30 protein-coding genes and 1 pseudogene are annotated in these 46,246 nt (G+C 51.0%); 11 read left to right on the forward strand and 20 right to left on the reverse strand.

What is annotated here, in order from left to right:
* The 5 genes and pseudogenes from BLQ88_RS37080 to BLQ88_RS35280 all read right to left on the reverse strand — a co-directional run.
* A pseudogene (locus BLQ88_RS37080) lies at nucleotides 1–205 on the reverse strand (IS4 family transposase); the annotation flags it as partial.
* A gap of 173 nt (nucleotides 206–378) precedes the next feature.
* Nucleotides 379–603 (reverse strand): helix-turn-helix domain-containing protein, encoded by a 225-nt coding sequence (locus tag BLQ88_RS35265; protein WP_090157723.1) that lies wholly within the window; start codon nucleotides 601–603, stop codon nucleotides 379–381.
* A gap of 2 nt (nucleotides 604–605) precedes the next feature.
* A complete protein-coding gene (locus tag BLQ88_RS35270; RefSeq protein WP_090157724.1) occupies nucleotides 606–899 on the reverse strand; it encodes a type II toxin-antitoxin system HigB family toxin in 294 nt (97 codons plus the stop codon).
* 101 nt (nucleotides 900–1,000) lie between these two features.
* The gene (locus tag BLQ88_RS35275; protein WP_090157725.1) at nucleotides 1,001–5,374 is read right to left on the reverse strand and encodes an efflux RND transporter permease subunit; all 4,374 of its coding nucleotides are present in this window, start codon (nucleotides 5,372–5,374) and stop codon (nucleotides 1,001–1,003) included.
* 4 nt (nucleotides 5,375–5,378) lie between these two features.
* On the reverse strand, nucleotides 5,379–6,845 hold the full coding sequence (locus BLQ88_RS35280; RefSeq protein WP_090157726.1) for a TolC family protein: 1,467 nt from the start codon (nucleotides 6,843–6,845) through the stop codon (nucleotides 5,379–5,381).
* A 156-nt stretch (nucleotides 6,846–7,001) separates the two neighbouring features.
* On the opposite strand from BLQ88_RS35280, the gene BLQ88_RS35285 reads away from it, so the two are divergent.
* Both BLQ88_RS35285 and BLQ88_RS35290 read left to right on the forward strand, forming a co-directional pair.
* A complete protein-coding gene (locus BLQ88_RS35285) occupies nucleotides 7,002–7,679 on the forward strand; it encodes a response regulator transcription factor (RefSeq protein WP_090157727.1) in 678 nt (225 codons plus the stop codon).
* Nucleotides 7,676–8,935: a sensor histidine kinase gene (locus BLQ88_RS35290; RefSeq protein ID WP_090157728.1), complete on the forward strand. Its 1,260-nt coding sequence runs from the start codon at nucleotides 7,676–7,678 to the stop codon at nucleotides 8,933–8,935. Before BLQ88_RS35285 ends, BLQ88_RS35290 begins: the two co-directional genes overlap by 4 nt.
* Here the strand turns inward: BLQ88_RS35290 and BLQ88_RS36605 are convergent.
* Together BLQ88_RS36605 and BLQ88_RS35295 are read right to left on the reverse strand one after the other, a co-directional pair.
* Complete coding sequence (locus BLQ88_RS36605; RefSeq protein ID WP_143017010.1) at nucleotides 8,925–9,119, reverse strand: hypothetical protein; 195 nt, start codon at nucleotides 9,117–9,119, stop codon at nucleotides 8,925–8,927. The genes BLQ88_RS35290 and BLQ88_RS36605 overlap by 11 nt on opposite strands.
* Before the next feature lie 10 nt (nucleotides 9,120–9,129).
* Nucleotides 9,130–10,599, reverse strand: a complete 1,470-nt coding sequence (locus BLQ88_RS35295; protein WP_090157746.1) for a TlpA family protein disulfide reductase — start codon at nucleotides 10,597–10,599, stop codon at nucleotides 9,130–9,132.
* A 187-nt stretch (nucleotides 10,600–10,786) separates the two neighbouring features.
* On the opposite strand from BLQ88_RS35295, the gene BLQ88_RS35300 reads away from it, so the two are divergent.
* Nucleotides 10,787–13,738, forward strand: coding sequence for an FAD-binding and (Fe-S)-binding domain-containing protein (locus BLQ88_RS35300; RefSeq protein WP_090157729.1), 2,952 nt, complete (start codon nucleotides 10,787–10,789; stop codon nucleotides 13,736–13,738).
* 3 nt (nucleotides 13,739–13,741) lie between these two features.
* Here BLQ88_RS35300 and BLQ88_RS35305 read toward each other — a convergent pair whose 3' ends face one another.
* Complete coding sequence (locus BLQ88_RS35305) at nucleotides 13,742–14,002, reverse strand: hypothetical protein (protein ID WP_090157730.1); 261 nt, start codon at nucleotides 14,000–14,002, stop codon at nucleotides 13,742–13,744.
* Nucleotides 14,003–14,212: 210 nt separating this feature from the next.
* Between BLQ88_RS35305 and BLQ88_RS35310 the strand changes: the two genes are divergently transcribed.
* From BLQ88_RS35310 to BLQ88_RS35340, 7 genes are all read left to right on the forward strand, one after another.
* The gene (locus BLQ88_RS35310) at nucleotides 14,213–14,977 is read left to right on the forward strand and encodes a hypothetical protein (RefSeq protein ID WP_090157731.1); all 765 of its coding nucleotides are present in this window, start codon (nucleotides 14,213–14,215) and stop codon (nucleotides 14,975–14,977) included.
* An 86-nt stretch (nucleotides 14,978–15,063) separates the two neighbouring features.
* Nucleotides 15,064–17,520: a bifunctional aspartate kinase/homoserine dehydrogenase I gene (thrA, locus tag BLQ88_RS35315; RefSeq protein WP_090157732.1), complete on the forward strand. Its 2,457-nt coding sequence runs from the start codon at nucleotides 15,064–15,066 to the stop codon at nucleotides 17,518–17,520.
* A gap of 42 nt (nucleotides 17,521–17,562) precedes the next feature.
* Nucleotides 17,563–17,940 (forward strand): nucleotidyltransferase family protein, encoded by a 378-nt coding sequence (locus BLQ88_RS35320; RefSeq protein WP_090157747.1) that lies wholly within the window; start codon nucleotides 17,563–17,565, stop codon nucleotides 17,938–17,940.
* Nucleotides 17,898–18,293, forward strand: coding sequence for a HEPN domain-containing protein (locus BLQ88_RS35325; RefSeq protein ID WP_090157733.1), 396 nt, complete (start codon nucleotides 17,898–17,900; stop codon nucleotides 18,291–18,293). The genes BLQ88_RS35320 and BLQ88_RS35325 overlap by 43 nt, the downstream gene beginning before the upstream one ends.
* The gene (locus BLQ88_RS35330; protein ID WP_090157734.1) at nucleotides 18,290–19,222 is read left to right on the forward strand and encodes a homoserine kinase; all 933 of its coding nucleotides are present in this window, start codon (nucleotides 18,290–18,292) and stop codon (nucleotides 19,220–19,222) included. The genes BLQ88_RS35325 and BLQ88_RS35330 overlap by 4 nt, the downstream gene beginning before the upstream one ends.
* Before the next feature lie 313 nt (nucleotides 19,223–19,535).
* Entirely contained in the window at nucleotides 19,536–19,862 is a 327-nt protein-coding gene (locus BLQ88_RS35335) for a HesB/IscA family protein (RefSeq protein ID WP_090157735.1), read from the forward strand.
* Between the two features lie 133 nt (nucleotides 19,863–19,995).
* A complete protein-coding gene (locus BLQ88_RS35340; RefSeq protein ID WP_090157736.1) occupies nucleotides 19,996–20,895 on the forward strand; it encodes a nucleotidyltransferase family protein in 900 nt (299 codons plus the stop codon).
* Nucleotides 20,896–21,216: 321 nt separating this feature from the next.
* On the opposite strand, the gene BLQ88_RS35345 is transcribed toward BLQ88_RS35340, so the two are convergent.
* The 12 genes from BLQ88_RS35345 to modA all read right to left on the reverse strand — a co-directional run bounded on the left by BLQ88_RS35345 (nucleotide 21,217) and on the right by modA (nucleotide 45,725).
* Nucleotides 21,217–25,323: a T9SS type A sorting domain-containing protein gene (locus tag BLQ88_RS35345; protein ID WP_090157737.1), complete on the reverse strand. Its 4,107-nt coding sequence runs from the start codon at nucleotides 25,321–25,323 to the stop codon at nucleotides 21,217–21,219.
* A 171-nt stretch (nucleotides 25,324–25,494) separates the two neighbouring features.
* Complete coding sequence (locus tag BLQ88_RS37305) at nucleotides 25,495–25,854, reverse strand: T9SS type A sorting domain-containing protein (protein WP_090157738.1); 360 nt, start codon at nucleotides 25,852–25,854, stop codon at nucleotides 25,495–25,497.
* Nucleotides 25,855–25,937: 83 nt separating this feature from the next.
* Entirely contained in the window at nucleotides 25,938–27,815 is a 1,878-nt protein-coding gene (locus BLQ88_RS35355; RefSeq protein WP_090157739.1) for an integrin alpha, read from the reverse strand.
* Nucleotides 27,782–28,267, reverse strand: coding sequence for an integrin alpha (locus BLQ88_RS37310; protein WP_143017012.1), 486 nt, complete (start codon nucleotides 28,265–28,267; stop codon nucleotides 27,782–27,784). Before BLQ88_RS37310 ends, BLQ88_RS35355 begins: the two co-directional genes overlap by 34 nt.
* A 150-nt stretch (nucleotides 28,268–28,417) precedes the next feature.
* The gene (locus tag BLQ88_RS35365) at nucleotides 28,418–29,572 is read right to left on the reverse strand and encodes an integrin alpha (protein WP_229213000.1); all 1,155 of its coding nucleotides are present in this window, start codon (nucleotides 29,570–29,572) and stop codon (nucleotides 28,418–28,420) included.
* Between the two features lie 190 nt (nucleotides 29,573–29,762).
* Nucleotides 29,763–33,812 carry an FG-GAP-like repeat-containing protein gene (locus tag BLQ88_RS35370; RefSeq protein ID WP_090157741.1) on the reverse strand — a complete coding sequence of 1,350 codons (4,050 nt, stop codon included), beginning with the start codon at nucleotides 33,810–33,812 and terminating at the stop codon, nucleotides 29,763–29,765.
* 180 nt (nucleotides 33,813–33,992) lie between these two features.
* A complete protein-coding gene (locus BLQ88_RS35375; protein ID WP_090157742.1) occupies nucleotides 33,993–38,048 on the reverse strand; it encodes an FG-GAP-like repeat-containing protein in 4,056 nt (1,351 codons plus the stop codon).
* A 154-nt stretch (nucleotides 38,049–38,202) separates the two neighbouring features.
* Nucleotides 38,203–42,225 carry an FG-GAP-like repeat-containing protein gene (locus BLQ88_RS35380; RefSeq protein WP_090157743.1) on the reverse strand — a complete coding sequence of 1,341 codons (4,023 nt, stop codon included), beginning with the start codon at nucleotides 42,223–42,225 and terminating at the stop codon, nucleotides 38,203–38,205.
* A 202-nt stretch (nucleotides 42,226–42,427) separates the two neighbouring features.
* The gene (locus BLQ88_RS35385) at nucleotides 42,428–43,105 is read right to left on the reverse strand and encodes an SGNH/GDSL hydrolase family protein (protein WP_090157744.1); all 678 of its coding nucleotides are present in this window, start codon (nucleotides 43,103–43,105) and stop codon (nucleotides 42,428–42,430) included.
* A 144-nt stretch (nucleotides 43,106–43,249) separates the two neighbouring features.
* Complete coding sequence (locus tag BLQ88_RS35390; protein ID WP_229213001.1) at nucleotides 43,250–44,161, reverse strand: sulfate/molybdate ABC transporter ATP-binding protein; 912 nt, start codon at nucleotides 44,159–44,161, stop codon at nucleotides 43,250–43,252.
* Nucleotides 44,142–44,816, reverse strand: a complete 675-nt coding sequence (gene modB, locus BLQ88_RS35395; RefSeq protein ID WP_090157748.1) for a molybdate ABC transporter permease subunit — start codon at nucleotides 44,814–44,816, stop codon at nucleotides 44,142–44,144. The genes BLQ88_RS35390 and modB overlap by 20 nt, the downstream gene beginning before the upstream one ends.
* 156 nt (nucleotides 44,817–44,972) lie before the next feature.
* Nucleotides 44,973–45,725 carry a molybdate ABC transporter substrate-binding protein gene (gene modA / locus BLQ88_RS35400; protein WP_090157745.1) on the reverse strand — a complete coding sequence of 251 codons (753 nt, stop codon included), beginning with the start codon at nucleotides 45,723–45,725 and terminating at the stop codon, nucleotides 44,973–44,975.
* Nucleotides 45,726–45,946: 221 nt separating this feature from the next.
* Here modA and BLQ88_RS35405 point away from each other — a divergent pair.
* Nucleotides 45,947–46,246 (forward strand): hypothetical protein (locus tag BLQ88_RS35405; protein ID WP_143017013.1); only part of this gene is annotated, 300 nt, incomplete at its 3' end.

The following is a 46,246-nucleotide window of genomic DNA, read 5'->3' on the forward strand; positions in this document are numbered from 1 at the left end:
CATTGAAACTGTCTTCGAGCGTTCGTTGGCTAAGTCTGTCATTCTCTAAAATGCCATACATTAACAGGTAAAACATCTTTTTACCATGCAGGACTTTGGTGTAATGATCAACCCTGGTAGTTGCCGAAAGATGGGCGATAAGGGCTTCGGGAATGAAACCTAAAAGATGATTGATGTTAACCTTGTGATCTTTAAAAACGGGCATATCTTGCTGACTATCAATTACTAAAGATAATCAATTTGCCTCGTAAAACCAACAATAAATAACTAAAAATCAACTGATTAACCAATAAAAAACAGCCCCTATGAAACAAAAAAAGTCGGAAGAAAAATCTTCCGACCATGACTGGACGAGAGCCCGGCATTTTTTGTTGTGTTTCAATCTTCATTCATCCCCGTTTCTTCCATTCGAATCTTGCTGTATTCATCGGGATCAGGTTCATCGATCGGGTAATGTTCTTCCTCGTACTGGTTGATCAATAATGCGAGAACGTCCGCCTCCCTTGCCTCTGGGCTACCTGCGGGCGCGTCAAATAAGGCATCGATGCGTTTCAATGCTTCGTTATATTCCTCTTCGGTTTCGATCAATTTTACATCTACCATTGCTATATCGTTTTTGCGTCAATGCGGTCGTATTCAGCATGAGTGCCCAACCACTTGATCATGATCCTTTTGTGTTCAAAACTGATTCGCGTCACCATTCGGTAGTGGTTGCCTTTAATATTAAAAATAATCCTTTGATCGGCGATGATATCGGCGCTTCTGAAATCCGCTTTCACATCGTGAAAATCAGTCCACTGGACTTTCCTGACTGTTTTGAACCACGATGTCAGGTAAGCTTTCGCGTCAGGATGAATTTCGTAAAATTCTTTCAATTTTCTGAAACTGATCACATTCATAAAATAGTGTGCATTGATTTAAACAAAAATAAAGAGGGAAAGTTGTTGTAGCAGCAACTTTCCCTCTTCAATGAACAACCGGTTGATGTTACGGTTTTCTACTACAAATCCTCTCCATTCCGGTACTCCTCCGATGCCTTCTTCACAATCGCGTCACCGTCATGCAAATCACCGAAAACTTCCACCAGCGTATCGACGACTACGCCGCGCTTGACGGGTACCCATTCCGCTTTTTTGCCTTTGTCACGGATGACGAACACCTGCTCGCTGGAATTGACGACGGCGGTGGTGGGAACGAATAGGGTATTGCCGGTGCGCTCCGTGTTGAGCTGTACCTGGGCGTACATGCCTGCTTTCAGCTCGTTCGATCGGTTGTTGACGTCGAATTCAGTCATCATCGAGCGGTTTTCTTCGGCTAATGTACGGGAGCTGCGGGCGTACACGGCTTTGTACACTTTTTCAGGGCTTGCCGAAACAGTGAAACTCACTTCGCCCTTATTCGGGATGGCGCTCGACATGTTTTCGGGAATAGCGAGCGTCAGACGGAGTTTAGTATTGTCTTCCAAAATAAATAAAGGCTTTGCTCCGCCTTCACCAGGGCCTACTAATGCGCCGGGGCTGATATTTCTCTCCGTAATAATGCCGTCGAAAGGCGCGGTTACAGTGAGGTAGCGCGAAAGCTCGGTTTTGGTTTCCATGAAAGATTTTGCGGCTTGTACATTGCCTTGAGCGACGGCCATCGCGGAGCTGTCGGCAGCGGCTCGGGCCCGGGCAAGATCGAGTTCGTTGAGCGATACGGCTCCCTCGGTACGGTTGGTTTTTTGTAAACGACTGTAAGTCAATGCGCTGGCCTGGTAGCGAGTGGTGGTCTGCTGCAATGCTGCCTCTGCCGCAATCAACTGGGCCTTAGCCTGGGTTAACTCGGACATTACTTCCGGCGCCTCCAACACTGACAATACCTGACCTTTCCTGACCACGCTACCCCGGTCGACATTCACGGTTTTGACAAACCCTTTCACCTTCGGATGAATGCTGACCTTGTTCCACGGCTTTAATTCACCCGGTAATGCGATCTGCTTCGCCGGTTTCATGCTTTTGACGTAAGCGAGTTCGACGGCGGCTGGTTCTTTGGCGGCAGTTTCCGCGCCGGTTTTGGCTTCGTGACTTTCGCTTGTTTCGGCGGTGCTGCTGCATGCACTCATACCGGCCGCGACGGTGATCAGTATCAGAATGGATTTCAGGGTATTCATGGAAACGGATGTTTGGAGTTTTTTACGGAAGAAATTGCTTTCGGGATCTTCGGGATCGAGCGATACCGAGTTGACGGACGCTTTACGCTGCACCAATGTGAACACAGCAGGCAGAATGAGCAGGGAAGCCAGTGTAGAGGCAATCAGCCCACCGATTACAGCCTGGCCAAGTGGCGCGATCTGGTCGCCGCCTTCGCCAAGACCGGATGCCATCGGAATCATACCGGCGATCATCGCTATACTCGTCATAAGGATCGGGCGGATACGGCTGCCGGCTGCGAGTGTTACGGCTTTATGCGCGTCCTGTAATTGCAGGCGAAGGTTTTCGGCATTGGTTACCATCAAAATCGCATTCGCTACCGATACCCCGACGGACATGATCAGCCCCATATAGGATTGCAGGTTCAGCGTAGCGCCGGTCAGCAGCAGCAGGCCAATCGAGCCAACAACTACGGCTGGAATGGTCGAAAGTACCACGAGTGACAGCTTGAACGACTGATACGTAGCCGCCAGCAAAAGGAACATTATCACAACGGCGATCAGCAGACCGGTTTGCAAGCTGCTCAGTGTTTCGGTAAGCAGTTCGGTTTGTCCTTTCAGTTCCACAATAACCCCGCGCGGCGGCTCACCTGCATTCTTAATCGCTTTCTGAACTGCGGTAGTAGCGGCGCCGAGGTCTTTTTTGTGAATGTTGGCCGTGACGGTCACCAGGCGGTTGGGGCCAGCACGGTCGTATTCGCCGGGCGCTGTTTTTTCAGAGAATGTGGCCACGTCGGCGAGCAATGGGTTACTTACACCGGTTTTCAGCGGAATGGTACCGATGTCTTCGACGGAGGTCATCTGGTATTCCGGAATCTGAACCTGAACCTGGTAGGCAAGGCCTTTCGCATCGTCGAGCCAGAGATTTTTATCGGTAAAACGGCTCGATGACGTAGCCGCTACCATCGAGCGCGCCACTTGCGTGGAGGTAATGCCCAGTTGTCCTGCCCGCTCGCGGTCGATTTTTACGTCCAGGATCGGGTATTGCAACGGCTGGGCGATCTGCACATCGCGGAGGAATGCGATATGCTGCATTTCTTTCTGGATTTTGCGGGCAAATCTTCCGGCTTCTTCCACGTCTTTGGCAGCCACGCTTACCTCAATCGGTGTGGAAGCACCCTGGCTCATGATTTTATCCACCAGTTCAATGGGTTCAAATGAAATGGCCAGATTCGGGATCTCCTTCGCGATTCTTGCACGCAGCTTTTCTTTCAATGCATCCATTCTCACAGGAAACTCCTCTTTCAGCGAAACCTGCAAAACCGCCTCGTGCGGGCCGCTGTTGAACACGAAAATATTGGAAGTACCATAGCTGGAAGGCACAGTACCCACATAAGCCGAGGATATTTCGACGTGTTCTTTCCCTACTTCCGATTTAATCAGGTTCAAAACCTTTAATGTAGCCTCTTCCGTGCGCTCCACACGCGTACCGTCGGGTACCCGCATGCGCATCTGGAACTGGTGACTGTTTGCTTTCGGAAGAATGTCGGTACCGATGAGGAAGAACCCGCCGACGATCAATGCAATGCTGCCGACGAGGTATACCGGCACAATCAGCCGCTTGCCCATAATGCCGCCGAGTACATTCAGGTATTTCAGTTTGAATTTTTCAAAACCGGTTGGCGGGAGCGACGGGTGCGCGCCTTCCTCTATTACGTCGTGGATTTCCTGGCTATCCAATGCCAATGTGGGCGCCTCGTGGTGCGGATGGTCTTTCAAAAGCCAGTTCGCAAGGACGGGCACCAATGTCTGCGAAAGCAAAAACGAAGCGATCATCGCAAAACCGACAGCCAGCGAAAGTGGCAGAAACATTGATCTTGGAATACCACTCATGACAAACGACGGCGCGAACACGGCCAAAATCGCGAGCAGAATGAGGAACTCGGGGAATGCAATTTCTTTACATGCGTCCCAAATGGCCTGCTCCTTCGGTTTGCCCATTTCCTGGTGCTGGTGAATGTTTTCAATGGTCACCGTCGCCTGATCGACGAGTACGCCGATAGCCAGTGCGAGCCCGCTCAATGTCATGATATTGATGGTTTGTCCAAACAAATTCATCAATATCACCGCTGACAGAATGGAAATAGGAATAGTCACGATTACGATAATCACACTCCGCCAGTCTCTCAGGAAGAGCAACACCATCAAACCGGTAAGCAATGCACCGAGAATCCCCTCTGTGATAAGGCTTTTCAGCGAGTTGGTCACATATACCGACTGGTCGAACTCATAGGAAATCTTCACATCTTCCGGTACTGCATTGCGTAGTTGCGGCAATGCGGCGCGGATATTGTTCACCACGTCGAGCGTGGAAGCATCGGATTTTTTAACCACAGGAATATACACCGCGCGGCGGCCATTGATCAGCGCATAACTCACGGTTACGTCGGCGCCATCTTCCACCACCCCCACATCGCGGATGAACACGGTAGGGCCTGCACCGACGCGGATCGGGATATTCAAAAAGTCTTCGGGTTTCTTAATGAGCGAGTTGACGGGCGTCATCAATGTCTTGTCGCCCATGCGAATGTTACCCGCCGGGGAAGGCTGGTTGTTGGCAATAATGGATTTAATGACTTCTTCCGGCGTCAAATGGTAACTTCTGATGCGCTCCGGGTCGACGCGGACGACGATCGTGCGCTGGTTACCACCAAATGGCGGCGGGCTGGAAACGCCTTCGATACGGCTGAACATTGGCCGAACGCGCGACGAGGCGAAGTCCTGGATTTCGTTCAGCGACCGCGACGCGCTTTCGAACACCATCTGGCCGATCGGCACCGAACTGGCATCGAAGCGGACTACCTGCGGAGGCACGGTACCCTCGGGCATATACGCCTTCGCGCGGGAGACGTTGTTGGCAACCTCGGCAGCAGCCTGCGCCATATCGGTACCGGGATAGAACGAGAGTTTGATCAACGACAAACCCTGGATTGTTTTCACATCCACATCGCGGATACCCGACACGTACAGGAAGTGGTCCTGGTAGCGGGTGGCGATGAAACCGTCCATCTGGTCGGGTGCCATACCGCCGTATGGCTGCACCACGTAAATGGTCGGTAAATCAAGATTTGGGAAAATGTCGACGGGAATGCTCCGGATCGACAAAACCGAGAAGAATAAGATGCCGATCACGACCACCACAATGGAAATAGGCTGTCGGAGGGCAGTTCTGATGAGTTGATACATAATATTATTGGTTTATCTGGCTCAGGAAAATGTCGAGGTCGCCGGCGGCGGCGGCTTTCAGGAGCAGCGAGCGCCATGCATTGCCGTTGGTGACGAACTTGTCGATCTCGGCGCGGTTGAGTGCATTCACACTTTGGGCTAATGTAAAAAGGTCGGTCAAACCGCTCTGATAACGCGCTTCGGCCTGGTTGAATGCCGTGCGTGCGGCCGCCAGCTGCACGGGCGTGAGGCGTGCCTGCGCGAGCGAGAGCTGGAACTGTATTTCCGATTCGCGCGACTGGCGGTCGAGTTGCAGCTGCTGGGTTTGGTATAGTGACTTGAAACGCTCCACCTGGAATTGCTCGGCGTGATAGTCGTTTCTTACCTTAAAAATGTTGGTCAGGTTCCAGCGTGTGGACACGCCTACCAAGTAGTTATAAACCTGGTATTTAACCCCGCTACCGAAATCGGTGCGGAAGGAGTCGTCTTTGTTCAAAATCCCCGAACCGCGTCCCCAGCCAGCACCTACCAGCGACACCGAAGGCAAATAGGAACGCTTTACGGCCAGGCTGCGCGCCACAGAAGCGTCGATCTGTGTTTGTGAAAACCTTAATGCCGTGTTTTTAAGAAATGACCCGGTTTCGCCCGGCACAGCGGGAAGTTGAGAGTAGAAACTCATCGTATCCACCTGAATGCTGTCGTGCAATTCGCCAGTAAGCTCCGAAAACCGGAGCCGCTGTGCTTTTTCTGACCGTTGACTTTCAAGTAACAGCAATTGTGCTTTGGCATATTCCGCCGCAGCCAGCGAGCTGTCGACGCCCGGCCGCATTCCGGAGGTTACGGCGGCATCGGTAACGCGTTTGAAAACAGTAGCGCGTTCCAGGTTCTGCCGCTGTGCGTCGACGAGTTTTTGATTAATTAACAATAATAAATAGGCGTCGACGATTTTGACCTGGTGCTGAAAAAGCTCGTTCTCATAGTCGGCCTGGGTGCGGGCGAGGTCGGCTTTGGCGGCATTTACATTGGCATTTAATTTACCAAAATTGAAAACCTTCCAATCGACCATCGCCGTGGTGAAACTGCCGAATGTGGCGGTATAAATGTTTTCGGGACGGATACCACCGGATGGCGACAAGGCGCTACCCTCGTTGGGCAGGAATGCGCCGGCTACGCTGTTGCTCGTGCCGTAAGTGTATTGATCCTGTACGATGAATGCGGGCAAATAATCGGTTTTGACGGATTTAATGCGGCTTTCCGCACCACGTATTTCTGCTTGCTTGGCTTTCAGGAAGGGAAAATTACCTTTGCCTTGTTCCAATGCTTCGTGCAGTTTGATTTGCTGCGCATTCGCTTGCATACATGCGAGGACTGCGAAAAGCAATGCAAGCCAGCGGTTTTTAATGTCGAAAATCCGGTGCGTGAATCTTTCCGGAGAATGCGCGTTTCCCGGTGGAAAAAAGCGGGAAACCGAATGATACTGGGAGTGCTTCATAATTCGGGTTAAAGCGTTTTTTAGACGAAATTAGAGCCCAATTCTGGAAACATTTGGGAAACGCAAGTCTGCAATAGACTGTTTATTACCCGATTATCCTTCCTAAATGTTTCCAACTTCAGGGTGTATTTTTGTAAGGTATCTTTTGAAAGAGGAATGAAAATTTTAGTTGTCGAGGACGAAAAAGGGCTTGCAGAAAGTATCACCGACTACCTTTCCCGCGAGGGTTTCGTATGCGAGGTGGCCAACACGTTCTGGCAGGCCGACGAGAAGATCAGCCTGTATCAATACGATTGCACAATCGTGGACCTGACGTTGCCGGACGGCAACGGTTTCGACATTATCCAGACATTGAAAAAGATCGCCGCCGCGACGGGTATTATCATCATTTCGGCGCGCAACACATTGGAAGACAAGCTGAAAGGCCTGGAAATAGGCTCGGACGATTACATGACCAAGCCATTCCACCTCTCGGAACTGAATGCGCGGGTGAAGTCGCTGATCCGACGGAGGAATTTTGGAGGAAATAATGATATGACCTGGAAGGATATCCGGGTGAACCTGCCTGCACGAAAGGTTTTTATTAAAGACAATGAAACCACTTTGTCCAAAAAAGAATACGATTTGCTGCTCTATTTTCTTTCCAATATCGATGTCGCGCTGACGAAGGAGTCCATTGCCGAGCATCTTTGGGGCGATAACATGGATTCGGCGGATTCGCTGGATATGGTGTATTCGCATATCAAAAACCTTCGCCGGAAAATCGTGGAAAAAGGAGGAAAAGATTACATTCAATCGATTTACGGGATAGGTTACAAATTCACAGCACCTTGAAACTGCTCGAAAAAGCCAGCCGCATTTACCTGCTCGCCTCATTGCTGATTTACGCGGGGGTGGGGATTGCTTTTTACTGGATCATCAATTTTATGATCTACGACGAGGTGGAAAGCCGGCTGATGGTCGAAAAGCAGGATTTTGAAACCTATATCCGCGCCAACGACACGTGGTCCAACAACTCTTATTTTGTTGAGAATAAAATTGAAGTGGTGCCCGTTTTCGGCAAATTCGATAACCGGGCGGTATTTACGGACACGCTCATCAGCAACCGCTACGACGAAACAGCCGATCCATTTCGCCAGCTCACTTTCTACACATTGATCGGCGGCTCGCCCTACCGCGTCGCGATACGGAAGTCGATGATCGAATCCTACAAACTGATCGAGGCCATTTCAGCGGCGATGATCGCTTTTTTGGGTTTGTTGCTGGTGAGTACCTTTCTTTTTCACCGGATTTTGTCGGGTAAGCTCTGGAAACCTTTTTACGATTCGCTTGCCAGGATCAAGGATTTTGACTGGACGAAAAATAAGCCGCTCGAAACCGTTCGCAGCGAGATCACGGAGTTCAACGAGCTGGGCGATGTAATGGAGAAAATGGCTTCCAAAATGCAGCACGATTACCGGAGCCTGCGCGAGTTTACTGAAAACGCCTCTCATGAAATCCAGACGCCGCTCGCGCTTATCAATGCACGGGTGGAGCAGTTTATCCAGTCGAAGGATTTAGGAGAAAACCATACCTATTGGATCGAGGAGATTTACCATGCGGCACGGAGGATGTCGCGGCTTAATCAGGGGCTTTTATTGTTAGCCAAAATTGAAAACCAGCAGTTTACCGAACAGGAAGAGCTCGATCTATCGGAGCTTGCATTGAATAAACTGAAAGATTTTGAAGATATTTTGCAGCATAAGCAAATCACGCTCAGCCTGCATTCGACAGGCAGTTTTCGGAAAATCATGTCGCCGGCACTGGCGGATATCCTGCTCAATAATCTGATTAACAATGCAATCCGCCATAACTACAATGGTGGCGAGCTCCGGCTGGAATCCGGTATCGATTATGTGCAGGTAAGCAACACGGGTAACCCGTTGAAAAGCGATCCGGAGCGGTTGTTTGAACGATTTAAAAAAGAATCGACGGGCGCTGAATCGCTGGGGCTCGGGCTGGCGATTGTGAAGCAGATTTGTGATAACTGTGAGCTGCGGATTTCGTACCGGTATGAGGAGCCGATTCATACCATTAAAATTACAGGATAATGGTGCGAAGTGCATGATGATGCGAAGCTCCTGCTTTGATGGTGCGAAGCTCTGCTTCGCACACGCTATTCGGAGGCCTCTGGCCGACTTGTGCGATGTCGCGTTTCTGACCGGCCGGAGGCCTGCGAATAGTAGGCACGAAGCAGAGCTTCGCGCCAGCTTGTGCAGCAGAGCTTCGCGCCATTTTTGCGCTATTATTTAGCAACTTTCTGTAATTCAGCTTCCAACGTTTTATTGGCGGGAAATTCCTGGGGAATCCAGCGGTTCACGATCTTGCCTGCCCCGTCGATCACCAGGAACGGGTAGCGGATATCGATACCGTATTTCTCTTTCAAAACGTCGATATTCTCATCCGAAGCCCACAAATGCTTCGCAGTCGGGCGCGTTTTTACATACTGTTTCCAAGTCGAAAGCGGAATGCCCGTAGCCACGGAAACGTAGGTGAACGTTACTTTATCCGCATATTTATCTTCCAAAACCTTCAATCCCGGCTCGTGCTGGCCGATGCTGAACGAGAACACCATCAAAACCGGCTTGCCTTGCAATGATGAAACCGTTACAGCCGTACTGTCCGTATTGAGCAATGTAATGTCCGGAATAGCCGCGCCGGGTTGCAGTGACTCTTTGGTTTGGATCAGTTTCGAAATATATTCTGAGTAAGGCGACTGCGGAAATGTCGCTTTGTAATCCGCGAGCAGCGTTTTGGCCGTTTCGATGCCCGGGATGGCCGTTGCAGCGTAATTGAGCCAGTAAGTGGCTAGATACTCTTTTTGTTTGGGGTAATTGGCCAATTTTTCCTTGCTGAATGCGTACACATCCTTCAATGCATCGGGACTGATCTCGTAGCGCGTTTCCGATTCCAGCGGGAATTTGCGGGTGGAGGGGATTAGCGCCCAGTTGCGGAGCTCGTCGCGGTAAGCCTGGCTGAGTAATGCGTCGTCGGGCTGAATTTTGAAATCGGTTAATGTAAAATCTTCGAGTTCCTTCCGCTGCGTAGCATCGAGTTTGGCCACCCGGTTGCGGCGCATGATCTTTTCCTGGATGAGCTGGCGCGTGAGCGAGGGCTCGGTAGCCGTCGTCGCGAGCACATAAGCCTCGAATGCGGGCACTACCGGGTTGCCCATTTTGAATTTTTCAAAGGCGTCGAGCCGTACTTTTTTCAGGCTGTCGCTTTGCTGCACCACGCTTTTATTGTCGATTTGCGAGGGTTTGTAGCCGAATACCGGCAGGTACTGGTATTGGTTTTCGAGAAAATAGTTCTTCAAAAATGTTTGGTAACCCGCATTCTTGCCGGTGAAAGTCACATCCGCATTCTCGGCTACGTTGACAGTCAGGTCGTCGCCGGGTTGCAGGAAAAGCATCCACGTTTTGTTCACACCGCCGCCGCTATATTGCAGGCGCATCATTTTGGGTTCATTGAGCTGGATCACCGCTTTTTCGGTGGTTTTTTCTGCAAAGTTCACCGAGGCCACGGCGTCGAGCTTGGCGTCGGCAAGGCCTGTGCCCAGATTGGGGTGAAAATGTACATCTTCGAGCACCAGCGTAACGGTCACAGGAGCCTGTTTGGCCGCGGTGAGCGTGATATTGGCTGTGTTTTGCGCGTAAGCAACGCAGCTGAATGTAACCCAAAATAGTGTGAGGATCAGAAAGTTTATGTGTTTCATCGGTTCGAAAGGGAAAACTGTTTTTACCAAAACCAGGAGGTGTAAAAATTGTGCCAATATACGTAACTCATGCCGGTATCCGTTCCGGCGGCTTATTCAGCGTAGGCCGAGAATACATTAATGCAGTTTTTCAAAGCATTAATAGGCCGACTGCCGTAAATTCGCTCTTTGATTATCGATTATTTCCATGACCCGCGTTTCACAATTCCAGTTCAACACGCTCCGCGCCCGGTTCGAGGGGGAGTTGTATTTTGATAATTCCACTTTACACACTGCCCAGCGCTCTGTTTACGCAACGGACGCCTCTGTTTACCAGGAAATGCCGGTGGCGGTGGCTCTGCCGAAAACCGAGGACGATATCCGTGCACTGATCGAGTTCGCCAAGGCTAATCAGGTGACATTGATACCACGTGCCGCGGGAACCTCGCTGGCCGGGCAGGTAGTAGGGAAGGGTATCGTGGTCGATATTTCAAAGCATTTCCGGAAGATCATCGAGGTGAATGCATCTGAAAAATGGGTACGCGTGCAGCCGGGCGTCATCCGCGACGATCTGAACAAGCACCTGGCACCTTACGGACTGCTTTTCGGCCCCGAGACTTCGACGGCCAGCCGCGCGATGATCGGCGGGATGATCGGTAATAATTCCTGCGGACTGCATTCGATCACCTGGGGCGCCACGCGCGACCATCTGCTGGAAGTGAAAGTGCTGCTTTCCGACGGTTCCGAAGCCGTTTTCAGCGAACAATCCATCGCCGATTTTACAAAGGAAATCCGCGAAAAGCAGATCAAAGGTCAGCGTCTGCAATCCATTCTGGCTGGGATGTTTGGCCTGATATCCAATCCCATTGACCAGGATTTAATCAAAAAGCAGTTTCCTAAACCAACCGTCACCCGCCGTAACTCTGGTTACGCGCTGGATGCATTGGTGCGGAATTTTGAAAAAGGCAATATCAATCTCTGTAACCTTATCGCGGGTTCGGAAGGTACATTATGCTTTGTGACTGAAGCCAAAATCGCATTGGTAGATGCACCGCCCGCGGCTGTGGGTGTCGTGTGCGTACATACGAGCTCACTTGCGGAAGCATTGCACGCCAACCGCGTAGCCATGCAGCACGATCCGAAGGCTTCCGAGCTGGTCGACAAGTACATTATGGATTTTACCCAAAACCATAATGTGTATTCTCAAAACCGATTTTTCATGCAAGGCGACCCGGCGGCGATGCTGATGGTGGAATTCTGGGGCATTGCCAAAGAGGAGGTCGAGCAAAAAGCGGCTGCATTGATTACGCAATTGAAAACGGAAAACCTGGGATATGCCTATCCGCTGTTGTTTGGTGATGATGCCAACAAAGCCTGGGACATTCGCAAAGCCGGTTTGGGGCTGATCCGCAACTTGCCCGGTGACACCCAGCCGGTGAACCTGATCGAAGATTGTGCGGTGGCCGTGGAAGATTTGCCGGCTTATATTGAAGAATTGGAAGTTTTGCTGAAAAAGCACGGCCTGAGTGCCTCGTACTATGCTCACGCGGGTGCGGGCGAGCTGCACGTGGAACCGATGATTAACCTCAAAACCAGCGAAGGAAAGCAGCAATTCCGCGATGTGCTGGCCGATACGGCGGTGCTGGTAAAGAAATACAACGGCGCATTATCCGGCGAGCACGGCGACGGCCGTTTGCGTGGGGAGTTCATTCCATTTATGATGGGTGAGGAGGTATATGAAATGTTCCGGCAGGTAAAGCGGATCTGGGACCCTGATGGTGTTTTCAATGCGAACAAGATCGTGGACACCCCGCCGATGAACGAATTTCTGCGCTATGGACAGGACAAGCCCAATCCACAGATCAATACAGTCTTCGATTTTTCAAGACAAGAAGGAATTCTCCGCCTGGCCGAAAAATGCAGTGGATCAGGCGATTGCCGCAAAACCGAATTGACCGGCGGCACGATGTGCCCCAGCTACATGGCTACCCGCAGCGAGCGCGACACCACGCGGGCAAGGGCGAACATCCTCCGCCAATACCTGACGCCCGAAACCGCTCCCAATACCAGCCAGGAAATGGTAAAAGAAGTGCTCGATTTGTGCCTTTCCTGCAAAGGTTGCAAATCGGAATGTCCTTCGAGCGTGGATATTGGTAAAATGAAAGCCGAATTCACCCAGCAATATTATGAGACGCACGGCATACCGATGCGCAGCAAGCTGATTGCTAATTTTTCCAATCAAATGAAACTGGCCTCGATCGCTCCCTGGGCATTCAACGGCATATTCGGTACGCCCGCATTGCGGAAAATTGCCAACAAAATGGTGGGTTTCCATCCCGAACGCTCCATGCCCAAGCTGGATAGCGAGACGTTGAAAAGCTGGTGGGAGAGGCATCAGCGGACGAAGGCGCCCAGCGCGGCACACGCGCGGAAAGTGTATTTGTTCTGCGATGAGTTTACCAATTATAATGATGCGGAAGTCGGTAAAAAAGCCGTCCTACTGCTGGAAAAGCTGGGTTACGAAGTTATTATCCCTGAGCATGTGGAGTCGGGGCGGTCTTATTTATCCAAAGGCTTTGTAAAAGAAGCACAAAAACTGGCGGTACGGAATGTGGATTTATTAAAGGATAAAATCACTTACGACGCGCCGCTAGTGGGTATTGAGCCATCAGCAATTCTTTCGTTCCGGGATGAATATGTGGATTTGGTAGGGGAAGCACAAAGGGGCAATGCGCAGAAAATCGCGGAGCATGCATTGCTTTTCGAAGAGTTTATAGCCCGCGAAATCGATGCGAAGCGCATTCAGAAGAATGCATTTGTTGCTAAAAATCAACTTATCAAGCTGCACGGGCATTGTCACCAGAAAGCGCTTTCGACTTTAACTGCCTCTAAAAAAGCATTGCAATTGCCTGAAAACTATCAGGTACAGCTCATCCCATCGGGTTGTTGCGGAATGGCGGGGTCGTTCGGGTATGAGGAAGAGCATTACGAAGTATCGATGCAGATCGGGGAACTGGTGTTGTTCCCAACTGTCCGTCAGCAGCCCGAGGATGTGATCATCGCGGCTGCCGGGACGAGTTGTCGCCATCAGATCAAGGATGGTACCGGACGCAAAGCGATGCATCCGGTGGAGATTTTATATGATGCGTTGATCAAATAATCCCTATTCGGTGCCGCGGACGTGTTGGTAAACCGTGTCGGCGCGCAATGTAGTACCTGCCGTATCGGAAGCGATGCTATCGACCGCAGTCGTGCCCTGGTCGGCCGGGTTATCTGCCGGGCCCGAAAGATTTCTGTCGTGGTTAAAGAAGCCGCCAAACCAGGCGATCAGCGAAAGAACGATACCGACGCCGACGATCCACTTCCAGACGTTCTTCACGTTCTTGGTGGCTCTTGCTTCCTTATCTGTTTCCTGCCTGTTCATGGGTTGAATGATTTAGTTTGCAACAAACATTACCATTTCCATACCAGCGTCGTTTCAGCCGTTTTTTTAAGAATTATATAACATTGTGTTGATAAAATTTCCCCAAACTAAGTAGTGAAGCGAAAATGTAATAAATCGGGGACGTTTCATGTTACCTTAGCTGGAAATTTCGTTTGAACTACTAGTTCTTCTCACAAACCAGCCATATTCATGAAAATCAGCCAGCGTTTCCCTATCCTCTTTTTTGCACTTTTCCTATTTACGCAAGTGGGCGCCAACGCACAGAACGATAACCGATCTTTCTTTTCGGTGACAGCCGGATACAGCTTGCCGGTAGGAGAGCTGGCAAGGGAAAAGCTGAACGACCCGTTTGCAGGTCTGACAGGCTCAGGATATTATGGCCAGATCAACTACGATTTCCGCATTGCGCGTTGGTTCGGATTGAAGTTTTCAGGAAGTATAAACAAGAACACGACGCGCCCTCAGCCCATCGTAGATATCGCTGACCTGCGGGTGGAAGAACTCAAAGGAATTATCAACGAAACCACTTCGCATACGTGGGACACGCGCGTATCCCGCTGGAAGTTCAATGCGATCATGGCCGGACCGGCTATCTTCCTTAATTTCGGCAGGGTGCAGCTGGAAGGCCACATTCAGGGTGGTTATGTGCAGGTTACTTCGCCCACTGTTGATATGACGGGCACATTCCAATCCGGTGAAAATCAGATACTCGTGCATTTGAGCCCTGCTTCCACGAGCGGTTTCGGTGCGGGTGCCGGGGCCAGTTTGCGTTTGCCGATCGCCGGCCCGTTGTACTTCCATTTATCGGGCGATTTCCTCGCTACCGAAGCCGAGTTGGAGAATGTAGCGGTGAAGGTGCGCGTCGGCAATATCCCGGAAGTAGGCATTCCCATCAACGAAAAGCGGTTTGTAGGGGTTGCAAATATCGGTGCCGGATTGGGGATTTCGTTTTAAGCGGCGTTTGAATTGCTATATTTGCAGTCTGTTCAAAATGAGCGGCCCTTGCCGTTCACATTCGCATATTTCGAATATAGCTTTAAATGAAGGTTCTTAAATTTGGCGGCACCTCTGTCGGATCGGTCGACAGTATCAAAACGGTAATCAGTATCCTCGAAGAAAATCTGTCAAAAGGCGAACGCATCGCGGTCGTTTTTTCCGCCATGGGCGGGGTCACGAACAGGCTCATCGAAATCGGGAAAATGGCGGCCGCCGGCAATACGGAATATGTCGAATTTTTGAAAGGCGTGGAGGAAAGGCATTTCGCGGTAGTGCGCGGCCTGATCCCCGTGAAAAACCAGAGCAGCACATTTGCGGCTGTGAGGGGCCTTTTCAATGAGCTGGAAGACATTCTCCGGGGCGTTTCATGGATTCGCGAACTGTCCGAGCGCACGCTCGACCTCATTATGAGCTTCGGCGAACGCCTTTCGACGATGGTCATCACCGAAATCCTCAAAAGCAAAGGCATCGCCGCGGAGTTCTGCGATGCGCGCCAGGTGATCCGCACCAATGCCACCTACGGCATGGGCGATGTCAATTTTGAAATTACCAATCATTTAATATTAGAGCATTTCGCGAAAAGCACGGCGTTGCAATGCATTACCGGCTTCATCGCATCCACCGCGGAAGGCGTGACCACAACGCTCGGTCGAGGCGGTTCCGACTATACCGCCTCCATCGTAGGCGCGGCGCTCGAAGCCGATTCGATCGAAATCTGGACGGACGTCGACGGTATGATGACCGCCGATCCGCGCAAGGTTGCCAATGCATTCACGATCCCGTCCATTTCCTATGCGGAAGCGATGGAGTTGTCGCATTTCGGCGCGAAGGTGATCTATCCGCCAAGTTTGCAGCCTGCATTTGCCAAAAACATCACGCTGAAAGTCCTTAACACTTTCAACACCAGTTTCGAAGGCACTTACGTGCAGAAATCCGCGAACGGTAAGGAATATGCGATCACCGGAATTTCGTCCATAGACGAGATCGCGCTGGTAAATATCCAGGGCAGCGGGATGATCGGCGTTGCGGGTATTTCCGGACGTTTGTTTACAGCGCTTTCCAACAATGCCATTAGTGTAATCCTCATTTCGCAGGCATCGTCGGAGCATTCGATCTGTTTTTCCATTGATCCGAAGAATGCACAGAAAGCGATTGATGTGCTGGAAAAAGAGTTTGCGACCGAGATTAACCTCGGGCATATCGACGGCATTTCAGTCGAAAAAAACCTCTCGATCGTCGCGATTGTAGGGGAGGGAATGAAGAAAAATACCGGTATCTCGGGCAAGTTGTTCTCTGCTTTGGGTAAAAACGGTATCAATGTGGTAGCCACCGCACAAGGTTCTTCGGAGCTGAATATTTCAGTGGTTATTTCAAAAAGCGACCTTTCCAAAGCATTGAACGCGATTCATGGGGTGTTTTTCCAATCGGAAACGCGCTCGCTGAACCTGTTTATCGTCGGGGTAGGGCTGATCGGCGGCACGCTGATCGAGCAGATTCGCAACCAGACGAAATACCTGCGCGAAGAAAAGCTGCTCAACCTGAATATCGCCGGTTTATCCAACACTAAAAAAATGCTCCTCGACCCGGACGGCATCAAGCCTGAAAACTGGCGCGACCGCGTGATGGACGAGGGCGTGAAAACCAGCCTGCCCGCATTCGTGCAGCGCATGATCGAGCTCAACCTGCCGAACAGCGTTTTTGTAGATTGTACTTCCGACAAGGACATCGTGCAGTACTATCATATGCTGCTCGACGCGAGTATCAGCGTCGTTACGCCGAATAAAGTAGCCAATTCAGGCAGCTATTCGGAATACATCGCATTGCAGCGCACCGCATTGCAACGCGGCGTGAAGTTTCTCTACGAAACCAACGTCGGCGCAGGTTTGCCTATTATCAATACCATTCAGGGCTTGATGGCGAGCGGCGACAAGTTTTTGAAAATCGAAGCGATCCTCTCGGGAACGCTGTCCTATATATTCAACAATTTCGGCGGCGACAACCGTTTTGTGGACGTCGTAAAAGAGGCTAAGGCCAAAGGCTTCACCGAGCCCGATCCGCGCGATGACCTTAGCGGCGCCGATGTAGGCCGTAAAATCCTTATCCTTTCACGTGAAGTTGGCGTAGCATTGGAACCGGAGGAAGTGAAAATCTCACAAATCCTGCCCGGTAACTGTCTCAATGCTCCCACCGTGGATGCATTCTTCGGCGAGCTGGAAATTTCCAATGCATTCTTCGCAGATATGCAATCCGCCGCCGAAGCAAACGGTGAAAAACTGCGTTACATCGCGACCCTCGAAAACGGCAAAGCCACGATCGAGCTCAAAACCGTCGATGCATCGCACCCGTTTTATACCCTGTCCGGCAGCGATAACATCGTTTCCTTCACCACGGAACGTTACAAGGACCGCCCGCTGGTGATCAAAGGCCCGGGCGCCGGCGCGGAAGTGACCGCATCGGGCGTATTCGCGGATATCATGAGTATCAGTAGCTATTTGGGATAGAAGGAGTTAAATTGCGGTAGTTATTCTGAACCATTTCGAGCGATGAACAGCAGAAAAGTACCGGAATCGATTGCAGGGCTGGCGGAAGAGTTTGCGAAAGGAATCCGTGCGCTTTATGGCGACCGGCTCGATAGGGTGATACTCTTCGGTTCCTACGCACGCGGTGAGCAGCACGAGGAGTCGGATGTTGATTTTTTGGTGGTACTGGAAGGCATTGAGATCAATGGATATCATGAAATTGGGCTGATGAGCCCGTTTACATTTGAAATGTCAATAAAATACGGCTTGTCGGTATCTGCGGTACCGATGTCGGCCGGGAAGTTTGAGGGCAATTGTTCGCTCCTATCAAATAATATACACACAGATGGAATTTTATTATGGAAAAAGCACCGATCGAAAGTATCGTTGAAAAAGCATTAGACTGTCTCAAGAATGCCAGACAATGTCATGTTGGTGAAATGTATGATGTTTCTTTGAACCGTTCTTATTATGCAATGTTTCATAGCATCCAGGCAATGCTCACTTCAATTGGAGCTAATCTTAGCAAGTCTCATACAGGGACGCATAATGCCTTTCACAAAGACTTTATCCTGTCGGGCATCATGAATCGTGATCACGGAGTTGCTTTGAAACGCATTTTTGAACAACGGCAGTTCGGTGATTATGATTATCAAGAGGTGCGGGAAGAAGATGCGGCCAAAGGCCTTGCGGATTCGGAAATGTTCGTCAACGCCGCACTGCAATATTTAAAAGAAAACAACCACTTAAAGTGAATTCAGTAAAAGCTTTTGCGCCGGCGACAGTCGCTAATGTGTCGTGTGGGTTTGATATTTTCGGGTTTGCTATTCAGGAGCCGGGGGATACGGTCGAGTTGTACAAGCGGGACGAGCCCGGGATTGTCATCACGGACATTACAGGCGATGAAGGGCGGCTTCCGCGGCAGGCAGAGAAGAATTCAGTGACGGTGGTAATGCTCGCTTTGCTTAAACATCTGGGTATCAAAGACCTGGGTTGTGAGGTGGTTTTACGGAAAAATATGCCTCTGGGCAGCGGAATGGGGTCGAGCGCTGCGAGTGCTGTGGCCGGTGTGGTGGCGATGAACGAACTGCTTGGCAATCCATTGAGCCGTAAAGAACTGCTTCCGTTTGCGATGGAAGGAGAACGCATTGCTTCGGGTTCGGCGCATGCGGATAATGTGGGGCCGTCGCTTTTGGGCGGTTTTGTCGTGATTCGGAGCTATAATCCATTGGATATCTTTACGATACCAGTTCCTGAAGATCTGTATTGCACGCTCGTGCATCCCGACATCGAGATCAATACCAAAGATGCCCGTTTCATTTTGCGCAACGAGGTTTCTCTGAAAAATACAATCGCGCAAATGGGTAATGTGGCCGGTCTGGTGGCAGGCCTCATGAAAGCGGACTACGATCTGATCAGCCGCTCGATGGTGGATGTGATCATCGAGCCTGTCCGTTCGATACTGATCCCTGAATTCAAAGAAGTGAAACAAGCCGCTATCTCGAATGGCGCGCTGGGATGCAGTATTTCGGGGGCAGGGCCGTCTATGTTCGCGCTCAGCCAGGGTATCGAAAATGCTCAGAATGCCGGAAAAGCCATGCAGGAACGATTTGCAAGTGCTGGTATCGAGTCGGCGGTACACGTTTCGGGCATTAACCAGGGCGGGGCGGTTGTGCTTCAATGATTGAATGATTGAATGATCCGCCGTGGAACGGGGAATGAGTGACCGGGTCGCCGGGGCGATGAGTGATCGGATTGCCGGGGCGATAGTGAACGAGCCGCGTGGAACGGGGAATGTGTGAATGAGCGCGTAACGGAATGAGGTGCGGAGAAAATGCCGTTAGGCATGTAATATTGGTAACAAACAGGGTCTTGCAATTTTCAGGAAATGCCCCTGGGCATGTAACAACAATTGCATTGGCGTGTTTTTGACTCCAATATGAACTTTCAGGTTCTGTTAAAACGTTAATTTGGTCAGGTAATAAAACATTAGAAAAATGGTTACGGTAAGCGATACAGCCAAAAACAAAATTGTAGAACTCCGCAAGGCTGACGGTTTTGACGATGATTATCAGATTCGTGTAGGCGTGCTTGGCGGCGGTTGTTCGGGTTTGACATATAATCTCGAGTTCAACTCCGAGTCGAAGCCGAATGATATGGTTTTCGAAGACAAAGGTGTGAAGATTATCGTTGACAAAAAGAGCTTGTTGTACCTCGCCGGAACGACCCTCGATTTCTCCGACGGGTTGAACGGAAAGGGATTCCAGTTCATCAACCCTAACGCTACACGTACCTGCGGATGCGGCGAAAGCTTCGCGGTATAATTAAATTATTAAAATATTTTATTTTGAAAAAACGCGCTCCGAATCCCGGAACGCGTTTTTTTTATCGTTTTGAATGGGTTTATTTTGAACCGTCTTTTACACACCGCATTAAGGAACGTTTAAATCCATTTGAATGAAACCAACTCTTTTGATTTTAGCTGCCGGCATCGGTAGCAGGTACGGAGGTATCAAGCAGCTCGACCAGTTCGGTCCCAACGGAGAAACCATCATCGATTATTCTTTATACGACGCCATTCGCGCAGGTTTTGGAAAAGTAGTATTTATCGTACGCCAGGAGATCAAGGACACTGCCGAGGCCGTTTTTACCCCCAAACTCAAAGGTAAAATCGATTTCGACTTCGCCATTCAGGGCATTCAATCCTACGTTCCCGAAGACCTCGGCGCCGTAGAACGCACCAAACCCTGGGGTACAGGCCACGCGACACTTTGCGCCTGGGAGCAAACCGACACGCCATTCGCGGTGATCAATGCCGACGATTTTTACGGTCGCGACGCATTTGAAACCATGGCTAAATTCCTGGAAAGCGACACCAACGATAAGCAGCACGCGATGATCGGCTACGAGTTGAAACGCACATTGTCCGAAAACGGCACCGTCTCACGCGGCGTATGCGTAGAGCGCGACGACCATAACCTGGATTCCGTCGTGGAGCGTACCAAAATATTCGAAGAAAACGGGGTAATCTATTTCGAAGAGGGTGAAACCCGTACCGAACTCGCGCCGGAAACGCCCGTGTCGATGAACTTCTGGGGCTTCAAGCCCTCGATGTTCCCCATTACCAAAGACCTTTTCGAGAAATACGCCCGCGAAAATATCAACACCCCGAAGGCAGAATTCTATATCCCGACCGTCATGACGCACATGATTAAAAGCGGCGAAGGCGACTGCCGGGTATTCCGCATTGCTTCCGACTGGTTTGGCGTTACCTATCCCGAGGACAAGCCATCCGTACAAGCTTCGCTGAACGCGCTGCATGAGGCGGGGATTTATCCTCAGAAGTTGTGGGATTGATCCATTCGTTTTGAAACAAGTAAGCGTTTCAACAAAAAGGCGTTCACGAACCTCGCGAACGCCTTTTGCATTACATCTAAACCATATCTCAATATTGGTAGGTCTCTTTGCAATCAATTCTTTATCAGTAGCTTGCGTAAAAAACGGGAATCGTTAAAATTTGAATTTGGCGAGGCTTCCAGGGCAAATGCACTTCAATTTGATACAAAATAGATCGCAATAGAAAATTCAATGTCCTATCGGCTGGAAATGAATGTGTTTTCGGAATAAAAAATGCTTCCCGGAAGCCAGGAAGCATTTCAAAATACAAGTTGTACTCTCCTATTTTTGAATTAGAACTTTGTGCGAGGTTTTGGATCCATCCTTTTTGTTGATCATCAGGATGTAAGATCCCGCCGGCAGATGCTTCACATCCAATTCAGTTTGCGGCTTCGCCGATGTGAAAGCCATCGTGCCGTTCGCCGAGATCAGTTGCAGCGATTTGATCTGATCCAGGTTGGTGGATTGGATAAAGAGCCTGTCGGAAACGGGGTTGGGGTATACGGTTACGATTTCTGTGTATTCGGGCTCCGTATTAAGAATATTCGCAGTTTCAACTTTTTCGCTAGCTAGTACTGGTGGGCCATCGAGCGGCTGCAAGTACAACAAATATTCCGGCACTGCACGCCATGGACCATATACCTGGCCTGTCAAGGCCGTTGCCAGTTCATATTTGAAACGGACTCGCAGCCGGGTAGCCTCCCAGGGCTTGTTAATACCACCCGTGATTTCAACACTTTGCAATGTGCTGAAAGCGGGTTGCCACCCGTCAATTATGGTGCTGTTGGTGATTGGATTATTCGCCCCTTTTGAAAAGCTGGTACCATTTTGTGCATAATCCCACGCCAGACGACCATTGTTACGACCCAGGAAGGAAGCAGGATAAATACCCACGTACACAGAAGTCTGGGTAGTTTGTGAGTAAGTCATCCGGGTAAGGTTGGAATTGTATAAGCGTATGTTGTTTCGCTTATTTTTCCCCGCAATACCGTCGTTGCCAAAATACGCTCTTACCGTACCACCATTTGTGACGCCGCTTTCGTCTAATCCGGGCGAGCCGACAACGACATCACTGTAGCCATCACCATTCAGATCACCTCCGCCGCTGACTGCCTGTCCGAAATGCTCTTCCACCTGTTGTCCAGTCAATGAAAAGCTGCTGGTGATATTAACGCCGTTTGGTGCTCCATGAAAAATCCAGATGCCACCACCATTGGCTAGGGCATTGTCGTAAAGGGGCGCACCGACGATCACATCGCTGTACCCGTCGCCATTGACATCTCCTGCACCTGCAACCGAGGTGCCGAAAGCGGCCTCGGCCTGGTTGACCTGTAGTGTTGTCACCGAAAACGACGAACATCCATTCACTGATCCGTAAAACACCTTCGCGACACCCTCATTATTTTCGCCACTGGTGATGCCAGGTGCGCCGACAATAATGTCGCCGAAACCGTCTCCATTGACATCACCAGCGCCCGAAACAGCCGCGCCAAAACTCGCATTAGGCGTGTTTGAGGTTAACTGAAGATTGCTCAATGTATTATTTGGGACACCGTTTAGCGAACCATGCCAGATGTGAATGGAGCCCTGGCCATTTGATGAGCCTGACGCACCGGCGACAATATCCGCAAAACCGTCACCATTGACATCAGCCGTTGCAAGGCTGGAACCAAGCTTTGTTCCGATATTTGGGCCATATACATTAGTATAAGTAGTATTGTTAACGCCGTTGGCAGAGCCTGGATAAATCCCTATTAATCCGGTTTCTGACTTGAAGCCATTCTTGGCAAGAGGTGCACTGATGATGATATCCCCGTAACCATCCCGGTTAATATCTCCACCGGCGACACTCGTTCCAAACAAATTGCCAGAGCTCTGATAGAGTGGGTGACCAGCCGGTATGGTTCCTTGTGAACTGCCCGTAAAGAGATACGCGATTCCTGTCGAATTGCTGAATACTGCTCCGGTAGCACCCACTACAAAATCATCAAAGCCGTCACCATCCGTATCGCCGACACCAGAGACCGAACATCCGAATTTGGCATTAAGTTGATTTCCTTCATATTTGACCATACCTATTACCCCGAGGGACGCGTCGCCCAAAGATAGAAATACAGCCCCTTCACCAACAGTTCCACCATCAAAGTTAGGTGCTCCTGATACAACGTCGTCCAATCCATCACCATTATAATCGCCAATAATGCTGACAGACGAACCATCTAGGGCTCCGGAGGTAATAGCGTAAGAAGCCGTTTTAGGCGTGGCTCCCACTGTCCCCGCGCCGCCATGATACACAAACACCACACCTTCATCCGTGTGCCCGTGATCATAAGCGTAACTGCCAATCAAAATATCACTATAACCATCGCCGTTCACATCACCGGCGGAAGACACGGCCCAGCCGAGCCAGGCATCGCCCTGGTTGCTTTCGATGAAGCTCGCTGCGGTAGTGTTAAGTCCGATATTGGAACCGTGATATACAAATGCAGCTCCTTCGTGGTTCTGACCATTACTGAAATACCGGGCACCAACGATTAAGTCACCATAGCCGTCGCCGTTTACATCCCCGGCGCTGGCTACCGCCCAACCATAATTTGCTTCCAGCTGATTACCTTCAATGGTCTTGTTTGCCACCGTATTGATTCCGGTTTGTCCGCCATGGTGAATGTAGACAGCTCCTTCATTGCTGAGACCTCCATCAAAATTGTAGGACCCGATCGCGATATCGGCAAATCCGTCGCCGTTTACATCCCCGGCCGTCGAAACAGTGTGGCCGAAGCGGGAATCAGGCTGTGTTCCAAGGATCGTCTGTGGCTGTGCGGCGCTGATGGGGGCTGAATTGAGGGTGCCTTTGAATACGAATGCAGCCCCTTCGTTGGTTTTGTTAGCATTAATATCATAGAGCCTTGCACCTACGATGATATCACTTGCACCATCTGCATTGATATCTCCCGCACCAGCGAGCGCGTAGCCGAACATCGCGTCGGCCTGATTCGATTCCAGGATTTCCGTTTTGTTGGAGTCATAGCCTCCGTTGGCGACGCCGTAATAGAGGAATGCTACACCTTCATTTGTCTGATCTTTGTCATACAAATGCGCGCCTACCATGAAGTCGCTGTATCCGTCCGAGTTCACATCGCCTGCCAATGCAACTGAGATTCCAAACTGGGCTTCCGCCTGGTCGGATTGCAGTGTTACAAAATTACCCCAGACGATCCCAATCGGTGCATTCTGAGGATCGACCGGCCCGCCGAAATACAGGAATGCAGCGCCCTCGCTGTTTTGAGCGGGGCTGTCTTCCCAGAACGGTGCTCCTACGATGACATCGCTGTATCCGTCTTTATTGACATCGCCGGCGCTGGACACCGAATAACCCATTTGCGCGAACGGTTGGTTGCGGTTCAACCTTTGGGCGTTGAGGGTAATGCCGGTCGGCGAGCCAGGAAATACAAAGGCAACGCCGGCGTCTTCACCATTCCAGTCGTATTTGGGCGCGCCAACGATGACGTCGCTGTACCCGTCCTTGTTTACATCGCCAGCGCTGGCTAGGGAATAGCCCAGCCCTGCATAAAACTGCTCCGACTCGAGGGTTTTGTTAACATTATTAGGCGTGCCATTTGCCACAATCGGGTCAATGGTTACAGGATATGCGGCGCCCTCGACGGCCACGTTGATCTCAACATGGTTATCGACATATGCCAATGTCGCAGCCAGCGGCTTTTTGTTGGCATCCCAGCAATGCAGGTCGCTGTACACCACGAAGTTTTCAAAATCGCCTTTTGCATTCTCGCGATAAAAGCGGATTTCGTTTTCGCTGCCGTTTTGTGCTTTAAGGCCTTTGGCTGATAATTTAACCTGCAAATTCCGGGTGTTTTCGGGCGCCTTGCTCACGATGAAATTCTGGCGTACGCCATCTTCCGTGTTGATAAACTCTTCCGTGAAACCTTTGTGGTCGATCAGCAGCTTGTTTTCATTGTTCGTGGGAGTAGCACTGGATTGTGGCGAGAAGATTTGTTTGCCATCCGCAAAAATCCCTTCATTGATCAGTTCCAGCTTGAAATTGTGCCCGGTAGAATCAACACGGTTCTTCACGGTCAGATTTCCCGGTTTATAATACGCCCGCAGGTTCTGTTTGCGGTTCGGGCTTTGCAACGATTTCGTCACGTCGTCGTAAGAAATGTGATACTCCTGTTTGGCGATCATTTCTTTGATACTCTCAACGGTTTTCGCCGACAAACCGGCTACCTGTTCCTGACCGGCAGATGGGTTTTGCTGTGCCGAAATCTGGCTACCCCGGAAACTGTACTCGGAATTGCTGGTAAAATAACCCGCGGCACCTGCCGCCAGGGCCATCGCTGCGAAGAGCATGGACTTGTAAGTGTGTTTCATGTCAATAATATTTTGGTAAAAAGAGGTAGTGGCAAATGCCGGATCAAATTTTACACTGGTAGAATGCTTTCAGCGAATCCGTTTAGCCTGGCGGTTGCTGGAATGATTAAAAGGCAACAGGCGGCCCTCTCCGAAGCGTTGAAGGCCGCCTGTTTGGTAATACGGGTCGTACTATTTTTTCACAATGACTTTATGCGAGCTCTGCGAGCCATCCTGCTGGGTGACAAGGAGCAGGTACATTCCAGGGGCCAGGTTTCGCACATCCACTTCCGCAGCGGCATTCTGCGATTGGTAAATCAGCTTCCCGGCCGGAGTAAGCAGGCGTACAGAACTGATCTGGCCGGCATTCTCCGTTTTGATAAACAGCTTGTCCGAAACCGGGTTAGGATAGGGGACAACGGACAGCCCTGTATTTTCGCCATCCATGGCCATCGCCTTACTTTTAATGGTTTCCGCCATCGCATCCTCCGGTACCGGGGCACTGTTATAGCCCGTCAATTGCGACTGCAAATATCTCCAAGGGCCATACATCTGCCCGGTGATCGCGAGCGAAGGCGAGTACCGCACGCGCACGCGGACTTTGGTGGCGATGCCGTTCTTATTGACGATACTTCCTAAAATACTACCTCCAAGAGCCAGATTGGTGAAATTGGGAGATATTCCTGTGAAAAGATTACTTGTGGTGATCGGATTGTTTCCGACTTTCGAAAACGGAACTCGGCTCCCATCGTTTCCCATACCAGCTTGCCTTTGTTTTTTCCAACAAATGATTTTGTAAAAAGGCCGGATATAAAGTTCGGCTCGCTGAACTGGGCATAGTTGATAGGGGTGAAATTGGTGTTGAATAACCGGACATTGTTTTGTAAACCCTTGCCATTGTTGCCGTAAAACACCATTGCGCTGCCGACATTGTTTCCTGCGCCGGCGTTGGCATGTGGCGTGCCAATGATAATGTCGCTATACCCGTCGCCGTTCACATCGCCCGCGCCGGAAACGGCGAAACCCAGATTTGCATTGTTCTGGTCGCTTTCGATACTGAAAGATGCTGTTGGTTTGATACCGATTGGTGATCCATGGAAAACAGCGATTTTACCTTCTTCTGTTTGCCCGTTCGAAGCGTATTTTGCACCGATAACAATGTCGGAGTATCCGTCACCGTTCACATCCCCCGCGCTTTGTACGGAACTGCCAAACTGGGCACCCAGCATATTGATTTCCAGGATAGCTGGTGCCGGATTTGCGCTGATGACACCGGAGCTGTTTCCATAGTACACAAAAGCGACGCCTTCGTTAAATTCGTTTTTGTCGTAGTAAGGTGCTCCTACGACGATATCGCCAAAGCCATCGGCATTGACATCACCCGCAGAGGCTACCGACGCTCCAAACCAGGCGTTCGGTTGATTGCTTTGGAGGACCTTACCCGCGGAATTGATCCCGCCGTTCGCTCCTTGGAAAATGTAAGCAGCACCTTCCTGCACTTCTCCCAGGCTTTCGGCATATGCTCCGGCGATAACGTCCGAGAATCCATCACCGTTGATATCCCCTGCCGAGGAGACGTCGCTACCGAAGCCGGAGTTGACCGAATATCCTTGTATCATTGTCGGATTTTGAGCGCCATTATTAGATGAGCCATAATAAATGTAAATCGCTCCGAAGGTATTCTGGCCGGAAGCGAAATTCGGGGCACCTATTACCACATCGGCAAAGCCATCCCGGTTAATATCCCCGGCCCCTGAAACGGATGTTCCGAGACCGGCATTGGCAACATCTTTTTGCAAGGTCTGGCTAAGCCCTGCAACGATGCCGGAGTTGGAACCAGGAAATATAAAAGCAGCTCCCTCTTTGTTTTGCCCGTCACTATAATCACGGGCACCGATAATAATGTCACCATATCCATCCCCGTTCACATCACCTGCGGCCGCAACAGACGATCCAAAATAGCTGCCAGGCTTGGTTTTGCTTAGTATCACCTTGTTATTTGCGTCGATACCATCAGCCGAGCCATTATATACGATTGCGATTCCCCCTGTAATACCGTTATAATCGTATTCCGGTGCGCCAACGATTACATCATCGAAGCCGTCGCTATTCACATCACCTGCGCTGGCTACCGAATATCCTATCATCGCACCGCTGACGCCGCCAGAGAGTGTTAACGCCTCATTCGTACCAATCCCTTCCGCTCCGCCATGGTACACAAACACATGCCCTTCGTCAGTCTGTCCATTGTCGTAGGTATAGCAGCCCACCAGGATATCGCTGTAACCATCGCCGTTCACATCACCGGCGCTGGCAACGGCGGTTCCGAACCAGGCGTTTGCCTGGTTGCTTTCGAGCATGGAAGCATGATTGGTTATGTAACCCTTCTGCCCGTGGAACACGAACACGGCACCTTCGTTGAATTGGCCATTATCATAATATTCTGCTCCCAAGAGAAAGTCAGAAAAGCCATCGCCATTCACATCGCCTGCGCAAGCGATCGAAGAACCCATGTGGTCGTTTGCATTGAAGCCAAGGAACGTTTTTTTGGTGTCGAAGAGATGCCCGCATTAGATCCATAATGCAGGTATACTGCTCCATCATCCTGCATGTAACCATCATGCAAATAGGCACTAATCAATACGTCACTATACCCATCCCCATTCACATCCCCGGCCGAGCTTACCTTGTTACCCATTGCGGCATTCACCTGATTACCTTCAATAATCACCGGATTGTTCTTATCCAAACCATTTACGGTTCCACGGTAGACATACGCAGCACCTTCGGAATCTTCGCCATTGGTGTAAAACCGCGCACCTACGAGCACATCGCTGAAACCATCGGCATCGATATCTCCTGCGGAGGCGACGGAATAGCCGAAGTGTGCATTGGGCTGATTGGATTCGAGTGTAACGACCTTGGTATTCGGGTCTCCATTTGCGCCCCCCGTGGCAGAGTGCAACGGTACCTTCCTTGCTTTGTCCGTTCGAGTCCTGGTGAGCGCCTATTAACACGTCGCTGTATCCATCCCCGTCCACATCGCCAGCGGTGGATACGGCTATGCCAATCAGGGCTTGCGCGTTGGTGCTTTTGGTGTAGGTGTAGTTGGTGATTACTGCCTGGGGAGAGAAAAGTTGGCTGAACCAAGGTAGAGTTTCGCCGCTCCCTGATCAACCTGGCCGCCGTCGTAATAGGGTATCCCTACAATCACATCGCTAAACCCGTCGCCATTGAAATCCCCCGCAGTTGAGACCGAATATCCTACCTGGGCACCAACTTGATTAGATTCAAGTGTAACGGCAGTCAAAGTCAATCCGCTGGCGTGTCCCCTGTAAACAAAGGCCGCGCCTTCATTATCTTGCCCTTTGTCATACTCCGGCGCACCTGCTATCACATCACTATACCCATCGCCGTCCACATCGCCTGCGCTGGATACCGAGAAGCCCAAATGCATATAGCTCTGGTCGATTTGAAGTATCTTATTTGCATTCTGCGGTGTCCCATTCGCTATGATCGGATCGATAGTAACAGGATATGCTGCATTAGCCACATCCACGCTGATCTGAATGCGGTTGTCCACATAGGCAAGCGACGCATTCAATGGCTGCTTGTTGGCGTCCCAGCATTTGAGGTCGCTGTACACGAGCTCGTTGCGCGTTTCTCCTTTGTTTGTTTCGGAGAAGAAACGGAGTTCGTTGCCGGAGCCTTGTTCTACTTTGAGGCCTTTGGCGGTCATTTTTACCTGCAACTCGCGGGTGCCTTCCGGAGCGGATTCAATGATGAAGTTCTGGCGGACGCCTTCTTCATTGTTGATAAATTCCTCGGTGAATGCATTGTGGCTGATCTGGACCTTGTTGTCGTGGTGGGCGGCCTTTGCATGGGCTTCCGGCGTGTAGAGCAGCTTGCCGTCGGCGAACACGCCTTCATTCACCAGCTCCATTTTGAAGCCTTCGCCGGTGGTGTCTACGCGCGTTTGCACGGTGAGCTTGCCCGGTTCATAGTAAGCCCGGATGTTGTTTCTACGGTTGGGGCTTTGCAGCTTTTTCTGCTGTTCGTCGTAGGAAATGTGGTATTCCTGTTTTTCCAGCGAGCTGCGGATGTCGGCCAGTGTAGCTTCGGACATTTCCCCGGCCAAAGCCTGGGTTTGTTGTGTTTTTACAGGTTTTCGATGCAGCGACCGGCTGATCCGGTCGATCGAATAAAAAAGCGCAGCGAATGCTGCCAGAGCCATGCCGACATACAGAATGGGCAAGTAACGACTTTTCATAGTCAAAATACTTTAAGTGAAACAAGCGGTTACGGCGAATGCCAGTGTAAATTTTACCGATCTCCGATCTCAAACCAATTAGCCGCCGGGTGAAGGGGAATGATTAGCCGGAAAAACCTACCCGATATGGGCAGTACGACTAGAAAGTAAAACGCCTCCCACGGCATGGGGGAGGCGTCGGGGAGGGGGCTTATCGCCGGATCAGTATTCTGTGCGAGGTAGGTGTGCCGTTGGCCCGGTTGAGCATGAGGATATAAATGCCCCCGGGCAGTTTGCTTACGTCGATATCTCTTTCGTATCGCTGTGTTTGGAAGACCAAACCACCGCCGGTATCGAAAAGCCGCATTGAGCGGATTTCCGAAGGATTATCCACCTGCACCGACAAGCGATCCGAAGCCGGGTTAGGGAACAATGAAATCGAGGTTTCAGCCTCGCCATTAATGGTTTCGGCCATTACTTCTTCTGGTACCGGGGCATTGTTGTAGCCAGCAAGCTGGCTTTGAACATACCGCCACGGGCCGTACATCTGCCCGGTGATCGCCAGCACGGGAGAGTAACGTACGCGTACGCGGAGCTTGGTTGCTATGCCGTTCTTATTGACCGGGGCTCCCAATAAAGTGCCCCCTACGGACAGCGGTATTAAATTCTGAGCTGTGCCGGTGAACAAGTTACTGGTGGTAATCGGTTGGCTTCCGACCTTCGAGAATGGCGTTCCGGGCCCCATCGCTTCCCAAACGAATCTGCCCTTGTTTACCCCTAAAAACGATTTTGCAAATAAAGTAGCGACAAAGTTTGTCTGGTTAAACTGGTTGTGATTGATGGGCGTCACCCAGTCGCCGTTGTATAGCCGGACATTGTTTCTCAGCCCTTTGCCTGTGTTTCCGTAGTACACAAATGCACTTCCAGCGTCATTCTGCCCCCCGGGGTATCCCGTAGCACCAATAATTATATCGCTGTAACCATCTCCGTTTACGTCGCCTGCGCCTGCAACGGCTCTACCCATACGTGCGCCGCTGATATTTGTATTTTCCAATTGAAAGCGGGGGGCCAATTCCAATCCGGTCGGCGACCCTTGAAACACATAGGCAGCACCTTCAAATTGCTCACCGTTCGTAAAAACCGGGTCACCCACAATAATATCGCTATATCCATCCCCGTTCACATCACCCGCGCTACCTACTTCGCTCCCGAAACCGGACGATGCTTTGTTCATTTCCAGCAACACAGGACTGGCATTGGCAATTCCGGCTGATGAGCCATAATACGCCAAAACGACACCTTCGTTATTTTGACCATTTTCGTAGTCCGGCGCACCGACGATAACGTCAGAATATCCATCTCCATTAATATCTCCTGCACCTGCCACCGACCGACCCATATTCGCATCTGTCTGGTTGCCTTGTAAAATGACAGCCGCGGTAGTAGCTACTCCGGTATTGGATCCATGGTAAATAAATGCGGCTCCTACATCGCTAGTGCCACGCAGGTTATCCCCTACAATGAGGTCTCCATATCCATCACCGTTGACATCGCCGGCGGAAGCCACGCTAACGCCAAATTGGCTATCATTACCATCCTTGGCAGGTTGCAAAATTTGGGGATTCCCTGCAATGCCATTGCTGGATCCTTGGTACACATAAGCTGAATTTGTAACACCCATTGCGCCGACAACAACATCCGCATACCCATCCCTGTTAACATCTCCTGCTGCGGCTACCGAGCAGCCCATATAGCTTTCTGCAAAATTTCGCTCGAAATGAATGACGGCCTGCGTGCCTATACCAGTTGAGGAGCCGTGGTAAATAAATATGGCACCCTCGTCCTCCTGCCCGTTAGTATAGGCATCAGCACCAACGACTATATCATCAAAACCGTCGCCATTCACATCTCCCGCGCCTGAAACGGCTCGTCCAAAGCGGGAGTTTGCCTTGTTTTCCTGTAAAGTGTGACACGTATTGGTGACTAATCCGGCCTGGGAACCGTAGTAGACGAATGCTACTCCCTCATTATTTTCCCCGAGATCATAGTATGGAGCTCCGACAACGACGTCGCTGTAACCGTCCGCATTGACATCGCCAGCCGTGGCAACTGAAAACCCAATTTCTGCGCCAGGGTTGTTGCTGGTGATCTGGGTATGGCCCGTCGGGTTAATGCCGCCTGCGCTGCCATGATAAACAAATACATGCCCCTCATCCGTCTGACCGTTGTCAAAAGTGTGGCAGCCAATCATGATATCGCTGTACCCATCCCCATTTACATCGCCTGCGCTGGCGATCGCGGTTCCGAACCAGGCGTTGGCCTGGTTGCTTTCCAATAGGGATGCCCAGGTACCGACGATTCCGTCTTTTGATCCATGATAAAGAAAAACAGCTCCCTCATTGAACTGCCCGTTGTCGTAGTATTGTGTGCCGAGAAGAATGTCGGAATAGCCATCGCCATTCACATCTCCCGCGCAGGCGATCGAGGAGCCCATGCGCGCATCGACCTGGCCGCCTTCGAAGGTTTTTTCTGGTAGTGGGTTAATGCCATTCGAAGAACCGAGATGCAGGTATACCCTTCCCTGGTCTTTTAAATTCGGGGCGTCATACAAATACGCGCTGATGAGAACGTCACTGTAACCATCGCCGTTCACATCCCCCGCCGAGCTTACTTTATTGCCCATTGCAGCATCGTACTGATTGCCTTCGATGATGGTGGGGTTGTTATCTAACAGGCCGTTGGCGCTTCCACGATAGATATAAGCGGCACCTTCCCCCGCCTGACTCTGATCGCTGCCGTAAAAACGGGAACCAATGATGACATCGCTGTACCCATCAGCATCGACATCACCGGCAGGAGCGACGGAATAGCCGAACTTGGCATCGGCTTGGCCGGCTGTGATTACTTGCCATGCTCCGTAATTAGTGATTGCTCCGTAAAATGCCAAAACGATACCTTCATTCGCCTGGCCTAAAGTTGCCTGGTGAGCACCTACAAGTATATCGCTGAATCCGTCAGCGTTAATGTCTCCGGCTGTGGCTACCGATATACCAAAGTAACCGCCATCCGTAGGAGGTGAAAGGTCCATTGGGATCGAATTAGCCTTCACACCATCTGCGGAACCGAAGTAAAGTTTCACCATACCGTCATTTTGTCCGGTAATGTGATAGTTTGGTATCCCCACCAACACATCACTAAACCCATCCCCATTAAAATCCCCCGCACTCGACACCGAATAACCCATTTTGGCATCGGCCTGGTTGCATTCCAGCGTCACTGCGGCCAGGCTTAGCCCGTATTCTTTGCCGGGATATACAAATGCAGCGCCCTCGTTGTTTTGGCCAGAATCATACTGCGGTGCACCTACGATGACATCGCTATACCCATCGCCGTTCACATCGCCCGCGCTCGATACCGAGAAGCCGAGCCACATTTGGCTTTGGTTAATTTCGAGAATTTTGTTGGCGTTCTGCGGGGTGCCGTTCGCGATGATGGGGTCGATGGTGACGGGGTAGGCGGCATTGGCTACGTCCACGGTGATCTGGATGCGGTTGTTCATGCAGGTGAGCGTCGCGTTCAGGGGTTGCTTGTTGGCATCCCAGCACCGGAGGTCGTTGTAGACGAGCTCGTTGCGGGTTTCTCCATTTGATGCCTCGGTATAGAAACGGAGCTCGTTACCGGAGCCTTGCCGCACCTTGAGGCCTTTGGTGGTCATTTTTACCTGCAACTGGCGGGTGCCTGCCGGGGCCTTTTCAATAATGAAGTTCTGGCGCACGCCGTCTTCATTGTTGATAAATTCCTCCGTGAATGCGTCGTGGCTGATTTGCACTTTGTTTTGGTGATGTGCAGCCTTTGCATTCGTTTCCGGCTTGTGGAGCAACTTGCCGTCGGCGTAAACGCCTTCATTCATCAGTTGCAGCCTGAAACCCTGGCCGGTGGTGTCGACACGGGTCTGGACGGTGAGCTTGCCGGGCTGGTAGTAGGCCCGGAGGTTGTGCGCGCGGTTGGGGCTTTGCAGCATGTTCTTTTGCTTGTCGTAGGAGATGTGGTACTCCTGCTTTTCGAGCATGCTGCGGATATCTGACAGGGTTGTTTCGGACAGGGCCGCTTCCGACACTTTCGCGGGCGCTGCCGGGACTGTCCGTACTTTCGAAGGGTTTCGTGATATTGACCGGCTGATGCGGTCGAGTGCTTTAAAACCGGCAGCAAATGCTGCCAAAACCATTCCTACATACAGAATGGGCATGTAACGACTTTTCATAACGTGAGATACTTTAAGTGAAACAATCGGCTACTGGCTGAATGCCGGTGTAAATGTTACCGATACCTTAAAGTTGATTTCAAAGCGTTTATTCGCCGGGTGACATGTAATGATTACCCGGTTGCATCCCCATTAAAAAAACGCCTCCCCACGGCACGGGGGAGGCGTCAGGGAGGGGGCTTATCGCCGGATCAGTATCCTGTGCGAGGTAGGTGTGCCGTTGGCCCGGTTGAGCATGAGGATATAAATGCCGCCGGGTAGCTTGCTTACGTCAATATCTTTTTCGTATCGCTGTGTTTGGAAGACCAATGCACCGCCGGTATTGAAAAGCCGCATCGAGCGGATTTCCGAAGGATTGTTCGTCTCCACCGACAAACGATCCGAAGCGGGGTTAGGGAAGAGGCTTACCGAAGTCTCGATTTCCGGTTCCGTTTTTCTTTTGATGGTTTCAGCCATAGCTTCTTCCGGCACCGGGGCGTTGTTGTAGCCTGCGGGCTGGGATTGAACGTAACGCCACGGGCCGTACATCTGGCCGGTGATGGCCAGGACGGGCGAGTAGCGGACGCGCGCGCGGACTTTGGTGGCGATGCCATTTTTTACAATTGTAGCCTTAAATTCCTTACCTCCCATTGGAATATTCTCAAACGCAAAACTGATACCAGAATATTGTGTACTAGTTGTGATGGAATTATTGCCAACTTTTGAGAAAGGCGCACCAGATGCCGTAACTTCTGACACAAGCTTTACAACGTCAAAACCGTTGAATGATTTTGTATATAGTCCGAAAGCAAAACTGTTGATTGCAAATTGATTATGATTGTAGGGAGTTGCCCAATCGGTATTATACAATTTTATGTTATTCCTCAACCCCTTCCCATTATTACCATAGTAAGTAAACGTTGCCCCAGCGTCAAGAGTGTTTCCGTTATCATAGCCAGGTACTCCTACGAGGACGTCACTATAGCCATCGCCATTCACATCACCAGCGCCTGCTACTGCCTTGCCGAGGAATCGGTTGAGAGCATTACCTTCTGTACTAAACGAATTGGTGGTTTTAGCGCCATTCGGAGATCCGTGGAATACGAATACACCACCTTCGCCATTGTGGCCATTGTTTAAATTCGGAGCGCCCACGATTACGTCGCTGTAACCGTCGCCGTTCACATCTCCTGCGCAGTTTACGGATGATCCGAAGTAGGCGTTGGTGATGTTTGCTTGCAGTACGGTTGGAGCGGGCGTGACGTCGTTGATGCCGCCGACAGTTCCGTAATATACCTTTGCAATACCTTCGTTCGATTCACCATCGTCAAAATAGCGTGCACCAACAACTACATCGCTGAATCCGTCGCCATTCACATCCCCGGCAGAGGCGACTGAAAAGCCGAAATTGGCGTCGACCTGGTTTCCTTCCAGGCGCTTTTCATAAACGGCATCTAATCCTGAAGATGCACCATGGTAGACATAGGCAAGCCCTTCACTTGCTTCTCCAAAAGAGCCGCCCCAGGCACCGACAATCACATCGCTGTATCCATCGCCGTTGACGTCACCCGCAGATGAAACTGCTTCTCCAAAGTGGGTGTTCGTAAATCCGGTAAGAGCAACCTGATTCGCTGGGCCATTAACCCCACCGAAGCATACAAATGCTGCGCCTGGCGCTACATATGTCGGTGCACCGATGATAATGTCAGCATATCCATCACGATTTACGTCACCTGCACTGGCAACCGCGTAACCAAAATCTGAGTCGGCTTTGTTCATCTGCAATGCTTTTGGTTGCAGGTTCAAATCGATACCTGATGCAGTGCCATAGTACAAAAATACTATACCCTCTTGATTTTCTCCAATCGTGTAATCTTTGGCGCCCACGAGAACGTCGTCAAAGCCATCTCCGTTAGTATCTCCGGCTCCTGCCACGGAATATCCGAAATTGGAATTTACCTGGTCTTTTTGCAAAATGTAATAGCTTCCTGTATTAATCCCATCAGCAGCTCCGTAATAGATGCGTGCAATTCCTTCGAAACTTTGTCCCAGGTCATACGTTGGAGCCCCTATCACAACGTCTCCATATCCGTCCCCGTTAATATCTCCGGCACTAGCCACAGAAAAACCTATTTGAGCACCGGTTGTATTGGCGGTGATCGTTACCGCATCCTTCGTTCCAATCCCCTCAGCGCCACCATGGTAAATAAACGCATGTCCTTCATCTGTCTGCCCGTTATCAAATGTATAGCAACCGATTACAATATCGCTATACCCATCCCCATTCACATCCCCGGCGCTGGCGACCGCCGTTCCAAACCAAGCGTTACCCTGGTTGCTTTCGAGCATGGAGAACGGATCGCCAACGATACCGTTTTTCGATCCGTGGTATACGTACACCGCGCCTTCGTTGAATTGCCCATTGTCATGATATTCGGCACCGAGGAGGATATCGGAATAGCCGTCGCCATTTACGTCTCCCGCGCAAGCAATCGAGGAACCCATATGGTCGTTATCGGCTCCATAGAAGGTTCTGGCTGGTTGTTGCTGTGCACTAATACCGGTTTGAGACCCCAGGTACAGATTCACTATTCCGTTGTCTTTATTATTCGGAAGGTCGTGCAGATAAGCACTAATAAGCACATCACTATACCCGTCTCCATTCACATCCCCGGCCGAGCTTACTTTGTTGCCCATCGCGGCGTTAAGTTGATTTCCTTCGATGACGGTCGGATTTCCTTGCAAGCCGCCATTGCCTCCGCGATAGATGAAAGCTGCGCCTTCCGCGTCCTGCCCCTGACCATTCGTGTAAAATCGGGCACCTACAATGATATCGCTGTATCCGTCCGCATCAACGTCGCCTGCGGGTGCGATAGAGTAGCCAAACATGGCATTGGGTTGATTGAATTCGAGTTGATCAATCTTCTTGAAATTAGTTTGTGCCCCATAAACCACAAAGACAACCCCTTCATTGTTCTGTCCGAAATCAAATTGGTGGCCTGCAACGAGAATATCACTATACCCGTCCCCATCTATATCCCCGGCAGTGGCTACTGATATTCCAAAATAGGCTTTTGCCTGTGGTGAATAAAACGATATGGGAGTGCTTGCCGGGTTAACGCCTTGAGGTGACCCTAAGTATAACAAACCACGACCTTCATTCGTAAAAGCACCGCTATAATAGGGTGCTCCTACCAGCACATCACTAAATCCATCACCGTTAAAATCACCCGCGCTAGCCACTGAATAGCCCATTTGAGCGCCAGCCTGATTAGATTCAATTGTAACCGCGGTCAAAGTCAATCCGCTGGCGTCTCCCTTGTAAATAAAAGCGGCGCCTTCATTAGCCTGCCCTTTGTCATACTCTGGCGCACCCACAATCACATCGCTATAGCCATCACCATTCACATCTCCCGCGCTGGATACCGAGAAGCCCAAATGCATATAGCTTTGGTTGATCTCAAGAACTTTGTTCGAATTCTGAGGTGTCCCATTGACTATAATCGGATCGATAGTAACAGGATATGCTGCACTAGCTACATCCACGCTGATCTGGATACGGTTATCCACATACGCAAGCGTCGCATTCAAAGGCTGTTTGTTGGCATCCCAGCATTTGAGGTCGCTATACACGAGCTCATTGCGCGTTTCTCCTTTGTTTGTTTCGGAATAGAAACGTAACTCGTTGCCATTGCCTTGTCCTACTTTGAGGCCGTTGGCAGTCATTTTTACCTGCAACTGGCGGGTGCCTTCCGGTGCGGATTCAATTATGAAGTTCTGGCGGACGCCGTCCTCATTGTTAATAAATTCTTCGGTGAATGCATTGTGGCTGATCTGTACCTTGTTATCGTGGTGGGCGGCCTTTGCCTGGGCTTCCGGCGTGTAGAGCAGCTTGCCGTCAGCGAATACGCCTTCATTTACCAGTTCCACTTTGAAGCCGTCGCCGGTAGTGTCTACGCGCGTCTGGACGGTGAGCTTGCCCGGCTCGTAGTAGGCCCGGATATTGTTTTTGCGGTTGGGGCTTTGCAGCTTTTTCTGCTGCTCGTCGAAGGAAATGTGATATTCCTGTTTTTCGAGCGAGCTGCGGATGTCGGCCAGCGTGGCTTCGGACACGCCGGTCGGCAATGCGTCGGTGGTTTGCGCCGCCGCTTTGACTGGGAGCGGTGCGGATCGGTGGTGTTTGTGCCACAGCCCTGCCCCGAGGAGAGTTGTTCCGGCCAGGGCAACCGCCATGGCCCGTTGATAAATCTTTTTCATAACTCGTGTGTATTTGAATGTTTTTGGACTTACGGGAATATTCCCGCGTCCCAAATTTTGTGAATGTGCCAAATAAACAGGCTAAGCGATTATTCTCAGGTGGAAATCGCTTAGCCCGTGGTTTATTGATCACTCAAAAGTCGCCGCCGGATAACTAATGCAGTACAATCGGATGGCTGCTTTCCATGGCATCGGCATAGTGGATGTGAAGGATGTAACGGCCGGGACGAATTGCTCCGACATCCAGTTTGTCGGCATTGCCTTTCCAGGAACGGATCTCCGAGCCGTTGGTTGTCATCAATTCCGATCCGGCGACTGTTCGGTTCTTACCGGTATGAATATGCAGTACCGATGCTGCCGGGTTAGGGTATACGTAAGCCGTGTTGGTGGTACTTTCGAAGGGATTAGTCGTCGCAACTTTCGGAGCGGGTGAGCTGATTGTTCCGGCGGATGGCCACGAAAGGTATCGCCATGGCCCGTACACCTGGCCGGTCAATGCGAGGGTTGGATTGTACTTTATCCGGAGCCTCAGGTTTGTCCGGGGGCCTTGTTTGTTGATTTTATTTTTGAGTTCGGTGCCAGTGAGATTGTAATATCCTTTTTGCGCGCCACTGTATAGGGTGCTGTTCGCAAGAAGGCCGTTGGAACCTGTCGAGAATGGCTGCCCGGCGGGAAGTGCCTCCCATACCAGCCGGCCTTTGTTCAACCCCAAAAATGATCTGGAATACAGGCCGATGCCGAAGTCGCTTTTGTTGTGTTGCTGATAATTCAGCAATGTGGCCAGGTCCGAATTGTAGAGCCGGATATTGTTTCGCAATCCATTGCCATTATTTCCATAATAAACAAATGCCGCATCCGCATCCGACTGACCGAAACTGAAATTGGGCGAGCCTACGATCATATCTGAATATCCGTCGGCATTGACATCGCCGGCAGCGGCAACGGCCCATCCGAAGAAATCGTAAGCATCGTTGGGATTGCCCTTAATACGCTGCGGACTGGGGTTGATACCCGTCGGCGATCCGTAGTAAATCAAAACAAGACCGGTTGCTATGGAGGTATTTTCATCGATAAACCAGGGCTCTCCTACAACCACATCGCTGTACCCATCACCATCGAGGTCGCCAGCGCCGGCGACGGACTCGCCCATAGCCGCGGCCATGCCCGTCTCATGCGCGTACAGGTGTGTGACGTTCGCCTGGGTGATGCCCGCAGGGGAGCCGTAGTAAATGTGAGCGGCGCCGTCGCCATTATCATAGCCATGTTCACCGACAACCAAATCGTGAAAGCCGTCGCCGTTCACATCCCCTGCGCCCGACACATCCCAGCCGAAATGTGCCTGATCCTGGATGCCTTTGATGCATTCCATTGTAAGCGAATCCAGTGAATTAGCCTTCCCATAACCTATAAAAATGGCGCCCGCATCGAAATCGCCGACGCTGTATGCGCCTGCAACGATGTCGTCGCGGCCGTCACCGTTCAGATCACCGGCAGCGGACACCGCATTGCCCAGCCGCGCATCTACGAGGTCGCTTTCGATGATCCGCAGCCCGGCGATGTTCGGGCCGTTGGGTGAGCCGGGGAATACGTAAACCGCCCCTTCTTCCGATTGGCCATTGGAATAATTCATCGCGCCGATCACGATTTCGGAAAAACCATCGTCATTGAGATCGCCTGCATGAGCGGCGGCGCATCCGAACCATGCCCCTGTTTTATTGCTTTCTAAATGTATTGGCACCGGGTTGAGGCCGGCAGGTGAGCCAAAATAAACAAATGCCGCTCCCTCTTCGTTTTCGCCGCTATCGTAATGCATTGCACCCACGATAATATCACCAAAGCCATCGCCGTTGATGTCCCCGGCGGCAGAAACGGAGGTGCCAAAACTGGCATCCGCCTGATCGGCTTCGAGCGTATCGGACGCGTTTTTGCTGATACCATCCGGCGTTCCTTTAAATACAAATGCGACACCTTCCTCTGATTGCCCATTGTCATAATGCGGCGCGCCGACGATCATATCGTCGTACCCATCCCCGTCTATATCGCCCGCGCCTGAAATGGAATAGCCCAAAGCCGATTCAGACTGAGCCGAATACACGCCGGTAGCCATGCCTGGCCCGGACGCGCCTCCATGCCACACCATGATGGCCCCCTCGTTATCCTGGCCCTGATCATAGAGATACGCGCCGATGACAATGTCGCTGTACCCGTCGCCATCCACGTCGCCTGCGCCCGCCAGCGATTGCCCCAGGTAAGCATTGCCCTGATCGCTTTTGAAAACGGAGGACGGTTTTTTACCAATACCCGCCTGAATGCCAGAGTAAAGCATTACTACGCCCTGATTGGGCAGACTCTTGCCCTGTGTTTTAGCAGCAATCATCACATCGGCGTACCCGTCGCCCTGTACGTCACCGGCGCAGGCGACCGCACGACCGAATTCCTCTTCCATTTGCTGCCCAGTGAGTGCAATCGATGGGTTGGGATTGACGCCGTTGGCAGAGCCGAGGTGAATCTGTGCCAAACCCTGATCGGAATAGGCCTTGTCGTAATGCGGCGCGCCGATAATGATGTCTGAAAAACTGTCGCCGTTCACATCGCCGGCGGATGCGAGCGCGGTACCCAAGTGTGCGTCGGCCTGATTACTTTGAATGATGTTGGGTATCAGCGATATGCCTTGCGCCGTGCCCAGGTAGACGAACGCTGCGCCCTCATTTAATTCTCCCTGATCGTAAAACGGTGCGCCGACGAGTACGTCCGAAAATCCATCCGCATTGACGTCCCCCGCACCCGCTACCGAAGTGCCCATTCCGGAGATCGACTGGTTCATTTGCAGGACAGTTACCTTGTTGGGGTCGATACCATTGGCAGAACCGGGATACACAAATGCCGCGCCCTCGTTCAATTGCCCCTGATCGAATTCGGTGGCGCCTACAATTAAATCACTGTAACTGTCCCCGTTAATATCGCCAGCCAGTGCGACCGAGCTGCCGAAATGCGCTTCGAACTGATTTCCTTCCAGCGTCACAGCCGGGTTAGGTTTAATGCCTTTTGGAGAGCCAAAATGAATGAAAACGACGCCCTCATTGGGCTGTCCTTTGTCGTAAAACGGGGCGCCTAACGCAATGTCGCTGAACCCGTCAGCATTGATATCCCCGGCGCTGGACACGGAGTAACCCATTTCGGCATGTGCCTGATTACTTTCGAAAACGGTGGGTACCGGGTTGAGGCCATTCGCGGAACCGTAATAGAGAAATGCGGCGCCTTCTTCGGCCTCACCGTTGTCGAAATGAGGCGCACCGGCGAGGACGTCGCTGTACCCGTCGGCATTCACATCCCCGGCGGAAGCGACCGAAAATCCCAGCCATGCATCGGCCTGGTCGGATTCCAGTACCGCATTGGCATTACCCGGACTGCCATTCACCACAATTGGGTCGATCGTGACCGGGTAGCTGGCACCGCGCACATCCACGGTAATAAGAATTTGCTGGCCTTTGCCGGTCATATGGGCAATGAGTGGCTGTTTTTGAGCGTCCCAGCATTTAAGGTCGCGGTAAATGAGTTGAGGATGAGCCGGGTCGTTTTTTGCAAAAAATGAAAGCTCGTTCTCTGCGCCGCTATTTTGAACGCGCATTCCAATTGCGCTGAGTTTTACGGTCAGTTCTCTCGTCCCGACCGGTGCCTGTTCGACAATGAAATTTTGTCTTACACCATTTTCATTGTTGATAAACTCCTCCGTGAACTTCGAATGGCGCAGTAGCAACCTGTTTTCAAGTAGCTCGGGTTTTGCATTGGGATCGGGCTGGTCGATCAGCCTGCCATCGGCGAGAATGCCTTCATTTTTTAGTACCAATTCAAAATTACGTCCCGAAGAGTCGATCCGGTTCCGAATGGTGAGGTTCCCCGGCCGGTAATGGGCGCGGAGGTTTTGCCTTCGGTTAGGACTTTGGTGACTATGCTTTGTGCGGTCGTAGGAAATGTGGTACTCGCGGGCGGCGATGGATTCGGCGAGGCCGACGGGAATGTCAGGAACTGCATTTTGTGGTGGCTTGCTGGTAGCAGCTTTTTCGGGACTGGCCTTGCGCGAAGGATTGGGAATTAACCAGGTAAAAAAAGCGAAAACAAGCAGTGTGACGGCGGGTGTCACGATAGAAAGAGGCAGGAGGTTACCGGATTTTCTCATACGTCAAAAAGTTTGGATAGGTTGAAGTGTAAAACCGGGAGCAATGTGCTCCGACCTCAATTTTGTATTAATCGCAAACTCTTTGGGAATCCGATGATCAGGTGACGGTATGGGTTAACTAACGGAAAAACGGGCATGAAAAAAGCCAGTCGCGGAGGTAGTTTCCGGGACTGGCTTCAAGTAATTGCAGGTATTCAATGCATTACTTCTGCACCAATGCTTCGAGCATTTTCTCGGCCAGGAACTGGTTGCCCGCGTCCGTCAAATGTACCCGGTCGGAGGTCAGAATGCCTTTTTCCTTGTTTTCAGGATTGTTTTTAGCCAGATAGTCCTGGAAATGCTTGCGGAGGTCGAGCAGTTGCAGGCTGTTGCGCGTCGCGATCTCGCGGATCAGTTTGGAATACTGGTTCAAATCACCGTCCTGCTGGTTGGAATTATCATTGCGCTCGCCGATAACCGTAGGCGTACACACGATCACGCGGATATTCTGGGCTTTCAGCTTTTTGATCAACGCCTCGTAGAACTTCACATACTTGTCGGGATCGGTACCGGTGCCCGACGATGCCTTGTGCCATACGTCGTTGATACCCACGTAAATAAATACCACATCCGGTTTCTTGGCCAGCACGTCGTCTTCGAGCCTCAGATAAAGGTCATATACCTTATTTCCGCCGATTCCCGCGCCGATCAGCTCATACTGGCTGTCCTGGCCTTTCGATTTCAGCATTTCGCCCACTTTGGTAATGTAGCCTGTCGGGCCCACGCCCGCCTGGGTAATGGAGTCGCCGAAGAAAACAACGCGGAGCGGCTTGTCGGCACGCATAGCAAGCAACGGAAGCGCGATAATGGCAATTTGCAGCAGTTTGAAAAATACTCTCATGGATTGGTTGTATGGATTTTTGTTGAAAAGACGGGGTGGGCGGGGAAATACCCTTTTTGACCGCCGACGGCCGACCGCGGACCGCCGATATTTTGTGTTTATTACTGTGGATCATTTCGTAATTCCGAAACAAGCAGTCGGCCGTCAGCGGTCGGCGGTCGGCGGTCTATCCTTCCTCCCGCTCACCTTTACCTCCCCGTCACCGTAATGCAGCGTGAATTTCGCGCCTGGGTACATTTGATTTTCGAGTTTTGCCGGGATGGTGAGCTGGCGGATTTTGCCATCGATCCAGGCTTGGGCCAGCAATGTTTCTCCTTGTTTTTCGATGGTTAGTACTTCTCCGAAAATGATCAGTTCCTGGCTATCGCTCTTATCCAAATACACCTCGGAAGGCGTGCCGATACGGGTTAATGTCCCGTTTTCCATAATCGCGACCTGATCGGCGAGGCGGAAAATTTCGCCCATATCGTGTGTTACGAGTATGACGGTAAATGGCCGCTCGCGCCGTAGTTTCAGCAACAAATCCTGCAATTGCAGCTGCATATCCGGGTCGAGGGCGGCGAAGGGCTCGTCCATCAAAAGCAATTCCGGCTCGCGTACGAGCGCGCGGGCGAGTGCGACGCGCTGTTGCTGCCCGCCCGAGAGCTGGTGCGGTTTGCGGTCGGCGAGTTGCGTGAGACCGGCCGTTTCCAGCAAATGTCCGACCAGTTCCGATTTATGGGTTTTAGGTAATGCAAATTCAAGATTTTGCAGGACGGTCATATTCGGGAACAATGCATAATCCTGGAAAACGAAACCGATATGCCGCTGCTGGGCGGGAATGTGAATGCTGTTGGCGGTGTCGAGCCATTGGTTGTTATTGAAAACAACACGGCCGGATGTAGGCGTCGCCAGCCCGGCGATTTGTCTTAGTAATGTAGTCTTTCCTGCCCCGGAAGGCCCTGTCAGCGCCAGAATGCTGTGTGCCGGGAACGTGAAATCCACTTCCATCGGTACAACCCCGTGTGCGGTGTGCAAAGTATGCCGGATATGAACTTCAAGCGGGTTGTCGGACACGGAGCAGGCGGTTGTTAATCGAGTAAACCAGCAGCAAAATAATGAAAGTGATCGCAAAAAGCACCATTGCATAAGCATTGGCAGCCGGGTAGTTGAGTGCTTCCACCTCGTTGTAGATGGCTACTGACGCCACTTTGGTCACGCCGGGGATATTGCCGCCGATCATCAGCACCACCCCGAACTCGCCGACGGTATGCGCGAATGTGAGGACGAATGCGGTGAGGAGCGCCGGTTTGCAATTAGGCAAGAGCACTTGCACGAATGTCTGCCATTCACTTTTGCCGAGCGTGTACGATGCCTCCCGCAGCGACGACGGCAGCGATTGCAGCCCCGCGCGGATCGGGTAAATCATAAACGGCAGACTGTACAAAATGGAAGCGATGATAAGCCCCGGAAACGAAAAAACCAGCCTCAGTCCCAGATATTCTTCAATCATCGCCCCAAACCAATGCGACGGACTGAATGCCAGCAGCAAGTAAAACCCGATCACCGAAGGCGGCAACACCAGCGGCATACCGATGAGCGCCTCCACCACGCCGCGCCCTTTGAACTTCCCGAAAACCAGCCAGTACGCGATCGGCAAGGCGATCACGAGGAGCAGTACCGAGGTAATGCCGGCGAGTTTGAAGGTGAGTAGGAGGGGTGCGGGGTCCAATTTTGAATGATTGAATGATTGAATGATTGAATGAGTGAATGAGTGAATGATTGAATAGCCATGAATAGTCATGTGTAGTCATGTATTGTTTGTGTTTCCATGAATAATCGTGAAAATTCCTGACCACTCCTGACTACACTTGACCGCACCTGACCTTTACTTGTATCCATACCGTTTGAAGATGGCTTTTGCTTTTTGAGAATAAAGGAACTGATAAAACTGCTCGCTCGACGCTTTCTTGGGAGAATCTTCGCTGTGTTTTAATAGAATAGCGGCTTGCTGAATGGGTTTGTACAGGCTTGAATCTACGATGACGTAATGCCCTTTGCCCTTCATTTCGGGGGATAAAACAATGGATAATGCATTGAAACCGGCTTCTGCCGAGCCGGTGGTGATGTATTGTGCGGTTTGAGCGATGCTTTCGCCGTAGACGAGCTTCTTTTCGGTTTGCGGGTAGAGTTTCAATGCATTCAGTGCTTGCACGGCAGCTTCGCCGTAGGGTGCCGTCTGCGGGTTGGGAACGGCTATTTTTTTGATCTTATCGGTAGCTAATGCTTCCAGTTTGAGGTCGGTTTCGGGAATGTCTTTGGACCAGAGTACCAGTGCGCCTGTCGCGTAAACCTGCGGTTTCTGATCCGAGCCGCCGTTTTTGAAGATTTCTTCGGGGTATTTGGTGTCGGCTGAAACGAATACGTCGAATGGTGCGCCTTCGCGGATCTGCGTGGTAAGTTTGCCGGACGATGCTACTACGATCTCGATCTTTTTGCCCGATTCCTTTTCGAATTCCTGCTGGATTTCCTTCATCACATATTGCACATTGGCCGCCGTAGCGATCACGATTTTTTCGGACGGTTTGGAGCAACCGGCCAGTAATGCAGCAAAAAGGAAGAGGATACGGAGTTTGTTCATGACGCAATTTAGGGAAAATGGGTTATAAATGGCGCCGCGGTATACAGGAGGCCCCGCCGGGGCCAAACGTCCCGTAGGTGTTACGGTGTTCTAGAAACAGGTTGTCCCTCAGGGACATTGTTTGAAGATGTAGTTTTTGCGCCGGAGGCGCACCCTGTTTATAGCAAATTCGACGCATACATGTCTTGTCCTGAAATAGGTTTACACCAACCAATTTCAAAATGGGTAAGATATTTTTCAAAAAGGACGGTAATTTGTTTACCGATGAGGAGCGGCACCAGATCATCAAGGAGTATCTTTCGACTGACTATTCAAAGCTTGAAATTTGGAAGAAATATACGAGCCAGAGCAAAGAACGCGGCCATCTGCTGCGCTGGATGCGAAAGTTGGGCTACGATTCAAAAACCAAAGTTTTAAAAGGTAATTCAGGGTTGAGGCCTAGGAGTATGGCAAAGGGAAAACAGGAAAAGAAAAAGGTTGTTTCCGATAGTACACCTTCCGAAACAATCCAGTTGGAGAAC

The sequence above is a fragment of the Dyadobacter soli genome (assembly GCF_900101885.1).
GTDB classification, from domain to species: domain Bacteria; phylum Bacteroidota; class Bacteroidia; order Cytophagales; family Spirosomataceae; genus Dyadobacter; species Dyadobacter soli.

Coding starts and splice junctions, on each gene's coding strand:
- BLQ88_RS35265 (WP_090157723.1), bottom strand. CDS start 603: ATGGTAGATGTAAAATTGATCGAAACCGAAGAGGAATATAACGAAGCA.
- BLQ88_RS35270 (WP_090157724.1), bottom strand. CDS start 899: ATGAATGTGATCAGTTTCAGAAAATTGAAAGAATTTTACGAAATTCAT.
- BLQ88_RS35275 (WP_090157725.1), bottom strand. CDS start 5,374: ATGTATCAACTCATCAGAACTGCCCTCCGACAGCCTATTTCCATTGTG.
- BLQ88_RS35280 (WP_090157726.1), bottom strand. CDS start 6,845: ATGAAGCACTCCCAGTATCATTCGGTTTCCCGCTTTTTTCCACCGGGA.
- BLQ88_RS35285 (WP_090157727.1), top strand. CDS start 7,002: ATGAAAATTTTAGTTGTCGAGGACGAAAAAGGGCTTGCAGAAAGTATC.
- BLQ88_RS36605 (WP_143017010.1), bottom strand. CDS start 9,119: ATGGCGCGAAGCTCTGCTGCACAAGCTGGCGCGAAGCTCTGCTTCGTG.
- BLQ88_RS35295 (WP_090157746.1), bottom strand. CDS start 10,599: ATGAAACACATAAACTTTCTGATCCTCACACTATTTTGGGTTACATTC.
- BLQ88_RS35300 (WP_090157729.1), top strand. CDS start 10,787: ATGACCCGCGTTTCACAATTCCAGTTCAACACGCTCCGCGCCCGGTTC.
- BLQ88_RS35305 (WP_090157730.1), bottom strand. CDS start 14,002: ATGAACAGGCAGGAAACAGATAAGGAAGCAAGAGCCACCAAGAACGTG.
- BLQ88_RS35310 (WP_090157731.1), top strand. CDS start 14,213: ATGAAAATCAGCCAGCGTTTCCCTATCCTCTTTTTTGCACTTTTCCTA.
- thrA (WP_090157732.1), top strand. CDS start 15,064: ATGAAGGTTCTTAAATTTGGCGGCACCTCTGTCGGATCGGTCGACAGT.
- BLQ88_RS35320 (WP_090157747.1), top strand. CDS start 17,563: ATGAACAGCAGAAAAGTACCGGAATCGATTGCAGGGCTGGCGGAAGAG.
- BLQ88_RS35325 (WP_090157733.1), top strand. CDS start 17,898: ATGGAAAAAGCACCGATCGAAAGTATCGTTGAAAAAGCATTAGACTGT.
- BLQ88_RS35335 (WP_090157735.1), top strand. CDS start 19,536: ATGGTTACGGTAAGCGATACAGCCAAAAACAAAATTGTAGAACTCCGC.
- BLQ88_RS35340 (WP_090157736.1), top strand. CDS start 19,996: ATGAAACCAACTCTTTTGATTTTAGCTGCCGGCATCGGTAGCAGGTAC.
- BLQ88_RS35345 (WP_090157737.1), bottom strand. CDS start 25,323: ATGAAACACACTTACAAGTCCATGCTCTTCGCAGCGATGGCCCTGGCG.
- BLQ88_RS37305 (WP_090157738.1), bottom strand. CDS start 25,854: ATGTATGGCCCTTGGAGATATTTGCAGTCGCAATTGACGGGCTATAAC.
- BLQ88_RS35355 (WP_090157739.1), bottom strand. CDS start 27,815: ATGGGTTCTTCGATCGCTTGCGCAGGCGATGTGAATGGCGATGGCTTT.
- BLQ88_RS35365 (WP_229213000.1), bottom strand. CDS start 29,572: ATGAAAAGTCGTTACTTGCCCATTCTGTATGTCGGCATGGCTCTGGCA.
- BLQ88_RS35370 (WP_090157741.1), bottom strand. CDS start 33,812: ATGAAAAGTCGTTACATGCCCATTCTGTATGTAGGAATGGTTTTGGCA.
- BLQ88_RS35375 (WP_090157742.1), bottom strand. CDS start 38,048: ATGAAAAAGATTTATCAACGGGCCATGGCGGTTGCCCTGGCCGGAACA.
- BLQ88_RS35380 (WP_090157743.1), bottom strand. CDS start 42,225: ATGAGAAAATCCGGTAACCTCCTGCCTCTTTCTATCGTGACACCCGCC.
- BLQ88_RS35385 (WP_090157744.1), bottom strand. CDS start 43,105: ATGAGAGTATTTTTCAAACTGCTGCAAATTGCCATTATCGCGCTTCCG.
- modA (WP_090157745.1), bottom strand. CDS start 45,725: ATGAACAAACTCCGTATCCTCTTCCTTTTTGCTGCATTACTGGCCGGT.